Source organism: Pseudomonas sp. UBA3149 (assembly GCF_002364655.1).
Taxonomy (GTDB): Bacteria; Pseudomonadota; Gammaproteobacteria; order Pseudomonadales; family Pseudomonadaceae; genus Chryseomonas; species Chryseomonas luteola.
Genome location: NZ_DEYV01000033.1, coordinates 1 through 57,671 on the forward strand (window position 1 = coordinate 1; position 57,671 = coordinate 57,671).

The 57,671-nt window shown below is 55.9% G+C and carries 51 protein-coding genes and 2 pseudogenes (1 of these 53 running past the window's edge); 30 read left to right on the plus strand and 23 right to left on the minus strand.

Annotation, left to right across the window (positions count from 1 at the left end; genetic code table 11):
- Positions 1-281, plus strand: a pseudogene (locus B3729_RS20235) (transposase); the annotation flags it as partial.
- Between the two features lie 73 nt (positions 282-354).
- Here B3729_RS20235 and B3729_RS24850 read toward each other — a convergent pair.
- The 9 genes from B3729_RS24850 to B3729_RS20275 form a co-directional block, all read right to left on the minus strand.
- Positions 355-540: a PQQ-binding-like beta-propeller repeat protein gene (locus B3729_RS24850; protein ID WP_404627388.1), complete on the minus strand. Its 186-nt coding sequence runs from the start codon at positions 538-540 to the stop codon at positions 355-357.
- Between the two features lie 383 nt (positions 541-923).
- Positions 924-2,483, minus strand: coding sequence for a UxaA family hydrolase (locus tag B3729_RS20240; protein WP_286788822.1), 1,560 nt, complete (start codon positions 2,481-2,483; stop codon positions 924-926).
- Between the two features lie 18 nt (positions 2,484-2,501).
- Positions 2,502-3,680: a mannonate dehydratase gene (gene uxuA, locus B3729_RS20245; protein WP_286788823.1), complete on the minus strand. Its 1,179-nt coding sequence runs from the start codon at positions 3,678-3,680 to the stop codon at positions 2,502-2,504.
- Positions 3,681-3,691: 11 nt separating this feature from the next.
- The gene (locus B3729_RS20250; RefSeq protein ID WP_286788824.1) at positions 3,692-5,149 is read right to left on the minus strand and encodes a mannitol dehydrogenase family protein; all 1,458 of its coding nucleotides are present in this window, start codon (positions 5,147-5,149) and stop codon (positions 3,692-3,694) included.
- Positions 5,142-6,245 carry an Ldh family oxidoreductase gene (locus B3729_RS20255; RefSeq protein WP_286788825.1) on the minus strand — a complete coding sequence of 368 codons (1,104 nt, stop codon included), beginning with the start codon at positions 6,243-6,245 and terminating at the stop codon, positions 5,142-5,144. Before B3729_RS20255 ends, B3729_RS20250 begins: the two co-directional genes overlap by 8 nt.
- Positions 6,246-6,255: 10 nt before the next feature.
- A complete protein-coding gene (locus B3729_RS20260; RefSeq protein WP_074826408.1) occupies positions 6,256-7,545 on the minus strand; it encodes an MFS transporter in 1,290 nt (429 codons plus the stop codon).
- 84 nt (positions 7,546-7,629) lie between these two features.
- Positions 7,630-8,661: a Zn-dependent oxidoreductase gene (locus tag B3729_RS20265; RefSeq protein WP_074826405.1), complete on the minus strand. Its 1,032-nt coding sequence runs from the start codon at positions 8,659-8,661 to the stop codon at positions 7,630-7,632.
- Positions 8,662-8,786: 125 nt separating this feature from the next.
- Positions 8,787-9,998 carry a D-mannonate dehydratase ManD gene (manD, locus tag B3729_RS20270; RefSeq protein ID WP_010798285.1) on the minus strand — a complete coding sequence of 404 codons (1,212 nt, stop codon included), beginning with the start codon at positions 9,996-9,998 and terminating at the stop codon, positions 8,787-8,789.
- Between the two features lie 3 nt (positions 9,999-10,001).
- Entirely contained in the window at positions 10,002-10,988 is a 987-nt protein-coding gene (locus tag B3729_RS20275) for a sugar kinase (protein WP_286788826.1), read from the minus strand.
- 266 nt (positions 10,989-11,254) lie between these two features.
- On the opposite strand from B3729_RS20275, the gene kdgR reads away from it, so the two are divergent.
- Positions 11,255-12,043: a DNA-binding transcriptional regulator KdgR gene (kdgR, locus tag B3729_RS20280; protein WP_286788827.1), complete on the plus strand. Its 789-nt coding sequence runs from the start codon at positions 11,255-11,257 to the stop codon at positions 12,041-12,043.
- A gap of 70 nt (positions 12,044-12,113) precedes the next feature.
- On the opposite strand, the gene B3729_RS20285 is transcribed toward kdgR, so the two are convergent.
- A complete protein-coding gene (locus B3729_RS20285) occupies positions 12,114-12,767 on the minus strand; it encodes a DUF4198 domain-containing protein (RefSeq protein WP_239380847.1) in 654 nt (217 codons plus the stop codon).
- 341 nt (positions 12,768-13,108) lie between these two features.
- Here B3729_RS20285 and B3729_RS20290 point away from each other — a divergent pair, with 341 nt between their 5' ends.
- Positions 13,109-15,340, plus strand: coding sequence for a TonB-dependent siderophore receptor (locus B3729_RS20290; RefSeq protein ID WP_286788828.1), 2,232 nt, complete (start codon positions 13,109-13,111; stop codon positions 15,338-15,340).
- A 64-nt stretch (positions 15,341-15,404) separates the two neighbouring features.
- Here B3729_RS20290 and B3729_RS20295 read toward each other — a convergent pair whose 3' ends face one another.
- A complete protein-coding gene (locus B3729_RS20295) occupies positions 15,405-15,875 on the minus strand; it encodes a 3'-5' exoribonuclease (protein ID WP_286788829.1) in 471 nt (156 codons plus the stop codon).
- 59 nt (positions 15,876-15,934) lie between these two features.
- On the opposite strand from B3729_RS20295, the gene B3729_RS20300 reads away from it, so the two are divergent.
- Complete coding sequence (locus tag B3729_RS20300) at positions 15,935-16,555, plus strand: flavin reductase family protein (protein ID WP_010798279.1); 621 nt, start codon at positions 15,935-15,937, stop codon at positions 16,553-16,555.
- Positions 16,556-16,748: 193 nt separating this feature from the next.
- Here the strand turns inward: B3729_RS20300 and B3729_RS20305 are convergent, their stop codons facing one another.
- Positions 16,749-18,185, minus strand: a complete 1,437-nt coding sequence (locus B3729_RS20305) for a heavy metal sensor histidine kinase (protein WP_286788861.1) — start codon at positions 18,183-18,185, stop codon at positions 16,749-16,751.
- Positions 18,164-18,859 carry a heavy metal response regulator transcription factor gene (locus B3729_RS20310; RefSeq protein WP_019365718.1) on the minus strand — a complete coding sequence of 232 codons (696 nt, stop codon included), beginning with the start codon at positions 18,857-18,859 and terminating at the stop codon, positions 18,164-18,166. Before B3729_RS20310 ends, B3729_RS20305 begins: the two co-directional genes overlap by 22 nt.
- A gap of 139 nt (positions 18,860-18,998) precedes the next feature.
- Here B3729_RS20310 and B3729_RS20315 point away from each other — a divergent pair, with 139 nt between their 5' ends.
- From B3729_RS20315 to B3729_RS20330, 4 genes are all read left to right on the plus strand, one after another.
- Positions 18,999-19,622, plus strand: a complete 624-nt coding sequence (locus tag B3729_RS20315; protein WP_286788830.1) for a hypothetical protein — start codon at positions 18,999-19,001, stop codon at positions 19,620-19,622.
- A 53-nt stretch (positions 19,623-19,675) separates the two neighbouring features.
- The gene (locus B3729_RS20320; protein WP_286788831.1) at positions 19,676-20,299 is read left to right on the plus strand and encodes a cytochrome b/b6 domain-containing protein; all 624 of its coding nucleotides are present in this window, start codon (positions 19,676-19,678) and stop codon (positions 20,297-20,299) included.
- Positions 20,292-21,050, plus strand: a complete 759-nt coding sequence (locus tag B3729_RS20325; RefSeq protein WP_019365715.1) for a molybdopterin-dependent oxidoreductase — start codon at positions 20,292-20,294, stop codon at positions 21,048-21,050. The genes B3729_RS20320 and B3729_RS20325 overlap by 8 nt, the downstream gene beginning before the upstream one ends.
- A gap of 346 nt (positions 21,051-21,396) precedes the next feature.
- Entirely contained in the window at positions 21,397-21,672 is a 276-nt protein-coding gene (locus B3729_RS20330; protein ID WP_010798273.1) for a hypothetical protein, read from the plus strand.
- Here the strand turns inward: B3729_RS20330 and B3729_RS20335 are convergent, their stop codons facing one another.
- Positions 21,673-22,797, minus strand: a complete 1,125-nt coding sequence (locus B3729_RS20335; RefSeq protein WP_286788832.1) for a metallophosphoesterase — start codon at positions 22,795-22,797, stop codon at positions 21,673-21,675.
- A gap of 221 nt (positions 22,798-23,018) precedes the next feature.
- Between B3729_RS20335 and B3729_RS20340 the strand changes: the two are divergent.
- The 5 genes and pseudogenes from B3729_RS20340 to B3729_RS20360 all read left to right on the plus strand — a co-directional run bounded on the left by B3729_RS20340 (position 23,019) and on the right by B3729_RS20360 (position 29,950).
- Positions 23,019-23,761: pseudogene (locus tag B3729_RS20340) on the plus strand (SDR family oxidoreductase).
- Between the two features lie 197 nt (positions 23,762-23,958).
- The gene (locus B3729_RS20345) at positions 23,959-24,624 is read left to right on the plus strand and encodes a 4Fe-4S dicluster domain-containing protein (RefSeq protein WP_286788833.1); all 666 of its coding nucleotides are present in this window, start codon (positions 23,959-23,961) and stop codon (positions 24,622-24,624) included.
- A gap of 37 nt (positions 24,625-24,661) precedes the next feature.
- On the plus strand, positions 24,662-27,292 hold the full coding sequence (locus B3729_RS20350) for a molybdopterin-containing oxidoreductase family protein (RefSeq protein ID WP_286788834.1): 2,631 nt from the start codon (positions 24,662-24,664) through the stop codon (positions 27,290-27,292).
- 280 nt (positions 27,293-27,572) lie between these two features.
- Positions 27,573-29,249: a Na+/H+ antiporter gene (locus tag B3729_RS20355; RefSeq protein WP_286788835.1), complete on the plus strand. Its 1,677-nt coding sequence runs from the start codon at positions 27,573-27,575 to the stop codon at positions 29,247-29,249.
- 356 nt (positions 29,250-29,605) lie between these two features.
- A complete protein-coding gene (locus B3729_RS20360) occupies positions 29,606-29,950 on the plus strand; it encodes a hypothetical protein (RefSeq protein ID WP_286788836.1) in 345 nt (114 codons plus the stop codon).
- Between the two features lie 2 nt (positions 29,951-29,952).
- Here B3729_RS20360 and B3729_RS20365 read toward each other — a convergent pair whose 3' ends face one another.
- From B3729_RS20365 to B3729_RS20375, 3 genes are all read right to left on the minus strand, one after another.
- A complete protein-coding gene (locus tag B3729_RS20365; RefSeq protein ID WP_286788837.1) occupies positions 29,953-30,291 on the minus strand; it encodes a hypothetical protein in 339 nt (112 codons plus the stop codon).
- Positions 30,292-30,412: 121 nt separating this feature from the next.
- Positions 30,413-31,957, minus strand: a complete 1,545-nt coding sequence (locus B3729_RS20370) for a sensor domain-containing diguanylate cyclase (protein WP_286788838.1) — start codon at positions 31,955-31,957, stop codon at positions 30,413-30,415.
- Positions 31,958-32,084: 127 nt separating this feature from the next.
- Positions 32,085-32,831: an NYN domain-containing protein gene (locus B3729_RS20375; RefSeq protein WP_010798264.1), complete on the minus strand. Its 747-nt coding sequence runs from the start codon at positions 32,829-32,831 to the stop codon at positions 32,085-32,087.
- A 292-nt stretch (positions 32,832-33,123) separates the two neighbouring features.
- On the opposite strand from B3729_RS20375, the gene bglX reads away from it, so the two are divergent.
- Positions 33,124-35,421, plus strand: a complete 2,298-nt coding sequence (gene bglX, locus B3729_RS20380) for a beta-glucosidase BglX (protein WP_286788839.1) — start codon at positions 33,124-33,126, stop codon at positions 35,419-35,421.
- 41 nt (positions 35,422-35,462) lie between these two features.
- On the opposite strand, the gene B3729_RS20385 is transcribed toward bglX, so the two are convergent.
- From B3729_RS20385 to B3729_RS20410, 6 genes are all read right to left on the minus strand, one after another.
- Positions 35,463-36,686, minus strand: a complete 1,224-nt coding sequence (locus B3729_RS20385) for a DUF445 domain-containing protein (RefSeq protein WP_286788862.1) — start codon at positions 36,684-36,686, stop codon at positions 35,463-35,465.
- Positions 36,687-36,808: 122 nt separating this feature from the next.
- Positions 36,809-37,084, minus strand: a complete 276-nt coding sequence (locus tag B3729_RS20390) for a peptidylprolyl isomerase (RefSeq protein WP_010798261.1) — start codon at positions 37,082-37,084, stop codon at positions 36,809-36,811.
- Between the two features lie 78 nt (positions 37,085-37,162).
- Positions 37,163-37,693 carry a hypothetical protein gene (locus B3729_RS20395; RefSeq protein WP_074826344.1) on the minus strand — a complete coding sequence of 177 codons (531 nt, stop codon included), beginning with the start codon at positions 37,691-37,693 and terminating at the stop codon, positions 37,163-37,165.
- 107 nt (positions 37,694-37,800) lie between these two features.
- Positions 37,801-38,685 (minus strand): 3-hydroxyisobutyrate dehydrogenase, encoded by an 885-nt coding sequence (mmsB, locus tag B3729_RS20400; protein WP_286788840.1) that lies wholly within the window; start codon positions 38,683-38,685, stop codon positions 37,801-37,803.
- A 37-nt stretch (positions 38,686-38,722) separates the two neighbouring features.
- Positions 38,723-40,249 (minus strand): CoA-acylating methylmalonate-semialdehyde dehydrogenase, encoded by a 1,527-nt coding sequence (locus tag B3729_RS20405; RefSeq protein WP_286788841.1) that lies wholly within the window; start codon positions 40,247-40,249, stop codon positions 38,723-38,725.
- Positions 40,246-41,619, minus strand: coding sequence for an MFS transporter (locus tag B3729_RS20410; protein ID WP_286788842.1), 1,374 nt, complete (start codon positions 41,617-41,619; stop codon positions 40,246-40,248). Before B3729_RS20410 ends, B3729_RS20405 begins: the two co-directional genes overlap by 4 nt.
- A 126-nt stretch (positions 41,620-41,745) precedes the next feature.
- On the opposite strand from B3729_RS20410, the gene B3729_RS20415 reads away from it, so the two are divergent.
- The 16 genes from B3729_RS20415 to B3729_RS20490 all read left to right on the plus strand — a co-directional run.
- Positions 41,746-42,699 carry a LysR family transcriptional regulator gene (locus B3729_RS20415; protein ID WP_286788843.1) on the plus strand — a complete coding sequence of 318 codons (954 nt, stop codon included), beginning with the start codon at positions 41,746-41,748 and terminating at the stop codon, positions 42,697-42,699.
- A 217-nt stretch (positions 42,700-42,916) separates the two neighbouring features.
- Positions 42,917-43,528, plus strand: a complete 612-nt coding sequence (locus B3729_RS20420) for a paraquat-inducible protein A (RefSeq protein ID WP_286788844.1) — start codon at positions 42,917-42,919, stop codon at positions 43,526-43,528.
- Complete coding sequence (locus tag B3729_RS20425; RefSeq protein ID WP_286788845.1) at positions 43,525-44,142, plus strand: paraquat-inducible protein A; 618 nt, start codon at positions 43,525-43,527, stop codon at positions 44,140-44,142. The genes B3729_RS20420 and B3729_RS20425 overlap by 4 nt, the downstream gene beginning before the upstream one ends.
- Positions 44,132-45,808, plus strand: a complete 1,677-nt coding sequence (locus tag B3729_RS20430; RefSeq protein ID WP_286788846.1) for an intermembrane transport protein PqiB — start codon at positions 44,132-44,134, stop codon at positions 45,806-45,808. The genes B3729_RS20425 and B3729_RS20430 overlap by 11 nt, the downstream gene beginning before the upstream one ends.
- Positions 45,805-46,416: a PqiC family protein gene (locus B3729_RS20435; RefSeq protein WP_286788847.1), complete on the plus strand. Its 612-nt coding sequence runs from the start codon at positions 45,805-45,807 to the stop codon at positions 46,414-46,416. The genes B3729_RS20430 and B3729_RS20435 overlap by 4 nt, the downstream gene beginning before the upstream one ends.
- Positions 46,413-46,667: a hypothetical protein gene (locus tag B3729_RS20440; RefSeq protein WP_019365693.1), complete on the plus strand. Its 255-nt coding sequence runs from the start codon at positions 46,413-46,415 to the stop codon at positions 46,665-46,667. Before B3729_RS20435 ends, B3729_RS20440 begins: the two co-directional genes overlap by 4 nt.
- A gap of 321 nt (positions 46,668-46,988) precedes the next feature.
- The gene (locus B3729_RS20445; protein WP_219652769.1) at positions 46,989-47,420 is read left to right on the plus strand and encodes a DUF2628 domain-containing protein; all 432 of its coding nucleotides are present in this window, start codon (positions 46,989-46,991) and stop codon (positions 47,418-47,420) included.
- 171 nt (positions 47,421-47,591) lie between these two features.
- The gene (locus tag B3729_RS20450) at positions 47,592-48,320 is read left to right on the plus strand and encodes a FadR/GntR family transcriptional regulator (protein WP_074826326.1); all 729 of its coding nucleotides are present in this window, start codon (positions 47,592-47,594) and stop codon (positions 48,318-48,320) included.
- Positions 48,321-48,441: 121 nt separating this feature from the next.
- A complete protein-coding gene (kdgD, locus tag B3729_RS20455) occupies positions 48,442-49,353 on the plus strand; it encodes a 5-dehydro-4-deoxyglucarate dehydratase (protein WP_074826324.1) in 912 nt (303 codons plus the stop codon).
- Positions 49,354-49,482: 129 nt separating this feature from the next.
- The gene (locus B3729_RS20460) at positions 49,483-50,826 is read left to right on the plus strand and encodes an MFS transporter (protein WP_286788848.1); all 1,344 of its coding nucleotides are present in this window, start codon (positions 49,483-49,485) and stop codon (positions 50,824-50,826) included.
- 100 nt (positions 50,827-50,926) lie between these two features.
- On the plus strand, positions 50,927-52,282 hold the full coding sequence (gudD, locus tag B3729_RS20465) for a glucarate dehydratase (RefSeq protein WP_197870505.1): 1,356 nt from the start codon (positions 50,927-50,929) through the stop codon (positions 52,280-52,282).
- 52 nt (positions 52,283-52,334) lie between these two features.
- Positions 52,335-53,306 carry a tripartite tricarboxylate transporter substrate binding protein gene (locus B3729_RS20470; protein WP_010798245.1) on the plus strand — a complete coding sequence of 324 codons (972 nt, stop codon included), beginning with the start codon at positions 52,335-52,337 and terminating at the stop codon, positions 53,304-53,306.
- Positions 53,307-53,370: 64 nt separating this feature from the next.
- Entirely contained in the window at positions 53,371-53,844 is a 474-nt protein-coding gene (locus B3729_RS20475) for a tripartite tricarboxylate transporter TctB family protein (protein WP_010798244.1), read from the plus strand.
- Between the two features lie 10 nt (positions 53,845-53,854).
- Positions 53,855-55,378 carry a tripartite tricarboxylate transporter permease gene (locus tag B3729_RS20480; RefSeq protein ID WP_219653733.1) on the plus strand — a complete coding sequence of 508 codons (1,524 nt, stop codon included), beginning with the start codon at positions 53,855-53,857 and terminating at the stop codon, positions 55,376-55,378.
- Positions 55,379-55,523: 145 nt separating this feature from the next.
- Positions 55,524-56,477, plus strand: coding sequence for a 2-hydroxyacid dehydrogenase (locus tag B3729_RS20485; RefSeq protein WP_286788849.1), 954 nt, complete (start codon positions 55,524-55,526; stop codon positions 56,475-56,477).
- 202 nt (positions 56,478-56,679) lie between these two features.
- Positions 56,680-57,671 carry the 5' portion of an Nramp family divalent metal transporter gene (locus tag B3729_RS20490; protein WP_122042600.1) on the plus strand. It continues 307 nt past the right edge of the window, so only the first 992 of its 1,299 coding nucleotides appear in the window; it begins with the start codon at positions 56,680-56,682; the stop codon falls past the right edge of the window.

Consider the following 57,671-nt stretch of genomic DNA (forward strand, 5'->3'; position numbering starts at 1 on the left):
AAGGGCTACGATAGTGAAGGGTTGCGTCGCTATTGCGACCGCTTCGGTATGCAGCCGGTGATCGCCCAGCGCACGATGCACCGCAAGCCCCGGCCAGGTCTGCCTCGCCTGTTTGATAGGCCCAAGTATCAACAGCGTAACGTGATCGAACGGCTATTCGGTTAAAGGAAAAGCGTCGGCTCTGTACTCGCTTTGACAAGCTGGCTAGCAGCTTCAAGGCCATGGTAATGCTGGCCTGTATCGAGCGATGCATGCGGGCCGACTTTTCAGACAAACCCTAGGGCCTACCAAAATTGAAGCGACCATAGCCAGAGCCCCAGAACAGTTGACCATTTATAATCGATGGCGCACTGGCTACTGCATACTTCCAGATAGTAGCCCCGGTATTGCGTCGAGCACTACCATGTCACCGGACATCGAACCGGCATAAACCAGACCCGGCGACGACGCCATCGGCCCTAATCCGCTAGTATGTTTTGACGTCACCGGATTGGTACCGGTGGCAGGCGCTTGCCAGAGAATCCGGCCAGCGCGGACCACATACCACCCTTCCAGCTTTTCTTGAAATCAGGCGCCAACGTGTGATTCTGATTTAAGGAATTGTTGATCGACACATAGATTTGCGAATTGAGCGGATCTACCGATGAGGTCCACTCGATTCCGCCGACTGTGTCTCTAGGGCCTACTTGGATTAACCAAAGGGTTCGCCGGCTCCTGCATCCAGCACCAGCCCCGAGTCGGCATAGTTATCAGATATTAGTCGATGCGTCCTAGACACAACAGCACGCTGCGCTCGCCGAATGCCATAGACCCGGTGGTTGAAGGGGCCAACCGTCAGCATGCCTCACACGGCAGCGCCAGCAGGCTGTTGGTTGACCCGCCGGTGCCGATACAGGAAGGATCACACCATGCAGCAGAACAGATTATGTGATGGCGCCAATATGCCAGGGAACGAATTCATTCTGTCCATAACCGTGCTGCTCGCTCTTGCTTCGCTCGCCCGAGGCAATCCTAAGCATTTTTTCGAAAATCTCGGCCCCAGATGCTTCGATGGTCAGCGTACCGGTCGCGATTTCGCCACAATTGATGTCCATGTCCTCCTCCTGACGCTGCCAAAGGGCGTTATTGGTCGAAAGCTTGATCGAGGGCGCCGGTGCGCATCCATAGGCCGAGCCCCGTCCGGTAGTAAAGGCAATGAGATTTGCGCCTCCCGCCACCTGCCCGGTAGCGGAAACCGGGTCATAGCCGGGCGTGTCCATGAATACCAGTCCCTGAGCCCTTACCGGCTCGGCATATTCATAGACAGCCATCAGGTTACTTGATCCAGCTTTCGCTACCGCGCCAAGCGATTTTTCCAGAATGGTCGTAAGGCCACCCGCCTTGTTGCCTGCAGACGGGTTGTTGTTCATCTCCGCTCCCGTGCGTCGGCAATACTCTTCCCACCAATGGATGCGCTCGATGAGCTTTTCGCCTACCTCACGGCTGGTAGCCCGACGGGTCAGCAGATGCTCGGCACCATATATTTCCGGTGTTTCGGACAGGATAGCCGTACCACCGCAGGCTACCAATCGGTCTACCGCATTACCCAGGGCCGGATTGGCGGTAATACCGGAGTAGCCATCCGAGCCGCCGCATTGCAGGCCTACTATCAAATGACGGGCACTCACAGGCTGGCGCTCGATGCGATTGGCTTCGTTCAAGAGGTCTTTCACATACGCAATGCCTTTGGCTACGGTCTTGGCCGTACCTCCCGTATCCTGAATGGTGAACGTACGCAGTGTTGCGGTCGCTTCCAGCCCCTGAGCCGTCATCATGCCTTCGATCTGGTTGGTTTCGCACCCAAGTCCGATCACCATGACCGCCGCGAAATTGGGATGGACGGCATATCCGCCCAGGGTGCGGCGCAAGATGGCCAGAGGCTCGCCTGCTGAATCTACAGCGCAGCCGGAGCTATGCGTCAGCGCGACGACGCCATCCACATTGGGATAAGGTGCCAGGGCGGCCGGATTGATATCCCGCCGAAAATAGTCAGCCACTGCCCGAGCTACAGTCGCCGAGCAATTTACCGAGGTCAGGATACCGATATAGTTGCGCGTCGCTATACGACCATCCGGGCGGACGATACCTTGAAACATCGGCCCCTCGGTGGGAAAGGCCTGCACGTGGGCATCCTCTCCAAAAGCATAATCCCGGGCAAACTCACCCATCGCCAGGTTATGAACATGGATGTGCTCGCCGGGCATGATGAGGGTCGTGGCAAAGCCGATGATCTGACCATAGCGGCGCACCGGTTGCCCGCTATCAATCCGGCGCACCGAGAACTTGTGGCCTGCGGGAATGGGCTGACTGAGGGTTACGCGCTCCTCCACGATGGCAAGCCCTGCCGGCAGCGGCTGTAGAGCCACGAGGACGTCGTCCTGCGGGTGGAGGCGAATCACGGCTTTGGCGGTATCGATCCCGCCTGTTTTTGTTATCAGTTCCATGGCGTTCTCACGATAATGTCAATTTTGCAGTAATTGACGCACGGCCAGCTCTACCCCGCGCAACTCTGCCAATCCTTTGAGACGGCCGATCAGTGAATAGCCGGGGTTGGTACGGCGATGCTGATCATCCAGCAGCTGATGACCATGATCGGGCCGCAGAGGAAGTCGGGGGCCATGCTCATGTTCGCGTCGACACTCTTCCAGAACCAGCTCACGGATCACACCAACCATGTCTGCGTCTCCAGCCAGATGATGCGCTTCGTGAAAGCTGCGCGGATCAGCCTCGCGCTTCACCGAGCGCAGGTGAGTGAAATAGATGCGAGGCGCAAACTGCCGAGCCATGGCAACGAGGTCGTTATCTGCACGCACCCCGTAGGATCCGGTGCAAAAGGTCAACCCGTTGGCCGGACTGGGTGCCGCATCAAGAAGCCATTGGGCGTCCTGTGCGGTAGACACGATACGAGGCAAGCCCAGAAGAGGCCGTGGCGGATCGTCGGGGTGAATGGCCATGCGTACGCCCGCCTCCTCCGCCACCGGCACAATGGCCTTGAGAAAGTAGCCCAGGTTTTCCCGAAGCTGCTCCGCGTCGATGTCCGCATAGGTCGCAAGCAGTCCTTTGAAATCATCCAGGCTATAGTGCTCTTCAGCGCCTGGCAGACCGGCAATCAAGGTAGCAACGAGCGTATCGCGCCGGGTGTCGTCCAGGTTGTCAAAATAGGTACGGGCCCGCTGGATATCGTCCTCGGTGTAGTCCGCTTCGGCGCCTTCACGCTTGAGGATAAAGAGATCAAACGCGGCAAATGCATCCTGATCAAAGCGTAGTGCCCACCCGCCGTCCTCCAGCGGCCATGCGAGGTCCGTACGGGTCCAGTCTAGGATGGGCATGAAGTTATAGCAGACAATATCGATACCGCACGCCGCGAGATTGCGAAGGCTCTGTTGGTAGTTGCCAATGTAGTCATCGCGGCGGCCACAGCCTCGCTTGATATCCTCGTGAACGGGAATACTTTCCACCACCGACCAGGTCAGTTCAGCTGCCTCGATCATCGCCTTTCGTTCACTGATCGCCTCTACTGTCCAGACTTCCCCGTTGGGAACCTGATGCAAGGCCGTGACGATGCCTGTCGCACCGGTCTGCCGAATGTCGCTCAAGCTGATGGGGTCGTTAGGGCCGAACCAGCGCCAGGTATGCTCCATGACTTCGCTCCTCAGTGATTAGTATTGTTCGTCGCTTCTGCGAGCGCCGCGGCAATACCTTGGGTGCTCAGCACACGGTAGGCTTGATGCACGGCCTGCCGGAACCCCTCCTGCTCGGTCAGACTCGCCGGAAAGACGTCCGTAAGTCCCAGAAAGGCCTCGACCAGTGCCTCTCCCTGCCGGTGCGCATGCAACTCAGCAAAGGTGTCACGCAGCGGATCATTTACCTCATGCGCCCCTTGGCTGCTCTGCCCGGAGCAGTACTCAATCCAGGCCGCTACGCCAAACGCAATGCAGCTGATTCCGCCTCCCTGAGCAAGCCGTGCTTCCGTGCCGGAGAGCCAGCGCTGAGGCAGCTTTTGCGAGCCGTCCATAGCGATCTGATGCAAACGGTGCTGGAGGCTGTCGTTGCGAAAGCGTGCTATCAGATCATCAGCATAGGCGTTGAGGTCGATTCTTGCCGGCATTTCCAGTGTCGGCATGGCCTCGTCCTTCATGTAATGCCGGACAAGTCTGACCAGTGCAGGATCATTCATAGCGTCATACACCGTGGCATGACCCACCAGTGCACCTACGTAGGCCAAAAGTGAATGGCTGCCATTGAGTAGCCGCAGTTTCATGGTTTCGAATGGGCGTACATCCGCCACCATCTGCACCCCCTCCTGCTCCCAGTCGGGCCGCCCCTGAGGAAACTGATCCTCTATCACCCACTGGCTGAAGGCTTCGCCAATAACGGCTGCCGGGTCCTCGCAGCCAAGCTGACGCAACGTTTCGAACGAGGCGTCAGTCATGGCAGGAACAATGCGGTCTACCATACTGCAGGGAAACGCGACCTCCTGACTGATCCAGGCGGCCAGTCGTTCATCTTGGGCAGCCGCCAATTGCGTTACCGCCTGCCGTGTTCGCTGGCCGTTGTCCGGCATGTTGTCACAGCACAATACTGTAAAGGGGGCTATCCCACGGGCATGACGGCGCCGCAAGGCCTCTACCAGCAGACCTGGGGCCGTACGCGGCGCATGGGGCGTGCGAATATCATGGGCGATATTGGGGTCATCTACGCGTAGCTGCCCAGTGGCGGGACTCAAGCAGTAGCCTTTTTCCGTAACAGTCAGTGTTACGATGCGTGTCGCCGGGTCGGCCATTCGTTCGAGCAAGGCTTCTCTATCTTCACCGCCTTCGCCGGCATAAAGCACTTCCTGCAACGCTGCGATTTCTCGCAAGGCAACGTGCTCACTGTCGCGGTATTCGGCCACGTGATAGCGACAACCTTGCGCACGAAGCTGATCGACAAGTACCCGGTTGGACCGAATGTTGGCGCTGCATATACCCCATTCGCCTCCGCCATGCCGTGCCAGAGTGCGCTCCAGGTAGACCGCCTGATGCGCTCGGTGAAATGCACCAAGGCCCAGATGCACGATGCCGATGATCGGCTTTGGATAGGTTGAGGGATACCGCTCGACTTCACGCATGGAAAGGCTCCTTGATTCCTGCCAGAGTAACGCCACAGGCTTCCCCCAGCGCTTGAAGGGATTCGATCACCCCTGTCTCAACCGGCACACCCTCACGCGATGCCGCTTCCTGGGCCTGGATTTCCTTGAGTCCCGCGTACCAGACCTGATCGTGCCCTGCGGCAGGCTCCGAGGTACGCAGGTCTGACAAGAGCTGATCCATGGCTTGGCGAAACTCATCCGCGGGGCGGAACAGGTCGATTCGAAAAGCAGCAAAAAAGTGCCCCACTCGCCCCGTACTCCCAGGCGTATCGTGCAGGTGCCTGCCAAACCCATGCCCTGCCAGTGCGCCACAAAGGATGTCGACCATCACGGCAAGACCATAGCCCTTGTGGCCACCAAACTCGGTGCCCGCACCGCCTAATGGGTGCAACCCGCCGCCTGCATAGATGTTCATGCTTTCCAGGAGACTGGGGGCATCATGGGCATCGCCTCCATCCGGTGCCGCAGCCCATCCAGTGGGCAACGGTGTGTTCTGCCGGCCATAGACTTCCAGCTTGCCGCGCGTCACGGCTGTGGTCGACATGTCCAGCACAAAGGCCTTCTCCCTGTCGGCCGGTGCGGCAAAAGCGATCGGGTTGGTGCCAAACATGCATTGTCGACCATGCGTGGGAACGCCAAGTGCCGCCGTGTTGGTCATGGCGATGCCAATCAGGTCATGGGGCAGCGCCTGCATGGCGTACCAGGCGGCAATACCAAAGTGGTTCGAATCGCGTACGGTAGCGAAACCCGCGCCGTGCTCGCAGGCTTTGGCAATCACGGCATCCATGGCCTGCTGGCTGACCGTGGTGCCCATACCACCCTGGGCGTCCAACACCAGAGAGAGCGGCGTTTCATGAACCAGCTTCGGTTTGGCATCTGTCAGGATACTGCCCGCCTTGAGCCCTCGCACATAGCGCGGCAGACGTGCTACGCCATGGGAAGGAATGCCCCGGGCGTCAGAATTCACCAGCACCCGGGCAGCGAGTTCGGCGTCCGGTGCGGCGAGACCATGGGCTCTAAAGACCTGCTGGCAGAATCCTTCAAGCGCCCCTTGTTCTACACGTGTGTACTGCATCTGCAACTCCTTACGAGGAACGGCCCAGTACTGACGGCGTAGCGACCGGTGGCGCCATCTCCGCCTGCACAGGGGCAATAGGCTTGACGAAACGGGCCACACACAGCGCACCCACAACCGTCAAAAGACCTGCCAGGAGGAAGGCACTGGTAAATGCCCCGGTAAACTGGACGATAAAACCGGTCACAGTCGGACCCACAATACCGGAGGTATTGGCCAGGAAGTGCATGAACCCGCTTACCCCACCTACTCGCGCTGCCGGTACGGTATCCTGGATGATGGCCCAGTAAATAGCGCCGGTCAGATACAGGAAGAATACAGACAGCGCCACCAGCGCTACCGCGCTATACATGGTGGAAACAAGCCCGGCGCAACCGATGCAGACCGCACAGCACAACAGGCACCCCACCAGCACCACCTTGCGCGAGAACATCACCCGGCCGGTTTTCTTGAGCACGAAGTCGGACACGAAGCCACCCAGCGCCAGTCCCAGGCATCCCAGAATCCACGGGATGACGGTCGCGATACTCATGTCCTTTACGTTCATGCCATGAGCCATGGTCAGGTAGCTTGGGAACCAGGTCAGGAAGAAGTACAGCGTGTAGTTGTAGGTGAAGAAGGCAAACGCCGTAAACAGCACGGTAGGCTGCTTGAGGTAATACCGGAGTGGCTGAGTCGGCACGTTGGCAATCTCGGTGAGCCGTTCACCCTCTTCGATTTCACGTGCTGCCGCACCGTCCGGCTTGGCCTTGATGAACTTGAACCACACCGCCGCCCAAACGAGGCCAATAATCATGATGACGATAAAGGACTCCTTCCAGCCGTAGGTGACGGCAATGATGCCTACCACCGGCCCGGAAATGGCGCCACCCAACGGCGTACCGGCCATGGAAACACCCAAGACGCGTGCTCGCTTATCGGGCGCATACCACGTGTTCACCATCTTGCTGGTTGTCACGCTCAGCGGCCCTTCCCCCATGCCAAACAGCACACGGATCAGGAACAATGAGGCAAAGCCCAGGGCCAGCACCGTCAAGCCACTGAACAGTGACCACAGCACCATAGCCACCAGCAGCGTGGTTTTGGCACCATAACGATCCGCTGCCCAGCCGCCAACAAAGTTGAAGGCTGCATACCCTACGAAAAAGCTGCTGAAGATCAGCCCCATCTCGCCGGCATTGAGCCCAAAGTCCTTCTGAATGAACGGAGCCGCCACAGACAATGCCGAGCGATCCAGATAATTGATGACACCCGCCAGAAACAGCATGACGAGTACCAGGCTACGACCTTGACCAAACATGGAAACCTCCCGCTTCTTGTATTTATCGGTGAGGGCGCCCGGGTGGGCGCGTATCGATTGGAAAGACGGCTAAGGCCGTCCGAGTTAACCCGCCACGTGCATCAACTCCACTAACACCTTACGCGTCTGCTCAGGATGGCTTTCGATCAGATCAATGGCCTCAGGCATATCGTCAAAGGCTACGCGATGGCTGATCAGATCCTGCGCATTCAGCTTTCCGGTCGCCATCAGCTCAATCACCCGTGGAAATTTGCGGTTGTTGAGCCGCGATCCTACTAGCGTCAATTCCTTCTTGATCATTTCCAGCTGTACCAGGTCGCTGGGCGCTGCATTGAAACCCAGAAGACCAATCCGCCCGGCGGGTGACGCCAGCCGCACCATTTGAGGCATCAACGCAGGAATACAGGCTGCATCTACAATGAGCGGTACGCCCTCGCCTCCGGTCTGCTCCTTCATGACAGACTCCACATCCTGTGCCTGCCCGTTGATCGTGCGTGTCGCGCCCAACGCCCGGGCTGTTTGCAGGCGCGTATCAATCACATCGGTAACAGTGATGTCGGTAAGTCCCAGGGCGCGCGCCATCTGCACGATGGTCAACCCGATAACGCCAGCGCCATAGACCAGTACAGAGTCGCCTGGCTGAGGTTGCATGCGATCAAGCACGTTCAGCGCGATGGAATACGGCTCCACCAAGGCAGCATGGCTGAGCGGCATCCCCTCTGGCAGTTTGTGAGCGTTCTCCGCTGGCACACTGACGCGCTCGCTGAAACCACCGTCGCGGTGCACGCCAATCACTTGCAAATGGGTACAGACATTAGGACGGCCAATGCGACAGGGGTAGCAGGTGCCGCAACTGATGACCGGATCGACGCACACACGATCGCCAACGCTCAGCGTCTCGACACCCTCGCCGACCTCCTGAACGACACCGGCAAACTCATGCCCGGTCACCCGTGGAAACCGAACGAACGCATTCTGCCCATGGATGATATGCATGTCCGAACCGCAGATACCCGCATACGCCACGCCTACCACCACCTCACCTGGCGCAGCGACTGGTGTCTCGACCTGGGCCAGACTGAACTCATGGGGAGCCCGTACCTGAAAAGCTTTCATTGTTTGCCACTCCTCTGGATCGACCTAACGGCTGCACCGGCGTTACCCAGCAGCCTCCCTGCATACAATTGGTTCTGTTTGTTCATTGTGCGTACCCGTCTGTTGTTGTCATTGTCGAGCATGATTCACCAGTGCCAGAGCGTGCCGTCTACGAGGCGGTTTACCGGCAGACTGGCACGCTTGTAGGGATAGCGCGCCGCCAGATCTTCATCGATGTCCACGCCATGCCCTGGCGCTTCGCCCGGCGTGAAATGACCATCTTCGAATCGATACGCGTGGGGGAAGACTTCATCGATCCGCTCCTCATGGGGCATGTGCTCCTGGATGCCAAAGTTAGGTACCCAGGTATCGAAGTGCAGTGCCGCTCCCATGCATACCGGTGACAGGTCAGTTGCGCCGTGAAAACCGGTACGCACGTGATACAGCGCCGCCAGATCGGCGATGCGCCGGACATGGGTAATCCCGCCGGCATGTACAAGGGTGGCGCGGATATAGTCGATCAGCTGCTCCTGGATCAGCTCGCGGCAGTCATGAATCGAGTTGAAAACCTCACCCACCGCCAGCGGTGTGGTGGTGTGCTGGCGGATCAGGCGGAAACCTTCCTGATTCTCGGCAGGTGTACAATCTTCCAGCCAGAACAGATTGAATTCCTCTACCGACTTACCCAGACGCCCTGCTTCAATGGGTGTCAGGCGATGGTGCACGTCGTGGAGGATGTGCAGGTCGTCACCGAAGCGTTCACGAACCGCAGCAAACAGCTTGGGGACATACTTGAGGTACTTGGCAGTGTCCCAGACGTGTTCGGCCGGCAGGTCACTGTCTGCCGGCTCGTAGCGCTCACCTTCGCGCTTGGCCACACCATAGGTGGTGGGAATACCGGGAATGCCACATTGGACTCGGACGGCCTTATAGCCCAGCTCTACATGTCGGGCTACCTCATCCAGGCAGGATTCGATGTCCTTGCCAGTAGCGTGCCCGTATACCATCACCTGCTCACGACTTTTGCCGCCAAGCAATTGATACAACGGCATATTGGCGGCCTTGGCCTTGATGTCCCACAACGCCAGGTCAACCGCGGCAATCGCCGTCATGGTGACGGGCCCACGACGCCAGTAGGCACCGCGGTACAGGTATTGCCAGATGTCTTCGATTCGATGAGCATCCCGTCCGATCAAGGCAGGAATAACATGTTCCTCCAGATAGGCGACCACGGCCAGCTCACGGCCATTGAGGGTAGCATCGCCGATTCCGTAAAGACCTTCGTCAGTCACAATCTTGAGAGTAACCAGATTACGACCGGGGCAGGTCACGATAACGCGGGCTTCTCTTATCTTCATTGTTCAAGCCTGGGCAGCTAGGGAATACGAAAGCGCGGGCATTGCCGGCATGGCGGGAGGCGGAATCAGGGCGCCTCGGTACTGAATGACATTGACAGCCAACCGGTGACCCCACCGGGCAGCCTGTTCAGGATTACCGCCCTGCAGACGACAGGCTAAGTATGCTGCGCTGAAGGAGTCACCGGCGGCGGTGGTATCGACCACCTGCTGCGCCTTCTCGCCGGGAATCGTCAGAACCTGCCGTCCGGTATGGATCAGACACGGAGCCTCCCCCCGCTTGAGGACTATTTCAGTAACGCCTGATTCGACATAGGTGCGGAACAAGACCTCAGGTGAAGAGAAGCCGAACAGCTCGACATCGTCCTCCCAGGTAATCAGCGCTAGGTCGACCAACGCCAGCAATGCCTGGTAGCAGTGCTGCGCCGTAGCGCGATCCGGCCAGAGTCGGGGACGGTAATTATTATCGAACACGATCCGCGTGCCCTGCCTGCGCGCCTCGGCCAATGTCTCGAGAAGCCGTGCCCGGCCTTCAGCAGTCAGCACCGCCAGGCTGATGCCGCTCAGGTAGATGACGTCATAGTTGAGCAAGGCCGCCAGCGTCTGCGCTGCCTCATGGCCATCGAAGCAGCGTCGGGCGGCCGCCTCACCACGCCAGTAAAGAAACTGCCGCTCACCCTGCTCATCAGTCTGGATGAAATAAAGACCAGGCAATGCGTCAGGCAGGTGTCGCACATTTTGTGTACCCAGCCCTTCAGCCTGCCAGGTTTGACACATGACCTCGCTGAACGGGTCTTGACCGATGGCGGTTATATAATCCACCGAAATGGCCGTGGACTGGCATAGCCGAGCCAGGTAGACCGCGGCGTTGAGTGTATCCCCGCCAAATGCCTGAGTAATCGTGCCTGCGCTGTCGCGTTGCAGCTCGATCATGCATTCACCAACCAGGGCAACCCGTATCGGGGATGGCAAAGATTTGAAGAGGGACGTCATAGGGAGCCCCCCACCCGATTCGTCACACACGCGTCTGCCTGGACGGGCGTTAGATACCGTTGTCGAATGGCCTGCATCATCTGGTGCCTTCTTGTTTTTGTAGCGGGGTTCCACGCTTGCGGACCCTACATCAGCATTATTGAAACGCGGTTTCAATTCCTGTATTGAACCGAGTGTAGCGATTCAACAAAGTACGTCAAGAGAAATGAAACGCTGTTTCGAAATGGAATTCAGATACACTCAACAGCGTTCGCAGAGGAGCCCGCATGGATAGTCCCACTACCAATAATGAATCTGTAACCGCGGTTAGCCGGACCATGGCTATTCTGGAGGCGCTGGGTCAGTGCCCTGAAGAAAGTGGCGTTTCAGAAATTGCGCAAAAGCTGGACATGTCCAAGAGCACCGTCTACCGCTTTCTACAGACCCTTAAATCGCTAGGGTATGTCGTACAGGACAGCGAGGATCGTTATCGCCTCAGCGTGCGGCTGTTCGAACTGGGCAGTAAGGCATTGCCGCATATTGATCTAGTACGTGAAGCCGAGCCCGGCATGCGTACCATCAATGAGCTTACGAGCGAAACAGTGCATCTAGGCATTCTCGATGAAGACAATATCGTTTATGTCCACAAGATCGACTCGCGCTACAACCTGCGGATGTACTCGCGGATCGGCTTGCGTGCGCCGCTTTATTGCACAGGCATTGGCAAGGTACTGATGGCCTGGCGCGACGAGCAGGATGTACGCAAGCGCCTGGCGAGCGAGACCTTCCAGCCTCGTACGGCCAATACCCTGTCGAGTCTGGAGGCCTACCTTGAAGAGCTGGCACTTATCCGCAGCCAGGGATACGGTGAGGACAAAGAAGAATTCGAAGAGAATATGCGCTGCCTTGCCGCGCCCATCCATGACCGCTTCGGCCATGTCGTTGCTGGAATGAGTGTTTCCTTCCCCTGCTTTCGCTTCAGAGAAGAACTCAAGGACGAATACGTTCAGGAATTACTAAAAACAGCCCAGGTCATTTCGCGCCGCTTGGGTTGCCCCGAAAGCATGTTTAACTAAATGTTCGACGTGTCTCCGCTGCTACTAGCGAAAGCAGCGGAGAAGTAACAGCGCATTTAGTGTGCAGCCGTCAATCCACGATAAAGCTTGTGGTAGTACCGTAATAGAGATTATCCATCTTCTGACCGGCTACTTCATAACCATTCGCAGGCGTCTGGTAACCACTTGCCAAGATGAACCGACCTTTCTCCTTGGCAGGGACATCGACAACGCCCTGACTATCTGTCTTCAATTTCAGCGCCTGATTTTTTGGATCGAACAGAACCACATCATGTTCGGCAAGCGGCTTGCCTTTGAACAGTAAGGTAAAGCGGTTACTGTTTGCAGCAGCAGGCACGAGTTCGTAATCCAGCAGTGCCTTGGTCTCGGTGCGGCCTGCACGAGCGTGCATCAAGGCGGCTGTATAATGGCCCTGCTCATCCTTCCAAGGTTTCCAGACCTGATCGTTATAACTGCGAACATCCCCCTGCTCGTTTACTGCAGCCTCCAGATGATCTTCACGTGCTACAACCTTTGCCGTTGCATTTCGATCATGGGTAAACACTTGAGTGGTAGGGGCCAGCGCCGCAATGGTCTCGCCGGTTTCCAATACGCCCTCGTCCGGCTCGCCGAGGTAGACACGTATGGGGCCACTTGCATCCCGCTCAAGCCAGAGTTCATGCGCGCTTGCATTAAGTACAACGCTACCAAGACCAATACAGAGCAGAGCGTTTCTAAGTATCACCACAGGTTTTCCTTATTGAAGGTTATTGGAAGCGCCTCTTCACCACTTGGCAAAAGAAATTCGCACCGGTTGCACCGCTTTCATGTATCGCGCAGCAGTACATAAAGCATGTAAAAATCACTGATGAGAAGCGTTTTTCCGCCTGCTTGACCTCTTTAGCCCTTACCTCACATCCATCCTATCCCGTTACGTCGATAAAGCCTTATGGCTAATTTGTAATGAGATATTTTCTTTTTTGATACAAATTCTCAATTGATATAAGTTATCAGGTAGATAGAAAACCTCTCACCTCGCGCTATTAGCTGTGGTTGTACTTAAGCGCTTATCTACAAAGGACTTGTATGTACCGCTCTGCTGCTTCATCTTGCGCTATCGTTGCCTGCGTGACCCTGCTTGCCTCACCCATAAATGCGGCTGAACAAGAGGCTGCCCTTGAACTGGACGCTACCGAAATCAGCGAGGAATCGCTAGATGAAAATCCTACAGGGCCGGTGAGTGGATATGTCGCCAATCGCAGCCTTACGGCGACCAAGACCGATGCCTCATTAATCGAGACACCGCAGTCCATTTCGGTCATTACCCGTGATCAGATGCAGGCTCAGGATGCGCAGAGCCTCAATCAGATCCTGCGTTACACCGCGGCCGTCATTCCGGAAAGTCGTGGCGCTACCGCTTCGCGCCTGGACCAGTTGACCATTCGGGGGTTTTCACCAGGCAGTTACCTAGACGGGCTGCGCATGCCCGGCAGCCGAGATGCCCTTCCTCAGGAAGATGCCTTTGATCTGGAGCGTGTAGAGGTACTAAGAGGGCCTGCGTCGGTACTTTATGGACAATCCAGCCCGGCAGGCGTGATCAATATGGTCAGCAAGCGTCCCCTGGATACGCCCTACCATGAAATCGGTGTTCAGGTAGGCACGTTTGACAAGAAGCGGACCACGCTGGATTTCAGCGGTCCTTTAGACGACGCAGGAGAGTTTTCCTATCGTCTGCTGGGTCTTTATGACGATGCGGATGGCCAGATCGAACACACCGAAGTACGTCGACAGTCTATTGCACCGTCATTCACCTGGCGCCCCTCGGAGAACACGACCCTTACACTGCTGGGCCATTTCCAGCGGGATCCCAAAGGGGGCTCCTACGGCTCTATTCCCGCCTATGGCTCAGCACTGCATAGTCCAACCGGCAGGCGCATCAAGGTCGACTTTTACGACGGTGACAAGGAGTTTGAAAAGTCTGATCGTGAGTACTATTCACTCGGTTATCAGTTCGAACATCACTTCAACGATACCTGGACTGTACGGCAAAACGCTCGCTACCTGCGCAGCGAGGGCATTTACCGCAGCTTGTACAACGCGTCTGTCCTGGCGCCTGATTACCGCACGATGAGCCGCAGCACCATTGCAACCGATGTGGATATTGACGCCTACGCCCTCGATAACCAGCTCCAGGCCAAGTTTGGTACGGGCCCGTTACAGCACACCGTGTTACTGGGTGCTGACTATCAGAACACCAGCAGCGATACCAAGGCCGGTTATGGAAAAGGCAGTAGCCTGGATATCTTCGACCCTGTCTATACCGGTATCGATCGCTATCCGGCTTTCTCGACCGACGCGACTCAGCGCAGTGAGCAGAAAGGTCTCTACCTACAGGATCACCTGAGTTGGGACCGCTGGGTCCTGCTAATGGGAGGACGATACGACTGGGCAGATACCAGCAATAGCACACTCACCCTCAGCACTGGCAGAAAAGCCAAAAGTTCGCAGTCCAGCGAAGCATTTACAGGACGTCTGGGGCTGGTCTACCTGTTCGATAATGGATTTGCACCTTATGTAAGCTACGCGGAGTCGTTCGAACCGCAGTCGGGCACGCTCTATGGCGGCTCGCTCTTTCAGCCATCGGAAGGCAAGCAGTACGAAATCGGAATCAAATACCAACCGCCTGGGAGCAACAGCTTTATCACCATCGCAGCGTTTGATCTTCGCAAGACCAACGTACCGACGCTCGATCCAGACCCAACGCACCTGTGTAACGGCAGTCGGTGCCAAGTACAGGATGGCGAAGTCCAGTCCCGTGGACTGGAGATTGAAGGCAAAGCCAGCCTGACCAATAATCTGGACATCACTGCCGCCTACGCCTACCTCGACAACCGGATCACAAAATCCAACAACACCACCAACAGAGCCCCTGGGGTGACGGGTATTGCAAACGGTCCCGAGGTACCCGTGGAAGGCACGACTACGTACGGCCTGCCTCACCATACCGCTTCCGCCTGGGCCGATTACACTTTTCATGAGGGGCCGGTTAAAGGTCTTGGAGTAGGCGGCGGTGTACGCTACGTCAGCTCCTCTTGGGGCGATGCCGCCAACACGTTAAAAGTATCCGGCTATACGCTGTTTGATGCCGCCATCCACTATGACATCGGCCACATCAATAGCCCTACCGACAACTTGCGGCTGGCGCTGAATGTAACCAACTTGACGGACAAGGAATACATCACAACCTGCTACTCATACTCATGGTGCTGGTATGGCTCGCAACGTACGGCGCAGTTAAGTGCTACGTACCAGTGGTAACCAATACTCCGGGCCGCACCCTGCATTATTCTACTGATATTGTCGGTAGCCTGTAGACTGGCACTTAACGTCTGGTAGCTAAAAGATACTGTTCAGCTACCAGACGCGCATCCAGCAGTGCGTGGTGAGGCACCTGCTCTTCAGCAATTGCCTCGGCAAGATCGGGTATCAGGTCATAGCTATTACGGGGCGCGTTACGCACATTGGCAGGCCACTTGCCATGGCGATATGCCAGTTGACTGAAGAACTCCCAATCCCACAGTGGCGCATCACAGCACACGATGACCTCTTCATCAAAGCGGGATAGAAACTGCCATAGCGCATCCCTGGCGTCCGGTACGCTCATGCCATACTGCACAGGGTCCAGCTGCGGCAGCACAATTTCAATGACAAAGTCAGAGCAGTCTGCAAGGTCCCAATTCTGCGGCAATTCAACATAGAACTCGGGGCCGTCTGGAACAACCAGCGCCAGCGAAATCAGTCTGGCTTGCGCAGTAAGACTGGTGAACTCTGTATCAAGAAAAGCAAATGGCATTGCGTCACCGCGAGCTGGTGTGTGTCAGTATGTAATCATCTAGTCAGGAGAGGCTGTCGATGTCTGAACACGTTCATTTCTACGAACCCGCCAAAGGCCATGATCTGCCCCACGATCCCTTTAATGCGATCGTCGGCCCACGTCCGATTGGCTGGATTTCCTCTCACAACGAGCAGGGGCAATTGAATCTGGCGCCGTACAGTTTCTTCAATGCCTTCAACTATGTGCCGCCCATTATCGGCTTTTCCAGCATTGGCTATAAGGATAGCGTACGTAATATCGAGCGGACGGGTGAGTTCTGCTGGAACCTTGCGACACGCGCACTGGCGGAACAGATGAACACCAGCTGTGCAGCGGTAGCGCCGGAGGTCAACGAATTTGAACTGGCCGGGTTGACGACTACCCCCTCACGCGTGATCTCGGTACCACGTGTTGCCGAAACGCCGGTGGCCTTCGAATGCAAGCTCACCCAACTGATCCAGTTGCAAACCGCAGCCGGGGATTCGGTGGAAAGCTGGCTGGTGTTGGGCGAGGTGGTCGGCGTACATATCGACAGGTCACTGCTGGTCGACGGGGTCTATCAGACTGCGGCCGCACGGCCCATCCTGCGCGGGGGTGGCCCGGCAGACTATTTCGAGATTACCGAAGCGCAGCTCTTCAAGATGTACCGGCCGAAATAAATACCCAATAATTATTCAGCGCAAACGAAAAACCCCGCGCTTGGCGGGGTTTCGTCGACCTTACTCAACATCCTGTCAAGTTGCCATCCTGGCGTGGTCGTCGTCCTTGAGGTGCGATGAGCGCTTCCTGCGCTGCATTCCGATATGTGTAGATTACGCAGATGCTGCATGCAGGCCTAGCGCCAACCGACTTCTATCCGTGTAAGCCTTTTGCCATAGGTGCCGTCAGTATGGACTCGCGCTTTGGAGCCACATGGGGAAAGCGCAAGGTAAAGCAAATGTGCCGATGCTCATCCTGCTCGACGCTTGCACTTCCCCCATGCAGACGCATGATGGCAGCTACAATCGCCAGTCCAAGCCCGTTGGATTCCGAGCCATGCCGTGCCGCATCACCTCGGTAGAACCGATCAAACAAGCGCTCCAGCTGACGAGGTTCGAGCATAGGGCAGCTGTTCTCTACCTGGATCCATTGCTCCTGTCCTTTTTGCAGTGTACGGATATGGATAACGGAACCTTTGTCCGCATATCGAATGGCGTTGGCAACCAGATTGCTCAGCGCACGGCGCACCATCAGCGGATCAGCTTCCAACTTCCCGTCGCCTTCAGTACTGAGCCGCAGCTCGCGCTCTTCGGCTAGCCCCTCGAAATAGTCCGCCACACGCTCCAGCTCGTCTGCAAGCGACAGGGTTTTGTAATCCAGTACCGCCTGTGCATCATCGGCGCGGGCAAGAAACAGAATGCTTTCCACCATGCGTGAAATACGCTCCAGCTCTTCTAGATTGGAGGCGATCACACTCTGATACTCATCCAGAGAGCGAGGTTGCTGCAACGTAACCTGGCAGATCCCCATCAGCGAACCGATAGGCGTGCGAATCTCGTGGGCAAGGTCCGCTGAGAACTGCACCAGACGCTGATAGCCATCCGCCAGCCGATCCAGCATACCGTTGAACGCCGTGGTGAGTTGATCCAACTCCTTGGGCGTATTGGCGGGATCGAGTCGACTGTTCAATCTCGCGGGTGTGATTGTTGCGGCATGGGCAGCCATTTCACGAATAGGCAGCAACCCTCTGCGCAGCAATAGATAGCCCAGAATAGCTGTCAGCAGAAACGCCAGCACTACGGCGCCCAGGATGCGCTCACGGAACGTATCAAGCATGGCCATTTCCTTGACCAGCAAATGAGCCGCCACGACACGAACCGAGGTATCCCCGGAACGGACTTCAGCCGCCGCCGCGCGCAGGGGAGTATTGTCCGGCGCAACACCACTGCGCAGGTCATCCAGACTTAATGACTCGTCACTGCCGACCACAGGCAAATCCGGCAGTATGGCCTGCTTGGGATTGACCATGACGATAGGCTGCCCCTGCTGGCTGATAATGAAGACATCCTCCTCATTACCCAGCATGTTTTCGAACAGCTGCGGATTGCGCTGCAGATCCGCAAGATTCAGGTCATACCTCAACAGTTTACGAAAATGGTCGACCCGGCCAAGTACGGCATAATCACTGCGCTCCAGTAGCGTGTGTTTCAACGAGCCGTACAGATAAACGCCCGCGCCGCCTACGGTCAGCATGGCGACAACCGCAAAGGCCAGGGTTGCCCGAAGGGTTAGAGAGGGCTGTCTTCGGATGCGCATGGCCGAGCCTCACAGACGTAGCCAATGCCGCGTACCGTATGAATAAGTTTGATGGGATAGGGTTGATCGATCTTGCTGCGTAGTCGCTTGATGGCCACATCCACTACATTGGTGTCGCTATCGAAATTCATGTCCCACACCTCCGACGCGATCAGGGTACGCGAGAGCACCTCACCTTCACGGCGCAGCAGCAGATGCAACAATGCGAATTCCTTGTTGGTCAGCGTAATCACCTGCTGCTGCCGCGTGACGCGCCGCCTGAGCAAGTCCAGCTCAAGATCTGCCAGGTGATAGTGGTCGACCTCACGGACAACGCCACGTCTGAGTAGCGTACGGATGCGCAACACCAGCTCGGTAAACGAAAACGGCTTGACCAGATAATCATCCGCACCCAGCTCAAGGCCGCGGATACGGTCCTGCACCTGATCGCGGGCGGTAAGAAACAGGACAGGCACATCGTGCTTCTTGCGCAGCACCTCCATGATCTGCCAACCGTCGATGCCAGGCAGCATAACGTCCAGAATGATCAGGTCGTAGTGCTGCTCAAGCGCCATATGCAGGCCGTCCGCTCCATGCTGGGCCCAATCCACCGCATAGCCGGACTCACCCAGCCCTTTCTTCAGGTACTCACCGGTTTTTGTGTCGTCTTCAATCAGTAATAGGTGCACAGTTGCTCTCCTGCGATCAGTGGATTCTAACGAGCACGGCGACGGCGGTGGATTACATTTTTGTCATTCCCCCGTCATCTTCATGACCCCTTCCCTGCGCGAGCATGGTTCCTGCAATCTATCCCAGAAGGATTCGCCCATGACCAAGAATCTGTTATCCACTGCCCTAGGTACCTTGTTGCTGAGCAGCACGTTGCTTGCCCATGCCGCCACGCCCGCCGGCGCCGCCATGCCTACCGTCAAGCCGGTTCGCGGAACGGTAGATGCCGTGCAATCCAACAGGCTAGATCTCACCACCCGCAATGGCCAACACCTGTCGGTTGCGTTGACTGACAAGACATCTTATCGCCTGGTCTCTCCGGCCAAACTGGACGCGATCAAGCCCAACAGTTTTGTAGGTTCCGCTGCCATTCCGCAGCCGGACGGCAGCCTCAAGGCACTGGAAGTTACCGTATTTGAAGCCAGCCTGCGGGGTACTGGCGAAGGCCATTACGGATGGGAAAACGCTGATGGCTCTTCCGGTACCATGACCAACGGTACTGTTGGAGAACTCAAGAATGCCAACGGCCGCACCCTGACAGTGCAGTACAAGGGCGGCGAAAAGCAGTTGCATGTGCCTGAAGATGTGCCGATTGCCTATGTAGAACCCGGCAAGGCGGACGAACTCAAGCCTGGAACCAAGATCGTGTTGTTTCCTGATGCTGATGGCAAGACGGCCAAAGGCGTTGCAATCGGCAAAGACGGCTATACCCCACCCATGTAGTCCAGCTGAGGCGCACCGGAGCGGTGCGCCTACCCTCCTATCGGAGATGACCTATGACGCATCCGACTACCACGCGGCGGCTGGTGCATGCCTGGCCGGTACGCCTGACTCACTGGATCAACGCCCTTGCCATGCCCTGCATGTTTTTGAGCGGATGGGGTATCTACAACGCCTCACCGCTATTCGGGTTCGCCTTTCCGACCTGGGCTACCTTGGGCGGCTGGCTGGGTGGCTCCATTGCCTGGCATTTCGCGGTCATGTGGGTCCTGGTGATTAATGGCGCCCTCTATGTGCTGTACAGCCTCGCCAGCCGACACTTTCGTCGGGACTTTTTGCCCATAGGCGTCCAGGCCTTTCGCCAGGACCTTATGGATGCGCTGCGCTTTCGGCTAGCCCATCGACTGGGTACGTATAACGCTGTGCAGCGGCTGATGTACTGGTTCGTACTGGCCATGGGCGTTCTGGTCGTGCTTTCGGGTCTTGCGATATGGAAACCCGTACAGTTGCAGACCCTGGCCACTCTGGTCGGTGGGTTTGACCGGGCACGCTATGTCCACTTCCTTGCCATGGCTGGGATCGGCGGGTTTGTGATTATCCACCTGACCCTCGTCATGCTTGTCCCTCGCACTTTTCTTCCGATGATCACCGGTCGGGCCAAGGAAACGCATCATGAGTGAGCGCAAAACTAGAATTCACCTTGAGCCAGCGCAGCGTACGCAAGTGGTTAACCTGCAGCGTCGACTGTTCCTGCGCTCCGGTCTTACCGTCGGCGCCATGGCCATGCTGACCGGCTGTAATCTGCAGGATGGCGATCAGGTAGACAAGGTGCTCTGGGCCCTGTCCCGTTGGAATGATCGGGTTCAGGCCTGGTTGTTTGGCGGCCAGCGTCTGGCGCCGGTCTACCGGGAAGACCAGATCACTCACCCCTTTCCTTTCAACGCCTTTTACCCTGAATACAACGTTCCTGACGTAGACTTGAGCGATTATCGCCTTGAGGTTTCGGGGCTCGTACAAAAGAAGCAGCCCTGGACGCTGGAAGCGCTGCGGCGACTTCCTCAGCGCAGCGACATTACTCGGCTGATCTGTATCGAAGGTTGGAGTGCCATTGGTCAGTGGAGTGGCGTACCGCTCAAGACCTTTCTCGAACACATCGGTGCTGACACCACGGCAAAGTATGTTGCCTTCAAGTGTGCCGACCGCTATTACTCCAGCATCGACATGGCCACTGCCCTTCATCCACAAACCCTTCTGGCACTAGACTTTGGCAAGTCACCGTTACCGCCCGACTACGGCTACCCACTTCGCCTGCGCGTACCTACCAAGCTGGGCTTCAAGAACCCCAAGCATATTGGCGAGCTGTTTGTAACCAACCAATACCCGGGAGGGTACTGGGAAGATCAGGGCTACAATTGGTTCAGCGGTATTTGAAACCCAGCATTCTGCCCTTATATTAAGAGCCAGCCATATGATGCGTACCGTATTTGCCTTTGCGCCGGTACGCCTCTTTTCAGCGTCATGCTGCGCTTGTACGGGTTAACGCCCTTATTCCTAGAACAATCCCAATACCGCCTAGGCTGGCATCGACCAGGTCTGAACCTGTCATACGTCGACGGCCCGATTCAAGTATCGGACAGCCGTGCCGTCATAGAGCATATGGGCATCGAGCTTTTAGACCTGATAAATCAATCATGCCGCTCCTGAACAAGAGCGCAGCATTGCTGCTAAAAAGACCGAACGGGCCTTATTTATCCAACGTCTTTTCAAGGGTTATTCCATGCACAACTTACTCGCCTCGAAGAATGCGCGCTATTATGCACTCGCGCTAGTCTTCTTGTTTTGCGGCACGCTGGCACTGTTCGGCCTGCTAGGTTTTTTCGACCCCTTCAAAACGCATCATCTGATGCTGAACAGTGCAGATAATCGCAGCGACATCATTATCTGGATGCTGCGCAAAGTATCCTGGTTCCTGTTCATGGCGGTGTCTTTCAGCGGATCACTTCTGTTCCTGGATGCAGCGGTTACGCCAGCAACCGCCACGTCCGATAAGTAATCAGCGACGCGCAGAGACCAGTCGTATGCGGGTGATTTCCGAGGGCGCACCAAAGCGAATCGGAGGCCCCCAGTAACCTGTGCCCCGGCTGATATAGACACAAAGCCTCCCCAGCCGATGGAGACCGGCCACCCACGGCTGCTGGAAACGCACAAAATGCATCCACGGCCAGAACTGCCCTCCATGGGTATGTCCGGAAAGCTGAACATCAAACCCCGCCTCGGCTGCCAGCTTTGCTGAGCGTGGCTGATGGGCCAGAAGAACCTTGGGCACGTTGTTCGGCGCACCCTGGAGCGCCGCCTGCGGATCGCTTTTGTGCTGCGGCACAAACATTCCGGCGGAATAATCCGTAATTCCCGCCAGCACCAGCTCAGCCCCGTTGTGAGCAATCACCACGTGCTCGTTGAGCAGCACCCTGAGCCCCATGTGTTTCAAGTGGCTTATCCACTCCAAAGCACCTGAGTAGTACTCATGATTGCCTGTCACCACGTACACACCGTAACGGCCTTTTAGTTCGGCCAGTGGCTGAATGTTCTCGGCCAGCTGCTTCACAGAGCCATCGACCAGATCCCCTGTTACCGCTACGACATCGGCCTCAAGACGGTTCACCCGCTGAACGATGGCAGAAATATAAGACCGGTGAATTGTTGGGCCAACATGGATATCGCTGATCTGAGCGATCGTAAACCCTTCCAGGGCTTCCGGCAGGTCTTCGACGGGTAATTCAACGTCAACGACGTTTGCAATTCGTCGTGCATTGAAGACGCCCAGCACCGTGAAGAGCAGCACCAGAACTATGACTGCCTCGGCAGAGCGTTCTGTGACCGCCTCGGACAGCGCGCCAGGAAACAACATGAGCACAGCGATCAGCACACCGCGCAACAGGCTTAGCACGGCCAGGCTGGAAAAGACTCCCATGGCCAGCAGACCTGCCCAGGCCAGCCAGGGCATGCGCAAACTGCGCGAGCGAAACCCTAATGGCACCAGGTAGCAGGACAGCGCCAGCAAAAGCGCGGCAAGCAACTGCCCTACATCGTTAAGCGGCAGATGGGGAATCAGCGTCACGCCGACATAAACATGAAGCAAAATCAGGATGACCGGCATCGTCCAGCGTGAGCGAAACATTTAAAGATCCTGTTCTAGAGCATTCAGGTAAGACCACAACGTTGCGGAAACATAACCGCGTTATAGGCAGCACACCAGCAGAAAGCTGCTGATAGAAACCGGTTCCATGGTTGCAACAAACGACCGGCCTTCTGTTTGCCTGGCCTGTAGAAGACTTCAATAGAACCTATGCCCGTTCGCGTTGTTCTTTATCCAAGGCTTAAACCCCAAGGAGACAGGCCATGAGCAACAACATTGAAGGCAAGATCGTTGTGATTACCGGTGCCAGTAGCGGGCTGGGCGAGGCAACTGCCCGACAGTTAAGTCAGATGGGCGCAACCGTTGTTTTGGGCGCGCGCCGCCTGGAGCGTATCCAGGCCTTGGCTGATGAAATCAATGGCAACGGCGGCAAGGCGCTTGCCATGAAGACTGACGTCACCGACAGTGCACAGGTCAAGGCACTGGTCGAAAAAGCCATCTCCACCCATGGCCGCGTCGACACCCTGTTGAACAACGCAGGACTCATGCCGCACTCCCCGCTTGAGCGGCTCAAGATCGAAGACTGGGACCGCATGATCGACGTCAACGTCAAAGGTGTGTTTACGGCATTGCTGCGGTACTGCCCCACATGTCCGAGCGCAAGGCCGGTCATATTATCAACGTATCGTCAGTAGCCGGACACAAGGTGCGCGCTGGCAGTACGGTCTACTCTGCGACCAAGCATGCCGTACGCATCATCTCCGAAGGACTACGCCAAGAGGTGAAGCCCTACAACATCCGCACCACCATCATTTCTCCAGGCGCAGTTGCTACAGAGCTGCCAGACAGCATCACCGAGCAGGACGTCGCCGAAAACGTCCGCAAATTCTATGAAATCGCTATTCCGGCCGACTCCTTCGCGCGAGCCGTCGTCTATGCCATGAGCCAGCCGGATGATGTAGACATTAACGAGATTCTCTTCCGTCCTACGCTTCAGGACTATTGACACTGCTCCACTGGGGTCTTGCCCGCAAGACCCTGTTTCGCCCTGCGCTATCCCATCAGTTTTTTGACGTCCTGCCTAGCTGTGCCACAATTTCCATCTTTACCGCTTACGCCCTGACTGAGATTGCCCGTTTCGTCTGGGTCAGACCAGACGTCCCGGTGCACCAATCACTTATAAATAACACTAGAAGGTTTGGTATGGAGGACATCTCCCCCCAATGGCGCATGGCAATCGATTTGGAGCGCTGTATCGGTTGTCATGCCTGCTCGGTCGCCTGCAAGGTCGAAAACCAAGTGGAACTTGGCCACTTCAGAACCAAGGTCTATTACTACGACCAAGGCGAATTTCCTCACACACAGCGCAGCTTTCTTCCGGCCTTGTGCATGCAGTGCGCCGATGCACCCTGTATCAAGGCGTGCCCTACGCATTCCATCGAAAAGGGCAAGGACGGCATTGTTCGAATCAACGTGGATACGTGTGATACCTGGGGCAGCTGCGTGACCGCCTGCCCATACGGCGCCCTGCACATTGATCAGGTCCAGTGGGTCGCCGACAAGTGCGACTTCTGTAGCCACCGCCTGGAACAGGCCATGCAGCCTGCCTGCGTCGAAGCCTGCCCAACCGGCGTACTGGTCTTTGGTGATCTCAGCGATGCAGCAAGCCCAGTCGCGCAGTTCTACCAGAAGCGCGGAGCCGAGCTGGCCAGCCTCAAGCCTGAACAGGCCACTCAGCCGCAAGTGCTCTATCGAGGACTGGATCGCGTTGCGCCACGTGCCATCGAGACCAAGCTGCCACACGGACGCAACCACGACCCGCATTCCTACGAGATCGATACGTGGGCGGAGCTCGGTACGCCTACCTGAACACGCTTGCGTCCTGTCCCTTTTCGAGCATGAATCAATGAAACGTCGCACGTTCATCAAATCCGGAATGGCAGCGCTCGCGCAGCTTAAACTGGGTGAATACATCTATCTGGGCGTAGGTACCGCCGTTGGTGCCGGTGGTGTCGCTGCCGCCCTGGCCATGGATCCACCGCCCCGCAAGACCAAGCATGACTACAGTCAGGCCAAACGCGTCAAAAGCGTATGCCTGAACTGCTCCACCGTATGCGGTATCGAAGGCTTTGTCATTGATAACCAGGTCGTCAAGATTCGTGGCAACCCTCTCGATCCAAACATGGGTAGCTACATGACCTGCGCCAAAGGTCAGAGCGGGCCGACGATCAATGACTATCCCGAGCGACTGCTTTATCCTCTGAAGCGGGCGGGCGCTCGGGGCGAAGGTTTATGGCAACGGATTAGCTGGGATGAAGCTTATACAGAGATTGCCTCGCGCATTCAGCGCAGTATCGATGCAGGGCACCCCGAACGGGTCGCCTTGCATGCCGGACGCTCTCGCATCGATGCGGAAATTAAGCGTTTTTTAGGCGCTATAGGCTCACCCGTACAGCTCAACCATCGCGCCTTGTGCTCGGCCAGCAAGCGCGGCGCCAACTACATCAGCCTGGGCGACACCGACTGGGAATCCATCGATGCCGAGCGCTGCCGATACTTTCTGAATTTCGGCTCTAATTTTTATGAGGCCCACCAAGGCGGTCTGCATTTGGCCAAGCGTGTGGCAACCGCCCGCTTCGATCATGGTGCCAAACTTGTAACCTTCGACGTTCGCCTATCCAACACTGCTGGCCGCAGCGATGAGTGGCACGCGCCTTTTCCGGGTACCGAGGGTGCCATTGCACTCGCCATGGGCCATGTCATCATGCGCGAGGGTGAATACGACCGCAGGTTCATGGAGCACTTCGTCAATCTGGATATTGATAAAGTTCATGATTTCCTGGCTCCCTACACGCCTGAATGGGCGGCCCAGCAGTCAGGGATCGTCGCCAGCGACATCGAACGCCTTGCACTTGAATTTGCTCGCCAGCGCCCCGCTGCTGTGGCGTTTACCAACCGAGGGACAGGCGCCCATTACAATGGACTCAATGCTGAACGCGCCGTGGTCATGCTCAATGCCCTGGTTGGCGCTGTAGGCCAGCCGGGTGGTTACTGCTATGGCCTGGAAGAAAAGCTCAGCGCCACTCGCTACCTGCAGCCGCAACCTGTGCCGCCCAAGCCGAAGCTGAGAACGGATCTGGAAGATCCACCCGAGTGGCCACTGGCCAACCGCTGGCAGGAGATGAAGGTGGGCCAGATTGTGTATGACTACATCCGCCAAGGCCGCGCCAAGGTTGATGTGTATCTATCCTATACGATCAGCTCCCCCATGACCTGGCCTGAGGGCCGCTCGACAACGGTCGAGGTGCTCAAGGATGAATCCCTGATCCCTTTTCATGCCTGCTCCGACGTAGTTTATTCAGAGATGGCCCATTACGCCGATCTGATCCTGCCGGATGCAACCTACCTGGAGCGCTGGGGGCTTGATACCCGTAACAGCCTGGAACTCCAGCACTTCGTTACCTTGCGTCAACCCATGGTCCAGCCACCGGGCGAAGCGCGTAGCTATGCCGATGTGCTGTTTGATATTGGCCGACGCCTCGGCCCGGAACAGGCCAGATACTTTCAGTTTGGTGACCATGAGGCGTTTGTCCGACACCAATGCGCCAACATACCGGCTGGCGAAGAAGCTGATGGCTTCGAGTATATGAAAAAGCATGGCGTATACGTCGACCGCAGCGCTCCGAAAAGCTACGAGGTACATCGCCGTCGCCTCACGCCTGAACAGCTCCGCAACACGAGAGTCGACGAAGCCACGCAGGTCATCTACACGGCCAATACGGCCGGCCAGGAAAGTGCTATTGGCCTAATGATCAAAGAGGACGGGATTCGCACAGCAGTCAGAGGTTTCCAGACACCCTCTCGGAAATTCGAGCTGTACTGTCCGGAGCTGGTCAAGGTCGCTACGACACTCGGCATTACCGATGACGGTCTGCCCAGTTATATCCCTATTCCTGCGCACCAGAACCTGCCGGAAGACCGGTTCATCCTGACCAGCTTCAAATGGAATGTGCATACTCAGGCCCGGACAGCCAATCAGAAATACCTGACGGAAATCGTCCATGACAATCCCATGTGGATCAATGCATCCACTGCCGCGTCACTTGGCCTTAAAACCGGCGACTGGGTTGAATTGACCACCTACCGCCCGGTCAGCGGCCCGCATGGTGACCAGGCCTATAGGGGGACAGGTGAGCCTGTAGGCTCCGAGCGTGTTCGTATTTTCGTAACCCAGGGCATACATCCTCGCGTGTTTGCGGTATCCAACAGCCTTGGCTATCTCGTATCGGGTCGCGCTGCCCTTGCACGTCAGGGCAAGCGCAATACCGAAGCGACACTTGGCCAGCAGGGTTATGGAGGGACTCCAGAACAGGATGACCTAAGCACCTCGCTCTGGTGGGATGAACGCCAGGGCGGCCGCGGTAACGGTTACAACGTGAACCGAATTATTCCCATCAATCCACAACCGCTCATTGGTAATCAGGCCTGGTTCGATACGGTTTGTACCATCCGCAAAGTCGAAGGTAGAGAGGCGTGAAAAGGTAGGCAGAGGTCTAGGCCATGCCACAACGTACGCGACAATGCGTTCATGGACATCGCGATAAATAACTAATAGAGTCTAATCGGTACGGCCTTGCTTATAGCCAAAAGCTATGGCAAGGCTGTCTCGACTGCAATCCATTCTGGCTTCAACACCTTAAGCTGTACCTTGCCGTAGTTATGCTTCCCTGCGTTTCCCTCTAGCATTCATACGCCTCGTCCCGCTCGACAGTTTGACTAGCCATCAACCCTTTCCCGCAGGTTGATCCGCCTTACCCATGAATACCGTTTATCTCGTTCTGATTCTGCTACTGGTAGCGTCTGCAACCGGTGTGGCTGCCCGCTTCCTACCCGTACTTCCGACACCACTGGTTCAAATCGCATTTGGTGCCTTGCTGGCCTGGCCTGCCGGCGGTCTGCATGTGGAACTTGAGCCTGAAATCTTCATGCTGCTGTTTATTGCTCCGCTTCTCTTTGCCGATGCGCGACGCTTCCCGCAAAGGGAGTTCATGATTCTACGAGGTCCTATCCTGGCGTTGGCCCTGGGTCTGGTGTTGATGACGGTGGTTGGTGTCGGCTATGTCGTGCATTGGATATTCCCTCACCTGCCCTTGCCCGTCTGCTTTGCGCTCACTGCTATTCTGTCTCCCACCGATGCCGTGGCGGTGTCCGCCATTTCCGGTCGTCTCCCCGTTCCGCCGCGGCTCATGCATATCCTCGAAGGCGAATCGTTGATGAACGATGCCTCAGGCCTTGTGGCGTTCAAGTTTGCAGTTGCGGCAGCGCTTACCGGCGCGTTTTCCATCATGGATGCCACTGTGGGCTTCTTCATGATCTCGATAGGTGGTCTCGTCATCGGCGCGGCCATGGCCTTTGTTTTCAACTTCATCAGAACGCGCCTGATCGAGCGCCGACTGGGCGAAGCTTCAACGATCCAAATCGTGCTTCTACTGCTTCTGCTGCCCTTTGCAGCTTATCTGGTGGCTGAGCATTTCAATATGTCGGGCATCCTGTCCGCCGTAGCTGCGGGGATGGTCATTAACTATAAGGACCTGAAACGTCAGGACCAGACCAGCTCACGCATTCAAACGCGCAGCGTTTGGGACATGCTTGAGTTTGTGCTCAACGCCCTAGTCTTCCTGCTCCTAGGTTTTCAACTACCCGAAATTATCGAGGGTGCTCTGCACTATGCGGAGCAGAATGGCGGTACGCTCGAATTCTTCAAGCTGCTGGGTCTGGTCGGCCTGATTTCCCTATCATTGTTTGCCATGCGGTTTGTCTGGATTTTGGGCGCAGCCCACCTGCCTCGCCTGCTGTCCAGGCGTAAAGCCAGACCCAGGGTATCGATGCGCGTCATTCTTGCGGGTAGCCTAGCTGGTATCCGCGGCACGGTAACCTTGGCAGCAGCGCTCTCCTTACCGGTCGCAATGAATGACGGCACTCCCTTTCCAGCACGAGAGCTACTTATCTTCCTGGCTACCGGCGTCATTATGTTTACCTTGATTGCCGGCAGTATCGGCCTTCCCTTGGTGCTTCGGAATCTGCACTTGCCAAAGGACACCAAGGCGTATGAAGAGGAGCGAACAGCCCGCATTCGCGGCGCTGAAGCAGCTATTCGTCGAATTGAAAGCTACCGACAGGAAAAAGCCAAGAAACTGGCCGAGCACAAGGGTGATGAAGAAATCATCATTGCGTTCAATGACGTTACGCTCCAGCTGATGGACTACTACCACAAGCGGCTGGAAATCAATAATGTCGAGCTCTCCACACCTGTCCTGGAAAGTCGCCGGGAGCTGGAGCGTGAAACCCGTCTGGAAGCATTGAAAGCTGAGCGTCATGAGTATTACAAGTTGCGCAGCAAGCACATTATCAATGACAACACCTTACGCAAACTCGTGCGTGAGGCAGACCTGCTTGAGACCGCTCTGGGCAACAACGCTGAGAAATCTCATTAAATATCGGTGACACTGATATCCCGCGGGAGCCTGAACCGGTCCTGCAGGGTTGCCGGTAACCATTGGATTTTCTTAAGGCAAATAAAAACCCCGCCGAGGCGGGGTTGTCAGTAATGCGGTTCTAACGGTGCTGACTAAGCTCATAGGAGGTGATGAGATTGCAGTTTCAAGATATCCCATCCAACCAAAACAAAAGCTGAACAGCCTTTAATCTTCTAGGGTGAGCCAAACGTGCAGACATCAAGGCGTTATCTGAGCGCTTTGGAACCTAGATCAAAATGATATAAAGGCAATTAGCCATTACCATTAACCCTGTGATCTAATAACCTACATTTATTGTGGAATGGAAGATCATCTTGGGTTTCACTCATGCCAGCAAGGATGCCAGCGAGTTTCGTATCGACAGTGCTGTAGCGGCCATCGATTCAGCACGCTTTCAGACATATGCCTCTGAGGTTTGCCGTCTGGCCTTGGTACTCGATGGCAGTATTCACCCTGAATACGCAGACAAGGCACGTTATCTGATAGACCGGTTGATTCAGATCGACACTGAACTTGAAGCGCTGCTCGGTTCTGCCAAGGCGCTGATAGCCGAATCCAGAAACTATCAACGCCCAAAGCCGACCCCTGATTATGTAGAGCCGCCTTTGCAACCAGGACTGGACATACGTCCCTTCTCAGACGGCAGACGACTCGACTGACCTCAGGACGTTGCAGCTCGCATGGAGGGGCCTGGCTTGGGTAATACCCGCTTGCGCCATGTCGCCAGTTTTTCAAGCGTAATGCAATCCTGCCAGTCAGCGAGCGCAACGCCTTGGTCAGCCAGGCGCTCACGTAAATCCTTCAGGTAATGATGCAGGACGATGGGGTTGCTGAAATAAGCACTGTTCAACGGCTCGGAACTGAACAGGATGCCATTTTCCTTATCGTGAACCATGAAGCTGAAAGTTCTGTACGCCTCACCTTGTTTAAAGACGCAGCGAAGAGGCGCCAGGGCGTATCGGATCTTTCCACAAATGGCTTCGTAACGTAAATGTTGCATAGGTCCCTGCCCAACTACAGATAACTAGGTTGCGCAAAGACCTTACAGATGAGAATTAGTTCAATTTAAACAATAAACTAGGCTGTAATCTTATAGCAAACTCTCATCTATGGTATGCAGATTATGCCTGATGAAAAGGCTCACGGTTCGCCTGAACCTGATTTCTGCCGTCACGTTTGGCACGGTAAAGCGCCTGATCCGCGTTCATGATGAGCTTCTTGCCGGAACACTCATCACCACGACTAGGTACATACGCATGGACACCGCAACTGACCGTTACATAGCCGGTGGGGTTACCGGGATGCGCCAGCTTGAGCTCTCGTACGTTTTCACGAATCCGCTCCGCAACCAGAACGGATCCATCCAGATCACTTCCTGGTAGAAGTACCGAAATCTCCTCGCCACCATAGCGAACAGCAACATCGCTGGGGCGGTTGAGGCTTTTCTGGATGGCTTTGGCGACACGTTGCAGACAATCGTCGCCGCCTGGATGGCCAAAGAGATCGTTATACGTCTTGAAGTAGTCGATATCGATCATGATCAGACCGACCGGATGAGAATAACGAAGCGCGCGCCCCAGCTCCGCAGGCAGCAACGTATCCAAATACCGTCTATTGGCGAGACCAGTCAGACCATCGTGCATGGCCAGCTTTTTAAGTTCCTGTTTGGCACCGACCAGATCAGCCTCTGCCTGTATGCCATGTTGAATCTGCCTGAGCAGTAAAAGCCCAAACATCGTCATGCCTAGCAGCATCAGCGCCACCATGGCAACGGCTCTGCGCGTCTCGTCAGTCCAATTAGCCAGAACAGCTTTTTTGGACAAGGCGGCACCCATCACCAATGGATAACGCTCTAACTGGCGATAACCATACATGCGCTCAACGTTATCCACGGACGCGCGGACCACCGCGACACCTACAGGTGCGCCGGGAAGGTAATTACTGAAAATCGGACCTTGCTGAATGCTTTTGTTAACGTATTCATCTTTAAAAGGTCGTCGGGCGATGATCGAGCCATCGGTCAGGGCAAGAAAGATCGCGCCCTCGTCATCAAGCTTGAAACTGTCATAGAACTGTTGGAAATAGCTCATCTTGACCGTAGCCAACACAATGCCACCAAAGCTTCCATCAGGCTTGTTGAAACGCCGCGAGATCGGAATGATCCAGTTGTTGGAAGAGCGGCTGCGCACGGCATGATCAATGTGTGGCGTCAGATTGAAATTGGAGACATGCTGCTTGAAGTAGTTACGGTCCGCATTGTTGCTATTGGCCGGTATCGTCGGAAAGGATGTCGCCAGCCAATTGCCCTTCTCGTCATAGACGAACAACCCCTCGAGCTGTGGAAGGTCCTGCACATGCCGCCTGAGCAGCATACTCATCCGAGTCATGTGCTGGGCGCTGGTGCCATCTATTTCCATACGCTCCTGCAGACCGAGCAGTACAGCATCAGCCTCGGTGAACGTATCTTCAGCATGCTGGGCCAAGGACTTTGCAAGGTTGGAGGTCATGACCTCGCCTTCGCTGATCTGGACATTTCGCGAATTCCAGACCTGCCAAGCCGTCAATGCCACCATTGACAGGCAAACCGTGACCAAAAAGAGAATCGTCAGGAGCTGTAGCGGTAACCGCTTGGCCTTCGAGTCGTACCCATTTTCGAGATCAAGCATATCTAGGCAAACCTGGAAGACCAAAAGCCTGAAACAAAGATTGCATACTGTAAGCGTTAATGCTGCAAATCACCTTAATTCATAGAGTGCCGTCCTGCACCCTAAGTCACATGGCGACAGCATTAATTTACAGTCGCTGCGTTGCCAGCACCTCAAACGCCTGCTCATCCGCGTTACGTCCACGCCAGGCGAGAATTTTACCGGGACGGAAATTACGGGAGTCAATCATCGACTTGGTCAACCTGAGCTCGCCACGCAACCAGGCCGGATCATCCGGCGAGAGCGAGGTGGGCGCCTGCTCCAGGCAAGAATAGAAGGCTCGCTGTCCATTCAGGTCGACATTCATGATCTGAATAACTCGGTCCCGGGGCTGAGCATCGCCAGCCAGAATATCGGGGATCAGATAGGCATTGAGGAACACATCGGCGATCTGGACAAGATCGCTTGAGATATTTTTGAACGCTACGACTTCCACCCGTACGCCCTTCGCCTGAAGCGCCTGTGCCAGCGCGACAAAATCACCGTCGCCTGTCACCAGCACGACCCGATCCAGCTTGTCAGCTTGGGTCAGGACATCAACAGTGAGTTCCACATCGACATTGCCCTTGCGGGACGTGCCTGTATCGTTGTTGTAGCGCTTGACCGGCTTGATTAACAACCGAAACCCGGCGCCCTGGATACGGGCTACGTGGGCAGCATGCCAGTTCGCATACTCGGGCTTTTCTTCGGCCAGCACTTCGTCGAAGGCATGATAAGCCTTGGCGATAGTGACTACGCTGGATGCCTCATAGAAACGCCTGAGCGTTTCGTAGCGCATGTAGCTGCCGCCACTTGAGCTGATATTGTCTGAATCGACGTAGATGCCTGTGCGCACGGGTAACCCTTACTGAACTGCAAACCATGACAACGTCCGATGAACGCTATCAGTATAGATCGCTAATATACCCTGCCGCGTCCATCCGCCGAAGTCACAGGTTATCAGAATGACATCAGGGACCTGAAAACAGTAGTCTGTCGAACCAAAAAGACAAAAAGACAGTCGGTCAACCGGCTGAACTCGACGCTTCAGAAATCACATGCCCGCATTTTGCTGTTATGCGAAACTGCTCACTCTTGCCGTTTCGCTGCAAGAAGAGAAAGAAGAATAAAACCCTTTGAGGTGTCACTTGAAGAAGCTGTATGTGCTAGGAACCTTGGCGGCATGCTTTTGTGCTGCTGCGCTGGCTGAAACAGACCGCGCTGCCCCTTCAGTCAGGGAACATGACAAGAGTGTTTTTATCGACAAGCTCATGAAACAAATGACGCTTGAAGAAAAGATAGGCCAGCTCAACCTGGTAAGCGTTGGTCCTGACTACACCAAGGACGCCATCATGGCGGACATTCGGGCCGGCAAGGTAGGCGCGATGTTCAATACGGTCACTCGGCCCGACATTCGTCAGATGCAGGTCCAGGCGGTAGAGCACAGCCGCCTCAAGATTCCACTGTTATATGCTTATGATGTGGTGCATGGCCACCGCACCATTTTTCCTATCAACCTGGGGATGGCGTCCAGCTGGGATCTGGATGCGATTGCCTTGAGCGGGCGCATTTCAGCAGAGGAAGCCAGTGCAGACGGTCTGAATCTCACCTTCTCCCCGACAGTTGACGTCACTCGTGACCCTCGCTGGGGACGGGTTTCCGAGACCTTTGGTGAAGACAGCTACCTGACCTCAAGGATTGCCGGCACACTGATCAAGGCGTATCAGGGTGACGACCTGGCGTCTGCGCATTCGATTATGGCCAGCTTCAAGCACTTCGCGTTGTACGGCGCGACTGAAGGCGGTCGTGATTACAACACGGTCGACATGAGCCCCCAGCGCATGTTCCAGGACTATCTTGCCCCCTACAAGGCGGCGGTGGAGGCAGGCTCGGGCAGCGTCATGGTTTCCCTCAATGCCATTAACGGCATTCCTTCCACAGCCAATCGATGGCTGTTAAAGGATTTGCTGAGGGACCAGTGGGGATTCAAGGGTCTCATCATCAGCGACCACGGCGCCATCAACGAGTTGATCCGTCACGGCGTCGCCGAAGATGGGCGCGAAGCCGCAAAACTCGCTATCAAGGCAGGCGTGGACTTGAACATGCACGACGACTTGTATGGCACCCAGCTTCCTGCCCTGCTCAAGAGCGGCGAAGTCAGCCAACAGGAAATCGACGATGCCTGCCGTTATGTACTCAGCGCCAAATATGACCTGGGCCTGTTCAAGGACCCTTATGCCTTCTTGGGCAAACCGAACGATCCACCTTTTGATACCAACGCCGAGAGCCGCTTACACCGGGAAGCCGCGCGGGAGGTAGGCCGCAAAAGCCAGGTCCTGCTCAAGAATAAAGGCAACCTGCTTCCACTTGAAAAGAACGGTACCATTGCGGTTATCGGTCCCCTGGCCAAGAGCCAGCGCGACGTAATGGGAAACTGGTCAGCCGCCGGGATGACCCAGCAAGCCGTCTCCCTTTATCAGGGCCTGGCTAACGCGGTCGGTGACAAGGCCACACTGGTCTATGCCAAAGGCGCCAACATTACTGATGACGCCAGCATTCTTGCCTATCTGAACTCCTACGACCCTGCTGTCGAGGTGGACCACCGCTCTACCGAAGACATGATCGAGGAAGCGGTAGAGGTAGCCTCGAAAGCGGATGTCATTGTCGCCGCGGTAGGTGAGTCGCAAGGCATGGCCCATGAAGCATCCAGCCGCGCCCATATCGATATTCCGAACAATCAGCGCCGCTTGATCAGAGCCTTGAAAGACACTGGTAAGCCTCTGGTACTGGTGCTGATGAATGGCCGACCACTGGATCTGAGTTGGGAAAGCCAACAGGCCGACGCGCTACTGGAAACCTGGTTTAGCGGCACTGAGGGCGGTAACGCTATCGCCGATGTCTTGTTTGGCGATTACAACCCCTCCGGCAAGTTGCCCATGACCTTTCCACGCTCGGTTGGCCAGATACCCATCTATTACAATCACCTCAATACCGGCAGACCGTTCAATCCCAAGGACCCAGGCAAATACACGTCTCGCTATTTCGATGAGGCTAACGGACCGCTGTATCCCTTCGGCTACGGCTTGAGCTACACCACTTTCGACCTTTCCGATATAACGCTCTCCAGCGGCACGCTGCACCGAAATGGCGAACTGAAAGCCAGTGTGACGCTGAAAAATACGGGACAGCGCGCGGGCGAGACGGTTGTACAGCTGTACCTGCGAGACGTTACTGCCTCAATCAGTCGTCCGATCAAGGAGCTGAAGAATTTCCGCAAGGTCATGCTGCAACCTGGCGAAGAAAAGGTTATCGACTTCGACATCAGTGAAGAAGACCTCAAGTTCTACAATGCGGATCTGAGGTACGCCGCTGAGCCCGGTGCATTCAAGGTCTATATCGGACTGGATTCGGAAGAGGTAAAGGAGCAGCAGTTCCGCCTGCTTTAACCCGCTGGAAGTGCCGGGCCATCCGGCACTTCTTCACCCTGCTACCCTACCAGCAGTTGGGTGACCGTATGGATGATCAGTCCAACCAGTCCGCCTACGAGCGTGCCGTTGATACGGATGAACTGCAGGTCTCTGCCTACGTTCTTCTCAAGCTGTTCGACCAACTCGTCAGTGTTCCACGCTTCGACTCGCTCGGCGATGTAGTCTCCCACCTGACCGCGATAACGCTCAATGACAGGAGGCGCTACCTCCTCGATCTGGTCATTGATCCATTGTCGCATAGGCGCATCCGCTGCCAGCGCAGCCCCCAGCCCCTGGGTCAGACGAATCAGGCGTCGACGTATTGAGGAATCGTCCTTGCCCAGATCATCCTGCAGCCAGTCGATCAGATCATCCCAGAGCCCTTGCAGATACCCGGCAATGGCGGGGTGCTCGATCAGCTGCATACGGACCTGCTCGCCTTTCACCCGAAATTCGGGATCGTTCTTGAGCTTCTCGATGAAGTCGGCAACATAATGATCGAAGCGAGCCCTCATCTCATGATCCTTGTCTTCGCTGATCTCGGTAATGAGCATCGAGATCCGCTTGACGACCTTCTCGGCCGACCAGCGCCCCGCATACTCATCAAGCCGAACATAGCGCAACGCGCTGAGCTCTGAAGAGATCGCACGGGCAATCATCGCCTGAGTATCTTCGTCCCTCATCATGCGGTCGATCTCACGCAGCACATCATCGAGCATGGCCTGATGGCGCCGGTCTGCCGTCATGACATCCAGCAACTGCCCGCTCAACAGTGCCAGGTCAACCTGCTGCAACCGAGCCGTCGCCGTGCGCTGGATGAAGCGCTGAACACGCTCATCCCGCAAGGCACCTACACCGAATCGGGCCATCCCTATCAGATGATTCCCCAGGGCTTCGGCATGGTGAGGCTTTTGCAGCCAGCCGGCCAGCTGGTCGGCTGCGTTGAATTCTCTGACCTTTGCCATCAGCTGAGGGGTGGACAGGAAATGAAGACAGATGAAATCCGAAAGCTTGCGCCCTATGCCCGCCTTGTTACGTGGAATGATAGCCGTGTGAGGAATGGGCAGCCCCAGGGGATGCCTGAACAGCGCGGTAACCGCAAACCAGTCGGCGATCGCGCCAACCATCGCCGCCTCGGCAAAGGCGGCGACATATCCCCAGGCAGGATGGATGTCATGCAGTGCGGCAGCGACCGCATACAGGACAGCGGCTGCCAGCAACAGGCAGCCCGCCAGAACCTTCATGCGAAAGACTGGGGACTGCCAGCGATCGGATTTTGCAGGTGCATCAGGTGTTACAGGTTCGTTGGCCAAAACGGTCCTCGCTCGGGTCGTTGTTCCTGTCTGGGTGACGGAGCAGGCTGCGCTCAGTCCCGGTAATACACTTTGACCAGGTGATAGCCAAATTTGCTTTTGACCGGACCATGAATATCACCGACCGACTTCTTGAAAATTACCTGATCGATCACCCTGACCATCTGGCCCGGCTTGACCTCGCCAAGGTCGCCGCCCCGCTTTCCTGAAGGGCAAATCGAAAATTTCTTCGCCAGTACGTCAAAGGCCTCGCCTTTTTCAAGGCGCTTCTTGAGGGCGTCCGCCTCGTCGGATGTCTTGACCAGAATATGTTTGGCCATGGCTTTCATAAAAGGGAACCTCAGGGTCGATAATGGCCGACCCGCTGTTTATCCAGTGGAGAGATGGCAGGTTGATGACTGAACGCCTCAGTCTTCCAACGCGTTCTTTAGCGCTTCATAGGAGGGCGCCGCGTAGATGTCGAGCTCGGCGCAGAGATCCAGTACGCGCTGCACGTCATGGGTGTACACCAGAACGGCTTGCAGCTCATCATCAAGTGGCTCACTGAAATCCATCAGGGTGTAGCCACCCTTTTCCTTGTACATGCTGCTCAGCTGAACCTGGATCCGATTGAGCGCCTTGAGTGGTTCAACCTTCACCAGCTGCTTGGGTTTGATGTTGAACGGCACATCCTTGCCGAAGGAATCCATGATGTGCTGGAGCAGCTCATCGTAGCTATCGGCCTGGAACAGTACCGTTTCCGGCAAACTGCCGACTACTACCCACTCGCCCAGCGAAATCGGGAAGGTCTCGTCGTAATTGATATCCGGATTGGCTGCCAGGAACGCTTCGGGATCGGCATAAGCTTGTGCAGCTTCGTCAGCGATCCGCGCGATCTCCTCATCGCTCATACAGCCGGAGCTGATTAGGGTGATCAGTTCAAGGAGTTGGTCTTTCATGTGAGGCATCCGGAAATAATCGAATGCCTAGTGTACAGGGAGGCGCTGCCGGATGCCGACTCGCTGGCCCAGCGGCGTGGTATTACCGCTGGGCCGACTGATCAGCGCTAAGGCTTGCGGTACAGCCCAATGATGCCGGAAAAGTCCTTGCCGCCCTCACCTCGCTGGCTCATGCTCTGGTAGAGCTGCTGTGCCAGCGCACCCAACAGAACCGGTTGGCGCACCTGCTTCGCCGCTTCAGTGGCAAGCCCCAGATCCTTGAGCATGAGGTCAGCCCCAAACCCACCGGTGTAACCTCGTGAAGACGGCGCCGTCTCGATGATACCCGGCCAGGGGTTATAGGTATCCGAACTCCAGCAGCGTCCGGTAGAGGTATTGATGATGCCGGCCAGAACCTTGGTGTCGATGCCGAGCGCATCGCCCAGCGCCATGGCTTCTGCAACACCGATCATGCTGATGCCCAGCAGCAGGTTGTTACAGACTTTGGCGACCTGCCCGGTTCCGACCTCACCACAATGCACGATATTCCTACCCATATCAGAGAGTACCGGCTGTATGAGATTGAACAGCTCAGGCGTCGCACCGACCATGAAGGTCAAGGTGCCCGCCTGCGCGCCACCGGTCCCCCCTGAAACCGGCGCATCGGCCATGGCGACACCTCGCCCTGCCGCCACCTGGGCGACCTCCCGGGCGGTCTGAGGGTCGATGGTGCTGCTGTCAACTGCTACGGCTCCGTCAGGCAGCGCTGCCAGAAGCCCCTCTTCACCCAGGTAGACGCTACGCACATGGGCCGCGGCAGGCAGCATGGTAATGACCAGCTCACATTCCAGTACGGCGTCCCGGGCGGAGTTTGCCGCCTTGGCGCCCGCTTCCGCCAAGGCGCCAACCGCCTGTGCGTTGACATCGAAGACCGTGAGCGCATGTCCGGCTTTCAGCAGGTTATGCGCCATCGGAGCCCCCATGTTTCCCAAACCGATAAAGGCAATACGCATGGCTATTCTCCTTCTGTAACGTTGACGACCGCGCCGATCAACGCAAGGTAATCGTGGTATTCACCCCATCACTGACACTGTCATCGTCGAACCAGCGGGCCGTGATGGTTTTGGTCTGGGTATAGAACTGAACAACCTGCTTACCGTAGGGCCCCAGATCACCCAATTTGGAGCCGCGAGAACCGGTAAAGCTGAAGAAGGGAACTGGTACCGGGATCGGAATATTGATTCCTACCTGACCAACATCGATTTCACTCTGGAATTTGCGAGCCGCTGCACCGCTCTGGGTAAAGAGCCCAGTTCCGTTACCGAAGGGGTTGCGATTTACCAGAGCAATCGCCTCATCCAGCGTATCAACTTCGAGGGTCAGCAGAACCGGACCAAAGATTTCTTCCGTGTAGATACGCATGTCTGTCGTAACGCCGGAAAACAGTGTAGGTCCTACGAAATTACCCTGCTCGTATCCGGGCACCTGAACATTGCGGCCGTCAAGCAGCAATGAAGCACCTTCCGCCACCCCGCTTTCAATCAGACCGAGCACACGTTCCCTGGCCTGTTTGGAGATCAGCGGACCAACGTCAGTCCCCGGTTCGGACCCGGCATTGACCTTGAGTTGTTCAGCCTTGGCCTTGAGCTCCGGCAGCCATTCGCGCGTCTTACCTACCAGAACAGCCACCGAAGTGGCCATGCAGCGCTGGCCGGCAGCACCAAAAGCCGCACCTACCAATGCATTAAGCGTCTGCTCCTTGTTGGCATCGGGTAACACCACCGCGTGATTCTTGGCGCCCATCATCGCCTGCACACGCTTGCCGTGCTGACCCGCCAGATTGTAAACATGAGTACCAACGGCTGTAGACCCGACAAAGGAGACAGCCTTTATATCGGGATGAGTACACAGCGCATCGACTACGTCCTTTCCACCGTGTACCACATTGAGTACACCGGGTGGAATGCCGGCCTCAAGCGCCAACTCGACCAGCTGCATCGTGGAAAGCGGGTCCTGCTCGGAAGGCTTGAGCACGAACGTATTGCCACAGACGATAGCCATGGGGAACATCCACAGCGGGATCATGGCCGGGAAATTAAAGGGTGTAATGCCTGCGCAGACGCCAATGGGCTGGCGTAGCGTATAAGTATCCACCTCGCCCGCCACGTTTTCGGCAAACTCGCCCATCTGCAAGCTACCCACCGAGCAGGCGTGCTCGACGACCTCCAGACCCCGGAAGATGTCACCCTCGGCATCGGCCAGGGTCTTGCCCTGTTCAGCGCTCAACGTTTGGGCAATGGGCTTCATATGCTCACGGATCAATGCCTGATACTTGAGCATGATGCGCATACGCGCACCGATAGGCGTACGCTTCCAGCGGGTGAACGCCTGCTGGGCAGCAGCGATCGCCGCATTGACCTCATCGGCCGTGGCAAACGGAACACGGGCGAGCACCTGCTGAGTCGCCGGGTTGACAATATCGCGCCACTCCTGCGTTTTGGAGTCCACCCACTCACCGTTGATCAGCAGTTTGACTTGGCTGATATCAGCCTTGGCATCATTCAAGGGGGCGTTCATAGGGATTCTCCTGAGGTGGAATTGACCATGCCAACGGGGCGGGAAGCGGTAGTGGAAATAGCGGAGCGGCCGACCTGAGGATCCGGCTTCATCAGGGCCGTACAAAGCAATGCGATCGCACCCATGACCAGCAGATAGACGATGACGTATCGCGGATTGCCTTCTCCCAGCGACAGCAGCGTAGTGGCGATCATGGGTGCAAAGCCGCCGCCCAGCACGCCAGCAAACTGCACGGAAAGCGAAATTCCGCTATAGCGAATCTGCGCCGGATACTGACGGGCAAACAACAGTGACTCAGGCGCATACAGGATGGGAAACACTACGCCCACGGCCAGCACCATGGCCCACCAAACAAGCAGGGGTTCACGTGTTCCCAGCATGGCAAAGAAGGGATAAACAAAGGCGCACAACAGGAGCAGCCCGGCAAAATAGAGACGCCGCTGCCCTACCCGATCAGAGAGGTAACCACAGAACGGCATGGTGACCAGGGACAGTGCAGCACCGGCGGTAATGGCATTCAGTACACTGGCGCGGGGAATCTGGAGCTGATTGGCGGCATAGGCCAACGCAAAGGTGACCGCCATATAGAACCAGGCGTTTTCAGCCGTGCGGGCGCCGATGATGGCCAGAGTTTCCCGAGGGTGCTCCTTGAGCACTGTAAACAAGGGGACCTTGACCTTACGCTCCTCCTGCTTGAGCCGTTCAAAGTCAGGCGACTCCGCCACCTTTACCCGGATCAGCCAGCCAATACCCAGCAGTACCACACTGGCCAGGAATGGCAGCCGCCACCCCCAGGCCAGCATATCTTCCTCTGGCAAAGTGGCCACCGCACCCATGGCCAGCGAGGCCAGTACCAAGCCTGCCCCAACACCAGTCTGCGGCAGACTGCCGTAAAAGCCTTTTTTGCCTTCCGGCGCATGCTCGACCGCCATCAGCACGGCGCCGCCCCACTCTCCGCCTACGGCCATGCCTTGCAGGAAGCGCATGACTACCAACAGCAAGGCTGCCCAATAGCCGATCTGGTCATAGGTGGGAATCAGGCCGATGGCGATGGTAGGAACGCCCATCAACATGAGCGTCAGCAATAACATGGATTTTCGCCCAATCCGGTCACCGAAATGACCAAACACGATGCCGCCCATGGGACGACCAAGAAATCCTACGGCGTAGGTGGCAAAAGCAGCCAGTACGCCACTCATGGGATCGAGGGCAGGAAAGAACAGCTTATTGAAGACCAATGCCGCAGCAGTGCCGTAGAGGAAAAAGTCATACCACTCAATGGTGGTTCCGGCCATGCTGGCCAACCCGGCGATCCGATAGTGCTTGCGACCAGATGAGGTCGCTCTGGATGATGTCGTGCCTGCAGTCATAAACGCCTCCGCTTATTGTTGTTGTGCGAGGTGTCATCAGCCGAAATCGCGTTCTGGCGCTTGCGGCTGTTTCGGAGTATAGGTGTGCAAACTTCCAATAAAAACGCACAAAAAAGCCGAACCGATATGCAAAAAAATCTCATGTCCCCTGCCGCACTTGACTGGGACGATCTCAAGTTTTTCCTGGAAGTAGCCCGGACACGAACGGCTACCGGCGCGGCCCGCAGGCTAGCGGTGGACTACACAACAGTGTCACGTCGTATTCGTATTCTGGAGCAGACGCTAGGCGCCTTACTGTTTGAAAAATCACGCAGCAGCGGCTTTGCAATGACCACCGAAGGCCAGCGGCTCCTAGGCTATGCAGAGGCTATCGAGAGCACGCTGCAATCGGCCTGTGAAGAGGTTGCCGGCGCAGGGCTGGCCCTGTCGGGACATGTCCGAATTGGCTCCACAGAAGGGTTCGGCAGCTTCTTCATCGCGCCGCAAGTCAGCCATTTTCAGCAAACCTATCCAAGCCTGACGGTCGATGTCTTGCCGGTTCCGCATTTCATCAGCCTGTCCAAACGTGAGGCAGACATTGCCATTACCCTGGAGCGGCCTGAACGAGGGCCTTACGTCTGCACGAAACTGTGTGATTACCAGCTCAAACTCTATGCGACTCCGGGCTATCTAGAGCGGCACGGCCCCATTCATGATCGGAGCGATCTGGCTGAGCATACCTTTATCACCTATGTAGATGATCTCGCTTTTAGCCCGGAGCTGTTGTATTTGGAACACGCTGTTCCAAGCGCTCGATCGGTGTTACGCAGCACCAGTGTAATCGCTCAATATACGGCGGCGCTTCAGGGACGCTCGCTGGCGATCTTGCCCTGCTTTCTGGCCGGCCCGGATCCCCGTTTGCAACCGCTGCTTTCGGAGGAAATCCAAATAACACGGCATTTCTGGATGTATTGTCAGGAGGATTTGCGGGCATTGAAGCGCGTTACGCTACTTTGGGACTATCTCAAAGCCTGCGCCGAACTAAACGAACCACTGTTAAGCGGCGCCTCCAGTGAAATGAGATTCATCGATCCTTCGTGACCTACAGCGTATCTAACGCTTCTACCACCCACAGGTTTTACCGGACATATGAAACAAGTACGGTGCTCTATGTGTCCTTGTTACAAAATCGACAACGCACCGTTTCGAACACCCATACAGCGAAACGGCCTAACGCAGTATCCTAACGACCAGGTGCTGGTCGACGGGTCGGCGTTTCCACACTTCACCGAAACCTATCCAATGCACACCATCAGCCATGCCTCAACACCCTGACTGGATCATCTGCGAGCACTGCGATTCGGTCTACCATCGCCGCCCACTCGCGCGGGGCGAAGCTGCCCGCTGCGTGCGTTGCGATGCCGTGATCGAGCGCAGCAGACGGCTCAATGTCGAACAGTTGTTCGCCCTTACGCTGGCAGCTGGCATCCTGTTCATATTTGCCAACGTCTTCCCCATCATGCACATCAGCTTGCAAGGGCTTAGCAACGAGGCCACGCTCTGGGAATCTGTCGAGGCATTGGCTCAAGGTCGTATTACGTTGATTGCGCTGGTGGCAGGCCTGGCGATTATCTTCGCGCCGCTGTTTCAGATCCTGCTGCTGGGCTGGGTGCTGGGTTACGCTTACGTGGGCGAAATGGCCCCAGGGTTCAGGGCCTGTATGCGGGCGCTTGAGCATTTACGACCCTGGAGCATGCTGGAGGTCTGCCTGCTTGGCATTCTCGTAGCCATTATCAAACTGGCCGGTATGCTCAACGTTTCGCCTGGCGTCGGCTTATGGGCTATGGCCATGCTGACGGTGCTGATTATTCTCATTGCCGGTCGTGACATCCGCTACCTCTGGGACGATCTGGAGGTGCCGGTTACATGAATAAACCGCCCTACGCGCGCGAACTCAAGGTTTGCCTGTGTCATACCTGTGGATTTGTCTGCCCTGAGGGAGCGCATGAATGCCCGCGCTGCTATTCGCCGGTTCATACGCGCAAACCCAACAGCATCGCCCGTACCTGGGCGTTTCTGCTTGCTTCGATCATCTTTTATGTGCCAGCCAATGTCCTGCCGGTGATGTATACCAGCATGTTCAGCGGGGGCAGTGAAAATACGATCATGAGCGGTGTCATCGAGTTCTGGCAGCACGGCTCGTGGGACATCGCTATCCTGATTTTCATTGCCAGCGTTGCCGTGCCCTGCATGAAATTTTGCGTCCTGGGTACTTTGCTGATTACCTGTCAAAGGCGCAGCCACTGGGCCATGCGCGAACGGGCCAAGCTTTATCGCTTCGTAGAGCTGATCGGCTATTGGTCGATGCTCGATGTGTTGGTCGTGGCCCTGGTGGCTGCGCTAGTTCAATTCCGAGCCTTGAGCACGATCGAGCCCCGTCTGGGTATCCTGTTCTTTGGCCTGGTTGTTGTGTTGACCATGCTGTCTGCCATGAGCTTTGATCCGCGCCTGATCTGGGACGCTGAGGTAAATGATGTCGAATAACCCGAACACTATTTTTCCAACCCCTGGCACGCCTCAGATCAGAAAGCGGCGCTTCAGTATTTCCCTGGTCTGGCTGGTCCCGATCGTGGCGGCTCTGGTAGGGCTATCCATGGTCGTCAACAGCTGGTTGCGGGCAGGTCCTCAGGTCAACGTCAGTTTTCAAACGGCTGAGGGGCTTGAAGCAAACAAGACCCAGGTAAAGTACAAGAACGTGGTAATCGGTACGGTTACCCGGATCGCCCTCAGCGAAGACCGCACCCACGTTACCGCCACGATTGACCTGGATAAGTCAGCCGAACCCTTTACGCGCGAGGATACCCAGTATTGGGTGGTCCGTCCGCGTATCGGCGCCAACGGGGTTTCCGGTGTAGACACACTGCTCTCCGGTCCCTTCATCGGTGCGGACGCTGGCCGTTCCGACGTGACCAAAAAAGATTTCGTCGGACTGGAAAACCCTCCTCCTGTCACCTACGGGCAAAGGGGCAAGCGCTTTACCCTTCATACCGACGATCTTGGCTCATTGGATATTGGCTCGCCGGTCTACTATCGCCGCATTCAGGTAGGCCAGGTCATCTCGTATAACCTGACGGAAGATGGCAAAGGGGTAGATGTTCAGGTGTTCGTCAATTCGCCCAACGATGCGTTTGTGACCGACGATACCCGCTTCTGGAATGCCAGCGGCATTGACGTCTCGGTTGATGCCAGCGGCCTGAAGGTCAACACCCAGACGATCCCCTCCATTCTGGCGGGCGGCATTGCCTTCCGGGAGCCTAATTACAGCCCGGACGCCAAACCAGCTCCAGAGCACTACGAGTTCACGCTCTATAACGACCAGCAGACGGCGCTGGCGCCTCCCTCCGGCGAACCTCGGTTTATTCGCCTACGGTTCAATCAGTCCTTGCGCGGACTTGCGGTGAATGCCCCCGTGGAGTTCCTGGGGGTGAATATCGGCCGGGTTGTCTCAGTGGATCTTGATTATGACCCCAAAACGCAGCGGTTCCCGACTACGGTAGGTGCAGTGGTCTATCCGCAGCGTCTGGGCAGTGCCCATGACAAGCTGGTCAAGCAGATCGGCGGTGAAAGCGAAGAGCAATCCGCTCAACTGATCAAGCGTCTGGTCGAGCAAGGTCTGCGAGCCCAGGCCCGCACGGGCAACCTTCTGACAGGACAGCTTTATATTGCGCTGGATTTCGATCCCAAGGCGGCCAAGGTCAGCTTCAACCCCAACAGTCGTCCTCTTGAGATTCCGACGGTTCCAGGCGGGTTCGATAAGCTACAGGAGCAGCTGCAGGCTATGGTCGACAAGATCAGCAAGCTACCTATCGACTCGATTGCCAACAACCTGAACGGCAGCCTGAACGAGTTGCAGAAAACGATGAAACAGGTCAATGGCGATGTGTTGCCGCAAATGCGAGGTACGCTCGAGGAGCTGCAAAACACGCTCAAGACCGCCAACGAAACGTTGGATGAAGATTCGCCGGCACGTCAGCAGGTCAACCAGGCCATGGACGAGGTCCAGCGAACCGCTCGCTCCGTGCGTGTACTGACCGATTATCTGAGCCGCCATCCCGAGTCGCTGATTCGTGGCCGTACCGAGGAAGCGGCGCCCGGCTCCTATAAAGGGAAGTCATCCTCTCGAGACATTGAAATGGAGTCCCAGCCATGACCCTTCGCTTATCGCTGGCTGCAATAGCGGCCACGCTGGGGCTTGCCGCGTGCAGCTCAGCCCCTACGCATTACTACACACTACTGCCTCCCCTGTCTGGCCAGGCGGCTTCTCACACCGCCCCCGCAGCGTTTCAGTTCGAGCTTGCGCCTGTGCGCATGCCTGTGCAGGTTGACCAGCCCCAACTGGTGGTGAGGCAAAGCAATGGTAGCCTCGCCATTCTGGAGTCCGAACGCTGGAGCGCGCCGCTTGGCGATGAATTTCATGACGCCCTGGCAGGTCAGCTGGAGCAACAGCTCGGCGTCCGGGATCTGGCAGGACTTCCCAAAACCTCCGGCAAGCCGGTGTTGACGCTACGCACTGATGTACGCCGCTTCGACATGCTGCCCGAGCGGTATGCCTTGATTGATGTGGTTTGGAGTCTTAACCTGAGAAGCGAAGGTAGCCCACGCCGAACGTTGACCTGCAGCAGTATCATTCGCGAACCTGCCGGCATGGAGCTTGAAAGCCTCGTCATAGCCCATCAGAAGGCTATTGCTACTCTAGCCAAAACCATTGCGCAAACCGCGCAGCGTTGGAACGAACTGCCGACTACAGAATGCCCATGATGATCGATTGGTACCTGCGTATCCGCCACGCCTGCTCACAAACCAGTGTCTTTGAAGTCTGCTTTGCCTTCGGCACCGCGTTTGTCCTGTTATTTCTACCCGTCGAGCAAGCAAGCGGCTTGGCCAAGCGCCTGCGAGAGCATAGCGCCTATTTTGCGCAGAGCACGTCGTTTTCGAGCGATGCACTCTTTAGCCTTAGTGATGCTGAAATGAATTATCGAGCCGGAACGTTGACCAGCTGCAGTATTTAAGCCACTCCTCTGCTTCTCTGTATAAGGGGGGTAGTCGCCCTCTTGTACCTACTGCGTGTTTACTCAGGCTTTACGGCTGATGAGCCCTTCTCACAGGCAGTAGGCTTTCTGCCTGTGTAGCCCCTGCTGTTTTGAACCAGGCCGCCTTTCAATACGTTCAAATAAGCGTTTTGAGACAGGGTAGAAACCGAACCTCCCATCACCTCGGTATGCTCGCCCCCCTTGCCATACACAGGCTTGTTCCAAGCCGTACATGTATGGATGAATTTTATGGATACACCTTACTAAAGAAATACAGGCCACACGCCAAGGAGTAATGATATGGACACCACGGAACCCTCCAGAGAAGCGTCATATTCGTCAAAATGGCAAGAGCGTTTTGCCTTTTACGACACCTATGGTGCACCTAAAACCGCTACCTGCAAAAAGGCATTCAAGCAGCTTCCTTTTCGAAAGAAGCTCCTGATCATTAGATGCTGGCCAGCCTTTTTTCTCGGACCTTTCTATTTGATTTTTGCTTTAGGTTTAAAGAAAAAAGGTTTAGCCATGTTAGGCATTGCCTTCTCTACCGGCTTACTTGAACTTTTATTTCAGGAGCTGACGGGGATTGATGTCCCCCAAGCGCTTGACTTTGGCATTAGCATAGGCTTTGCGATTGCTAACTCAATGATCGCCAATTACGCCTATTATCTTAAAGAAATGAAAAATACGCAGAGCTGGAATCCGTGGGAAGGTTTCTCGGCTTTCGGATAGATTTAGGCGGGCTAGCTCTCTCAGCTTGGAAGACTTCGGTTTTTACAACGACGTTGGTTATTTATCAAAATAGCCAACGTACCTCTACTGTAAAACCTCTTTACAGCGCTAAACTTGTCAGACATCTTATAGGTAGACCGGATAATTAATCTAAATAAGAAGGTGTTCCAGATGCATTCCGAGCCTGTTTTTCTCGCCAAACGCTCGCATAATCTTTCGCAGGAGCTGGCCAATATTCTCGATAGCCAGATACGCGATGGCCAGCTTAGCCCTGGCGCAAAACTGCCTTCCGAAGCGCAAATCATGAAGGCTCATGGCGTGAGTCGCTCGGTTGTTCGTGAAGCGCTTTCCCACCTTCAGGCAAACGGCAAGGTAGTCACCCGGCAAGGTATCGGCACATTTGTATGCGAGCCCATTATTCGGCTATCAGGCATGATTGATCCCTCCAGTGTAGAGACACTGCAGGATGTTCTTTCAGTCGTTGAAGTCCGAATCAGCCTTGAGTCCGAAGCGGCAGCCCTGGCAGCACAAAGACGCTCAGAGGCACATCTGACGCAGTTTAGAGCTCTGCTCGACCGTATGCAGGCACGGGCAAGAGCGTCCTCTCCCTCAGAGGATCTCGACATGGAAATGCACCTTTTGATCGCCCAGGCAACCGGTAATCGCTACTTTACAGAGATCATGAGTTGCCTTAGCCGAGAACTCATTCCACGTATGCGCCTGAACAAAGCCTTTAATGAAAGTTCGCTGTCCCAAGCCTATCTTGAGCGGCGCGATGCCGAACATGAAGACATCTATAACGCCATTGTCCGGCAGGATGCCATTGGGGCTGCAGCAGCTATGCGTCTGCACCTTAGTAACAGCCGAGAACGATTGGTAAAAGTGATGCAGTCACTTTAGAAGGGCCAGCTGCAATCAAAAAATAAGCAAAAGAGCATCATATCCACTTGTATGACGACTGATGAGAGGTTAGGCTAAATTCACAACAACAAACCTCATGGCTCTCAGCAGGGTGCAATACATGAATCCGCAAGAACTCAAGCACACCCTTTCATCCGGATTGCTGTCCTTTCCGGTAACCGATTTCGATGCGCAGGGCGAATTCCGCCGCGATACCTACATCAAGCGCCTGGAATGGCTGGCACCCTATGGTGCCAGCGCTCTGTTTGCGGCTGGTGGCACCGGTGAGTTCTTCTCGCTGGACCAGAAGGAATACTCCGACATCATCAAAACGGCCGTGGACACCTGCAAGGGCATGGTTCCGATTCTGGCCGGTGCCGGTGGCCCGACCCGCGTGGCGATCCAGCAGGCTCAGGAAGCCGAGCGCCTGGGCGCCCAGGGCATCCTGCTGCTGCCGCACTACCTGACCGAAGCCAGCCCCGAAGGCGTAGCCGCGCACGTCGAGGCGGTGTGCAAGTCCGTCAAGTTTGGCGTGGTGGTGTACAACCGTAACGTCTGCCGCCTGAAGCCTGACCAGCTGGAAATGCTGGCCGAGCGTTGCCCGAATCTGATCGGCTTCAAGGATGGCATGGGCGATATCGAGCTGATGGTCTCCATCCGCCGTCGTCTGGGTGATCGCTTCACCTACCTGGGTGGCCTACCGACCGCTGAAGTCTACGCCGCGGCCTACAAGGCCCTGGGCGTACCGGTGTACTCCTCAGCGGTGTTCAACTTTGTTCCCAAGACGGCCATGGACTTCTACAAGGCCATCGCTGCGGATGACCACGAGACCGTGGGCAAGCTGATCGATGACTTCTTCCTGCCGTACCTGGACATCCGTAACCGCTGCGCAGGCTATGCGGTAAGCATCGTCAAGGCCGGTGCGAAGATCGCAGGCTACGACGCCGGTCCGGTACGTGCACCGCTGACTGATCTCAAGCCTGACGAGTACGAGCGTCTGGCTGCGCTGATGGACAAACTCGGTCCGCAGTAAGCATTTGGGCCGGTTGCGTGCCCCTACGCAGCGTATTGCAACCGAGCCTGTTTTACAGCCAAGGGCGGCCCGCTCCGCCCTTTTTGACAATGCAGTACCCGCCACAACAATAAAAGTGGGAGAGCATTCATGAGCCACACCGCTCAATCGGCTGTATCAGCCGACGTTCTGGCGAGCGCAGTCGCCAAGGTCAAGCGACATGTCCTACCGCTGTTCATCATCATGTTCATCGTCAATTACATTGATCGCGTGAACATCGGGTTTGTCAAAAACCATCTTCAAACTGACCTGGGCATTGGTGTAGCCGCCTATGGTCTGGGCGCTGGTCTGTTCTTTGTCGGCTATGCGCTGTTTGAGGTCCCCTCCAACATCCTGCTGCAACGGGTTGGCGCACGCGCCTGGCTGACACGCATCATGGCCACCTGGGGCATCGTGGCTGCCATGATGGCCTTTATCCAGAACGAAACGCACTTTTATATCCTGCGCTTTCTGCTCGGTGTGGCCGAAGCGGGCTTCTTTCCGGGTGTCATCTACTACTTTACTCGCTGGCTACCCGGTGCCGAGCGCGGCAAGGCCATTGCGCTATTCCTTTCCGGATCGGCTATCGCCTCGATCATTTCCGGCCCGGTAACAGGCGCCCTGCTGCAAATCGAGGGGCTGGGCCTGCACGGTTGGCAATGGATGTTTTTGATCGAGGGGCTTTTCTCCGTTGCGCTGTGCGGCTTTGTCTGGTTTTGGCTGGACTCACTGCCCCATGATGCCAAATGGCTAAAGCGCGAAGAGCAGGATGCTCTGGTATCAGCCATTGAGGATGAGCAACGTCAGCGGGAACAGGCACAGACGGTTAAACCGACTCTGATGCAACTGCTCAAAGACTCCCAGATCATGCTGTTCTGCGTGATTTACTTTGCCATCCAGCTGACCATCTATGCCGCCACGTTCTGGTTGCCCAGCATCATCAAGAAAATGGGCAACATCAGCGACTTTGAGGTCGGGCTGTTCAACTCCGTACCCTGGCTGATCTCCATTGTGGCCATGTATGCCTTCGCCTCGCTTTCGACACGCTGGAAATTCCAGCAGGCCTGGGTTGCCGTTGCCCTCCTGGTAGCGGCGGCAGGCATGTTCATGTCGACCACAGGCGGCCCCATCTTTGCCTACGTTGCCATCTGCTTCGCCGCCATCGGCTTCAAGTCCGCATCCTCATGCTTCTGGCCGATTCCCCAGGCGTACCTGGATGCTCGCATCGCAGCAGCCGTATTGGCCCTCATCAACTCGCTGGGCAACCTGGGTGGCTTCGTTGCACCGACTGTCTTCGGCATCCTTGAAGAGCGGACCGGTTCAATCCAGGGCGGCCTTTATGGCTTGGCGGCTACGTCCATCCTGGCGGCCATCGTGGTGTTCTTTGCCCGGACCAAGCCCAAAGGACAGAAACCAGACGCCGGCAGCACAGGCCTGGAACTCAAGCCCGTTTAACTCCCACTACGCCCGGCTTTACCGCTGGGCGTTACCTAAACAAGCGTACCGGCAGTACTCCACTGCCTGCCACAAGAATAAAGCGTGAAGAGGAATAGGTATGAACGTACAGGTCACTCATGAGGCTCTCACACAAGCGCCCGTCATCACCGACATGCAGGTCGTTCCGGTTGCAGGACACGATGGCATGCTGCTCAACCTCAGCGGCGCACACGGTCCGTTCTTTACTCGCAATATCGTTATCCTGAAAGACAATGCAGGTCATGTTGGCGTGGGTGAGGTACCCGGCGGCGAAAAGATCCGGCAGACCCTTGAAGATGCTCGTGCACTCATCGTTGGACAGACCATTGGTACCTACAACAACATCCTTAATCAGATGCGCCGTACGTTCGCGGATCGTGATGCTGCCGGTCGAGGCCTACAGACATTTGACCTGCGCATCACCATTCATGCCGTAACAGCTGTAGAAGCCGCCCTATTGGACCTGCTCGGTCAGCACCTGGGCGTTCCGGTTGCCGCCCTGCTGGGCGAAGGTCAGCAGCGCGACGCTGTAGAAATGCTGGGTTATTTGTTCTACGTAGGCGACCGCAACAAGACTAATCTTCCCTACCGCAGCGAGCCAGAGGCCGACAATGACTGGTTCCGTGTGCGCCATGAGGAAGCCCTGACTCCGGAAGCTGTGGTGCGCCTGGCCGAAGCAGCCCATGCCCGCTACGGCTTCAACGACTTCAAACTCAAGGGCGGCGTGCTGCGCGGCGAAGAAGAAATGGAAGCGGTGACGGCTCTGGCTGAACGTTTCCCCGAAGCGCGGATCACGCTGGACCCGAACGGTGCCTGGTCACTCAAGGAGGCGATCGCTCTTTGCCGTGACAAGCATGACGTACTGGCCTATGCCGAAGATCCCTGTGGAGCTGAGGATGGCTACTCCGGTCGTGAGGTGATGGCTGAGTTCCGTCGCGCCACAGGCCTTCCGACTGCTACCAACATGATTGCGACCGACTGGCGTCAGATGGGTCATGCTATCCAGCTGCAGTCCGTGGATATCCCGCTGGCCGACCCGCATTTCTGGACGATGCAAGGTTCAGTTCGTGTTGCGCAAATGTGCAATGACTGGGGCCTGACCTGGGGTTCGCACTCCAACAATCACTTTGATATTTCCCTGGCCATGTTCACCCACGTCGCTGCGGCCGCGCCAGGAAAAATCACAGCCATCGATACACACTGGATCTGGCAGGACGGTCAGCGCCTGACCAAGGAGCCTTTCCAGATCAAGGGCGGTCTGGTCGCTGTTCCGCAAAAGCCGGGACTGGGCGTCGAGATCGACATGGATCAGGTTGCCAAGGCCCACGAGCTGTACAAAGGCATGGGACTGGGCGCACGGGATGATGCTGTCGCCATGCAGTTCCTCGTGCCGAACTGGACATTCAATAACAAGCGTCCTTGCATGGTCCGCTGAATTTGTTCGTTCCATCAATACACGCAGCATAGCCGTACCTTGGAGTAAAACAATGAAAAAAGCTTTATGCGCCTCCCTTCTGACTGCATTCGTTTCACTCACTGCAAGCAGTGCTTTTGCTGCAGAGGAAACCAAGTGGCCTACTCGTCCGGTACAGGTCATTGTGCCTGCCAGTGCGGGCGGTGATACGGATTTCAACGCCCGCACTATGGCTAAGTACTTTACCCAGATCACGGGTAAATCGATGGTCATTACCAACATGGGCGGAGGTGGCGGCTCTGTAGCTACCTCCCAGGTCAAGAATGCCGAGCCCAACGGCAATACGATCCTGTTTGCTCACGTCGGCCAACTGATTGTCAACGAGGTTTCCGGCCTGGTGGATTACAGCTATGACGCCTTCGACATATCCAGCATCGCTGCGGTAGACAAAGGAGCCGTATTTGTATCGGGTAAGCCATCCGGCGTCGACTCACTGGACGCACTAATCGAAAAAGCCAAGGCAAAACCTAATAGCGTTATCTATGGAACAGAGCTGGGCGGCTTCTCGCACTTGCAGGGACTTATCTTCCAGAAGCTTGCCGGGGTACAACTTAAGATGGTTGATACTGGTTCGGCAGCTGAGAAAGTCACTTCCCTGCTTGGCGGCCGTATCGATATGTCTGCAGTGAGCTATGGCGCCGTACAGGACTATGTCAAAACCGGCGATATGCATATCCTGGCGCAGCCTAACGAAGAGCCGAACCCGCTTTTGGGTGATGTAAAGACCTTCAAGTCTCAGGGTATCGACTTTGTCATGGATAAGCCCTACATCATCGCCTTTCCCAAAGGGACGGACCCAGCCATCGTTAAGAAAATGGCTGACGTCATGAAGCAGATTACTGAATTGCCTGCTTATGCGAAAGATCTTGAGCAGGGCTTCAAGCAGCCGGTCAGCTACTACAATACTGAACAGGCTGTTGCTCGTCTGAAGGAAACGCGCGAAACGTTCATGCAGTACAAGGATATGTTGCAGCAAAACAAGTAAGCCACCCTGCCAGCCAGGCTCGTCAATCGAGCCTGGCGCTGCTGTTTCCATGTGAGGACGTTATATGGAAAGCCACAAGAAAAAAGAGCTTGTGATCGGCGTGGTTATGCTTGGCGCTGGTCTGATTTACCTGTTCATGACAATGAACTTACCCCGCAAAGGTTTTGTTGACGCCGCCTTTGTACCTTATGCCCTCTCTATGATGATGTGCCTGTTAGGCGTAATGCAGTTGATTGCCAGCAGAAAGCCGGCCAACCCTGAGGGGGACAACGAAAGCGTCAGTGCTCCGGCTGATTATGCAACTGTATTGAAGACGCTGGGGTTGATTGTTCTTTATGCGGCCCTGCTGGATACAGTAGGTTTTCTCGTGATCACCGCGCTGTATCTCTATCTACAGTTCATCGTACTGACACCCGCCAGCCACCGTGTCAAACATGTGAACTATCTGATCATTGCCGTTATCGCCTCAACCTCTATCTATTTCATCTTCCGCCATGGCTTCGATCTGATGCTACCGGCCGGATTCCTGGACCTATAAGGAGACGGCCATGTTAGAACTCTTGCAGGAAGGCTTTTCCGCCGTATTCTCGTTTCAGATTTTAATCCTTATTACCTTGGGCGTAGCCGTTGGGATCGTATTTGGAGCGGTACCGGGTCTCACCGCTGTCATGGCAATCGCTCTGAGCCTGCCACTGACTTACACAATGGGACCTGCTGCGGGTTTGTCGCTGTTGGTATCACTGTATATTGGCGCGACTTCAGGCGGCTTGATTTCGGCCATCCTACTGAAGATTCCTGGCACACCCTCGTCCATTGCGACAACGTTTGACGGCGCGCCGATGATGGAGAAAGGTGAAGGCGTCAAGGCACTCGGTGCAGGGATTGTATTCTCGTTTATCGGTACGATTGTCAGTATCGCTGCACTCATGTTTATCGCTCCCTGGCTAGCCAAAGTTGCCCTGCGGTTTGGCCCTCATGAGTATTTCGGGATTGCGATTTTTTCCCTGACGCTGATCGCCACGCTTTCGACCGGCTCGATGATCAAGGGCCTGTTTTCCGGCGTAGTAGGCTTTGTCTTTGCCACGGTAGGCATTGCACCGGTGGATGCCATCCGGCGCTTTACCTTTGATACCCCTAACCTCAACAGCGGTTTTGAGATTCTTACCGTGCTGGTGGGCATTTTTGCCATCTCCGAGATCATTAAAGTCGCTGAAAGCGTGCGGTCAGAACGCAAGGCGGCCGTTGCTTCGGTCAGCATGAAGCAGATCAAGGGATTTGGTTTCTCAATGAAGGAATTCATTGGTCAATTGCCCAACTCGATTCGCTCATCATTGATCGGTATCGGCATCGGGATTCTACCCGGCGTAGGAGCTGGCACCTCGAACATCGTGTCCTACATCGTGGCCAAGAAACGCTCGAAGCATCCCGAGAAGTTTGGCAAAGGTGTAATCGACGGTGTGGTAGCCAGTGAAACCGCTAACAATGCCGGAATCGGCGGTGCGATGATTCCGCTGCTAACTCTGGGAATTCCCGGCGATGCCGTCACAGCCATTCTGCTGGGTGGTTTTATGATTCATGGTATTCAGCCAGGACCGATGCTATTCATGAGTCAGGGACCGCTGGTATATACCATTTTTGCCGCCCTGCTCCTGGCTTCCGTCATGATGTTGATATTGGAATTTTATGGCCTGCGTATCTTCATCAAACTGCTTGCCGTACCTAAGCACATCCTCCTGCCCATCATCCTTGTACTGTGCGTAGTGGGTGCGTTTGGCCTGAGTAGCCGTATCTTCGATATCTGGACCATTCTGTTGTTTGGCCTGATTGGCTATGGCTTTGTGAAAGGCGGTATACCTGCTGCGCCATTTATTATCGGATTTATCCTCGGGCCGATGGCCGAAACCAACCTGCGGCGTGGGCTGATGCTTTCGGATGGAAACTTCACGGGGTTCCTGACCAATCCGATTTGCGCCACTTTCCTGGCTTTGGCTGCTCTCTCGGTCGCCTGGCATGTGTATGGCACGCTGCGCCCGGCCAAGAAGGGAGGAGCCGCCGAACTAATGCGCTCCTGACCTTACCGCCCGGTGCGAATGCACCGGGCGCGTTTGAGTTAGCACCACACGTCGCGAGCGTCTTATTAACAGTACACAACAAAAAGCTGACTAACCTTTAAAAGAGGCCAGACGAACATACTCCATCTCTTTACAGGAGACGCTCATGAGCGAGACCACAAATCAAACGCCTACGCTCTTACTGATTGGTCCTTTATTGCCAGCGCTACAGCAGCAGATCGAATCGATGTATGCAGTCTACAAGCTCTGGGAAGTCGAGGACAAAAACACCTTTTTCAAGAGTCATGGTGACTCTATTCAAGGGATTGTCACCAGCGGAATTCATGGCTGCAAAGGCGAGGTAATACGGGCGCTTTCCAACCTGAAAGTTATCGTTAGTTTCGGCGTGGGTTATGACGCAATTGACATTGCTACTGCACGAGACCGAGGGGTAGCGGTCAGCAATACACCAGGCGTACTGGACGACTGCGTGGCCGACACTGCATTTGCCCTGCTGATCGACGTAGCTCGCGGCATCAGCGCGGCAGACCGCTTCGTTCGCAATGGCCGCTGGCTCAAGGAAAAGTTTCCCCTGGGACGCAAGCTCGGCGGCAAGACCTGCGGTATTGTGGGGTTGGGCAACATTGGCAAAGCCATAGCCAAGCGGGTTTCCGCCTTTGACATGAATGTTGCTTATTATGGTCGCCATCAACAAGCGGATGTGCCCTACCGCTACGAGCCGGACCTGAAGGCGCTGGCCAGCCAGTCCGACTTTCTGGTGCTGGCGGTCCCCGGTGGTAACGCGACCCATCACCTTATCGGTACAGACGTACTACAGGCATTGGGCAAGGATGGCTTCCTGATCAACATTGCCCGTGGTTCGGTGGTAGATGAAGCCGCGCTATTGAGTGCACTGCAACAAGGCGTTATTGCAGGCGCCGGGCTTGATGTATTCGCCCATGAACCCGAAGTGCCTCAGCCATTACTGGAAATGGATAACGTTGTCCTGACACCCCATCTGGGCAGCGGGACGCATGAGACACGTCAGGCCATGGCCGATCTTATGCTTGAAAATCTCAATCTGTATTTCACGAGCGGAAAACTCAAGACCCCCGTGTAATCCACCGAGCCTCCAACGGTTTCACCGGAGGCTTAACGTTCCCTTCTCAACAGGAGACACGACCACCTTCAGATCGCTTACATACCAACAAGGCGGGCTTGTCCGAACCCCGTTCCATGGCCTGCAGTAGGTCTGCCGACATTGGACTGCAAAACGCTCTTGATAGTGACAAGAACAATCAACCTATTCAGAGAGTTACGTCATGGCACATACCGAATCGGTTTCCAAAAAGGCAGTCAGTACTTCCCGTTATTCTCTTTCCAACCTCGCCAAGGTGCTCGGCCCTGGCATTATCGCAGTGCTCTCCTGGCTAGGCGCGGGCGACCTGATCACCTCATCGGTCGCCGGCTCGAATTATGGCTATGCCATGATGTGGGTATTGGCCGTATCCCTTTTGCTCCGCTTCTTGATCGTCAACATCATTGCCCGCTTCCAGCTGTGCAACAACCAGGGCATGAGCATCCTGCAAGGCTATGCCCAACTTCACCCGCTCTTCGCCTACTTCATGTTTGGCTATGCGCTGATCATGGCACACCTGACCAATGCCTACATGATCAAGGGGGCCGGCGAGGCGCTTTCGACATTACTGCACATTAACCAGCCCTTATTGTGCTCGGTGGCGGTCGTGCTGGCCGTGTGGATGCTGGTGGGGCGAAACTTCTATGCGATGATCGAAGGCGTCATGAAGTTGCTGCTGGCTATCATGACGCTGGCCTTCCTGACCCTGGCGATTATGGCTACGCCGGATATGGGCGGCATCCTGCGTGGAACCATCGGTTTCAGCATACCGGCCGATGAAGGCGTTCACGGCGCGCTGCTGGTGGCGGTGTCTGTCATTGGTGCCGTGGCGGGTTCGTTTTCCAATTTCGTTCACCCCTATGTGATGAAGGAAAAAGGCTGGACAGGGCCTGAGCACAAACGCATCCAGCGTAACGACCTTCTGTTTGCGGTGATTGTCGGCATCATTATCAACCTGGCCATCTGGGTCGTAGGCGCAGAGATCCTGCGACCCAACGGTATTCAGGTCAATACGCTGGATGATCTGGGCGCTGCGCTGGAGCTGTATTTTGGCCAAGGGGGATGGCTGATCTTCTTTGTGGGCGTGTTCGCAACGCTGTTTGCCAGCATTTCAGGCAAGACAACCGCCCTGCCCATGTTGATTACCGATGCTTTCCAGTACATCCGCCCCGGTCG

Bases quoted from the DNA above. Each gene is read 5' to 3' on its own strand.
- B3729_RS20325 (WP_019365715.1), top strand. From the start codon at position 20,292: ATGAGTGAGCGCAAAACTAGAATTCACCTTGAGCCAGCGCAGCGTACG.
- kdgD (WP_074826324.1), top strand. From the start codon at position 48,442: ATGAATCCGCAAGAACTCAAGCACACCCTTTCATCCGGATTGCTGTCC.
- B3729_RS20290 (WP_286788828.1), top strand. From the start codon at position 13,109: ATGTACCGCTCTGCTGCTTCATCTTGCGCTATCGTTGCCTGCGTGACC.
- B3729_RS20370 (WP_286788838.1), bottom strand. From the start codon at position 31,957: ATGCTTGATCTCGAAAATGGGTACGACTCGAAGGCCAAGCGGTTACCG.
- mmsB (WP_286788840.1), bottom strand. From the start codon at position 38,685: ATGCGTATTGCCTTTATCGGTTTGGGAAACATGGGGGCTCCGATGGCG.
- B3729_RS20250 (WP_286788824.1), bottom strand. From the start codon at position 5,149: ATGCGTGAAGTCGAGCGGTATCCCTCAACCTATCCAAAGCCGATCATC.
- B3729_RS20450 (WP_074826326.1), top strand. From the start codon at position 47,592: ATGCATTCCGAGCCTGTTTTTCTCGCCAAACGCTCGCATAATCTTTCG.
- B3729_RS20445 (WP_219652769.1), top strand. From the start codon at position 46,989: ATGGACACCACGGAACCCTCCAGAGAAGCGTCATATTCGTCAAAATGG.
- B3729_RS20470 (WP_010798245.1), top strand. From the start codon at position 52,335: ATGAAAAAAGCTTTATGCGCCTCCCTTCTGACTGCATTCGTTTCACTC.
- B3729_RS20240 (WP_286788822.1), bottom strand. From the start codon at position 2,483: ATGGAACTGATAACAAAAACAGGCGGGATCGATACCGCCAAAGCCGTG.
- B3729_RS20420 (WP_286788844.1), top strand. From the start codon at position 42,917: ATGCCTCAACACCCTGACTGGATCATCTGCGAGCACTGCGATTCGGTC.
- B3729_RS20395 (WP_074826344.1), bottom strand. From the start codon at position 37,693: ATGAAAGACCAACTCCTTGAACTGATCACCCTAATCAGCTCCGGCTGT.
- B3729_RS20390 (WP_010798261.1), bottom strand. From the start codon at position 37,084: ATGAAAGCCATGGCCAAACATATTCTGGTCAAGACATCCGACGAGGCG.
- B3729_RS20315 (WP_286788830.1), top strand. From the start codon at position 18,999: ATGACCAAGAATCTGTTATCCACTGCCCTAGGTACCTTGTTGCTGAGC.
- gudD (WP_197870505.1), top strand. From the start codon at position 50,927: ATGAACGTACAGGTCACTCATGAGGCTCTCACACAAGCGCCCGTCATC.
- B3729_RS20485 (WP_286788849.1), top strand. From the start codon at position 55,524: ATGAGCGAGACCACAAATCAAACGCCTACGCTCTTACTGATTGGTCCT.
- B3729_RS20295 (WP_286788829.1), bottom strand. From the start codon at position 15,875: ATGCCATTTGCTTTTCTTGATACAGAGTTCACCAGTCTTACTGCGCAA.
- B3729_RS20430 (WP_286788846.1), top strand. From the start codon at position 44,132: ATGTCGAATAACCCGAACACTATTTTTCCAACCCCTGGCACGCCTCAG.
- B3729_RS20460 (WP_286788848.1), top strand. From the start codon at position 49,483: ATGAGCCACACCGCTCAATCGGCTGTATCAGCCGACGTTCTGGCGAGC.
- B3729_RS20260 (WP_074826408.1), bottom strand. From the start codon at position 7,545: ATGTTTGGTCAAGGTCGTAGCCTGGTACTCGTCATGCTGTTTCTGGCG.
- B3729_RS20345 (WP_286788833.1), top strand. From the start codon at position 23,959: ATGGAGGACATCTCCCCCCAATGGCGCATGGCAATCGATTTGGAGCGC.
- B3729_RS20365 (WP_286788837.1), bottom strand. From the start codon at position 30,291: ATGCAACATTTACGTTACGAAGCCATTTGTGGAAAGATCCGATACGCC.
- B3729_RS20320 (WP_286788831.1), top strand. From the start codon at position 19,676: ATGACGCATCCGACTACCACGCGGCGGCTGGTGCATGCCTGGCCGGTA.
- B3729_RS20355 (WP_286788835.1), top strand. From the start codon at position 27,573: ATGAATACCGTTTATCTCGTTCTGATTCTGCTACTGGTAGCGTCTGCA.
- B3729_RS20265 (WP_074826405.1), bottom strand. From the start codon at position 8,661: ATGAAAGCTTTTCAGGTACGGGCTCCCCATGAGTTCAGTCTGGCCCAG.
- B3729_RS20425 (WP_286788845.1), top strand. From the start codon at position 43,525: ATGAATAAACCGCCCTACGCGCGCGAACTCAAGGTTTGCCTGTGTCAT.
- B3729_RS20335 (WP_286788832.1), bottom strand. From the start codon at position 22,797: ATGTTTCGCTCACGCTGGACGATGCCGGTCATCCTGATTTTGCTTCAT.
- kdgR (WP_286788827.1), top strand. From the start codon at position 11,255: ATGGATAGTCCCACTACCAATAATGAATCTGTAACCGCGGTTAGCCGG.
- B3729_RS20405 (WP_286788841.1), bottom strand. From the start codon at position 40,249: ATGAACGCCCCCTTGAATGATGCCAAGGCTGATATCAGCCAAGTCAAA.
- B3729_RS20415 (WP_286788843.1), top strand. From the start codon at position 41,746: ATGCAAAAAAATCTCATGTCCCCTGCCGCACTTGACTGGGACGATCTC.
- B3729_RS20385 (WP_286788862.1), bottom strand. From the start codon at position 36,686: ATGAAGGTTCTGGCGGGCTGCCTGTTGCTGGCAGCCGCTGTCCTGTAT.
- B3729_RS20275 (WP_286788826.1), bottom strand. From the start codon at position 10,988: ATGACGTCCCTCTTCAAATCTTTGCCATCCCCGATACGGGTTGCCCTG.
- B3729_RS20300 (WP_010798279.1), top strand. From the start codon at position 15,935: ATGTCTGAACACGTTCATTTCTACGAACCCGCCAAAGGCCATGATCTG.
- B3729_RS20480 (WP_219653733.1), top strand. From the start codon at position 53,855: ATGTTAGAACTCTTGCAGGAAGGCTTTTCCGCCGTATTCTCGTTTCAG.
- manD (WP_010798285.1), bottom strand. From the start codon at position 9,998: ATGAAGATAAGAGAAGCCCGCGTTATCGTGACCTGCCCCGGTCGTAAT.
- B3729_RS20440 (WP_019365693.1), top strand. From the start codon at position 46,413: ATGATGATCGATTGGTACCTGCGTATCCGCCACGCCTGCTCACAAACC.
- B3729_RS20410 (WP_286788842.1), bottom strand. From the start codon at position 41,619: ATGACTGCAGGCACGACATCATCCAGAGCGACCTCATCTGGTCGCAAG.
- B3729_RS20255 (WP_286788825.1), bottom strand. From the start codon at position 6,245: ATGCAGTACACACGTGTAGAACAAGGGGCGCTTGAAGGATTCTGCCAG.
- B3729_RS20435 (WP_286788847.1), top strand. From the start codon at position 45,805: ATGACCCTTCGCTTATCGCTGGCTGCAATAGCGGCCACGCTGGGGCTT.
- B3729_RS20475 (WP_010798244.1), top strand. From the start codon at position 53,371: ATGGAAAGCCACAAGAAAAAAGAGCTTGTGATCGGCGTGGTTATGCTT.
- uxuA (WP_286788823.1), bottom strand. From the start codon at position 3,680: ATGGAGCATACCTGGCGCTGGTTCGGCCCTAACGACCCCATCAGCTTG.
- B3729_RS20330 (WP_010798273.1), top strand. From the start codon at position 21,397: ATGCACAACTTACTCGCCTCGAAGAATGCGCGCTATTATGCACTCGCG.
- B3729_RS20350 (WP_286788834.1), top strand. From the start codon at position 24,662: ATGAAACGTCGCACGTTCATCAAATCCGGAATGGCAGCGCTCGCGCAG.